The 57,671-nt window shown below is 62.2% G+C and carries 51 protein-coding genes and 2 pseudogenes (1 of these 53 running past the window's edge); 28 read left to right on the top strand and 25 right to left on the bottom strand.

The genetic code is table 11. The annotated features are described in order from the left end of the window. The 4 genes from HCZ30_RS12850 to HCZ30_RS12865 all read right to left on the bottom strand — a co-directional run. The coding region (locus tag HCZ30_RS12850) for an ABC transporter ATP-binding protein (protein WP_167638706.1) at positions 1–1,412 on the bottom strand (1,412 nt) is incomplete at its 3' end. A gap of 65 nt (positions 1,413–1,477) precedes the next feature. Continuing rightward, positions 1,478–3,628 (bottom strand): TonB-dependent siderophore receptor, encoded by a 2,151-nt coding sequence (locus HCZ30_RS12855; protein WP_167638707.1) that lies wholly within the window; start codon positions 3,626–3,628, stop codon positions 1,478–1,480. A gap of 100 nt (positions 3,629–3,728) precedes the next feature. Then, a complete protein-coding gene (locus HCZ30_RS12860) occupies positions 3,729–4,601 on the bottom strand; it encodes a helix-turn-helix domain-containing protein (protein WP_167638708.1) in 873 nt (290 codons plus the stop codon). Positions 4,602–4,746: 145 nt separating this feature from the next. Further along, positions 4,747–5,910 (bottom strand): M20 aminoacylase family protein, encoded by a 1,164-nt coding sequence (locus tag HCZ30_RS12865; protein ID WP_167638709.1) that lies wholly within the window; start codon positions 5,908–5,910, stop codon positions 4,747–4,749. Between the two features lie 65 nt (positions 5,911–5,975). On the opposite strand from HCZ30_RS12865, the gene mazG reads away from it, so the two are divergent. The 4 genes from mazG to HCZ30_RS12885 all read left to right on the top strand — a co-directional run bounded on the left by mazG (position 5,976) and on the right by HCZ30_RS12885 (position 15,241). After that, the gene (mazG, locus tag HCZ30_RS12870; RefSeq protein ID WP_167638710.1) at positions 5,976–6,812 is read left to right on the top strand and encodes a nucleoside triphosphate pyrophosphohydrolase; all 837 of its coding nucleotides are present in this window, start codon (positions 5,976–5,978) and stop codon (positions 6,810–6,812) included. 71 nt (positions 6,813–6,883) lie between these two features. Further along, positions 6,884–7,888, top strand: coding sequence for a Fe(3+) ABC transporter substrate-binding protein (locus tag HCZ30_RS12875; RefSeq protein WP_167638711.1), 1,005 nt, complete (start codon positions 6,884–6,886; stop codon positions 7,886–7,888). 248 nt (positions 7,889–8,136) lie between these two features. Further along, positions 8,137–14,955 carry a putative Ig domain-containing protein gene (locus HCZ30_RS12880; RefSeq protein ID WP_167638712.1) on the top strand — a complete coding sequence of 2,273 codons (6,819 nt, stop codon included), beginning with the start codon at positions 8,137–8,139 and terminating at the stop codon, positions 14,953–14,955. Between the two features lie 94 nt (positions 14,956–15,049). Next, positions 15,050–15,241 (top strand): hypothetical protein, encoded by a 192-nt coding sequence (locus HCZ30_RS12885; protein ID WP_167638713.1) that lies wholly within the window; start codon positions 15,050–15,052, stop codon positions 15,239–15,241. On the opposite strand, the gene HCZ30_RS12890 is transcribed toward HCZ30_RS12885, so the two are convergent. Then, positions 15,238–17,046 (bottom strand): ABC-F family ATP-binding cassette domain-containing protein, encoded by a 1,809-nt coding sequence (locus tag HCZ30_RS12890; RefSeq protein WP_167638714.1) that lies wholly within the window; start codon positions 17,044–17,046, stop codon positions 15,238–15,240. The genes HCZ30_RS12885 and HCZ30_RS12890 overlap by 4 nt on opposite strands. Positions 17,047–17,257: 211 nt before the next feature. On the opposite strand from HCZ30_RS12890, the gene HCZ30_RS12895 reads away from it, so the two are divergent. From HCZ30_RS12895 to HCZ30_RS12925, 7 genes are all read left to right on the top strand, one after another. Beyond that, positions 17,258–19,120 carry a glycoside hydrolase family 15 protein gene (locus HCZ30_RS12895; RefSeq protein ID WP_167638715.1) on the top strand — a complete coding sequence of 621 codons (1,863 nt, stop codon included), beginning with the start codon at positions 17,258–17,260 and terminating at the stop codon, positions 19,118–19,120. 54 nt (positions 19,121–19,174) lie between these two features. Further along, on the top strand, positions 19,175–20,140 hold the full coding sequence (speB, locus tag HCZ30_RS12900; RefSeq protein ID WP_167638716.1) for an agmatinase: 966 nt from the start codon (positions 19,175–19,177) through the stop codon (positions 20,138–20,140). Continuing rightward, positions 20,140–20,598 carry a DUF1499 domain-containing protein gene (locus tag HCZ30_RS12905; RefSeq protein ID WP_167638717.1) on the top strand — a complete coding sequence of 153 codons (459 nt, stop codon included), beginning with the start codon at positions 20,140–20,142 and terminating at the stop codon, positions 20,596–20,598. Before speB ends, HCZ30_RS12905 begins: the two co-directional genes overlap by 1 nt. Positions 20,599–20,629: 31 nt before the next feature. Beyond that, complete coding sequence (gene prfA / locus HCZ30_RS12910) at positions 20,630–21,685, top strand: peptide chain release factor 1 (protein ID WP_167638718.1); 1,056 nt, start codon at positions 20,630–20,632, stop codon at positions 21,683–21,685. Then, positions 21,682–22,527: a peptide chain release factor N(5)-glutamine methyltransferase gene (gene prmC, locus HCZ30_RS12915; protein WP_167638719.1), complete on the top strand. Its 846-nt coding sequence runs from the start codon at positions 21,682–21,684 to the stop codon at positions 22,525–22,527. The genes prfA and prmC overlap by 4 nt, the downstream gene beginning before the upstream one ends. Positions 22,528–22,730: 203 nt before the next feature. Beyond that, positions 22,731–23,414 (top strand): DUF4167 domain-containing protein, encoded by a 684-nt coding sequence (locus tag HCZ30_RS12920; RefSeq protein WP_167638720.1) that lies wholly within the window; start codon positions 22,731–22,733, stop codon positions 23,412–23,414. A 45-nt stretch (positions 23,415–23,459) separates the two neighbouring features. Beyond that, positions 23,460–24,056, top strand: a complete 597-nt coding sequence (locus HCZ30_RS12925) for a DNA-3-methyladenine glycosylase I (RefSeq protein WP_167638721.1) — start codon at positions 23,460–23,462, stop codon at positions 24,054–24,056. Here the strand turns inward: HCZ30_RS12925 and rsmA are convergent. The 5 genes from rsmA to gap (HCZ30_RS12950) all read right to left on the bottom strand — a co-directional run bounded on the left by rsmA (position 24,047) and on the right by gap (HCZ30_RS12950) (position 29,470). Continuing rightward, entirely contained in the window at positions 24,047–24,892 is an 846-nt protein-coding gene (gene rsmA, locus HCZ30_RS12930) for a 16S rRNA (adenine(1518)-N(6)/adenine(1519)-N(6))-dimethyltransferase RsmA (protein WP_167638722.1), read from the bottom strand. The two genes, HCZ30_RS12925 and rsmA, sit on opposite strands and share 10 nt — an antisense overlap. Positions 24,893–25,052: 160 nt before the next feature. Further along, positions 25,053–26,705 (bottom strand): BCCT family transporter, encoded by a 1,653-nt coding sequence (locus HCZ30_RS12935; RefSeq protein ID WP_167638723.1) that lies wholly within the window; start codon positions 26,703–26,705, stop codon positions 25,053–25,055. Between the two features lie 463 nt (positions 26,706–27,168). Further along, positions 27,169–28,170 carry a type I glyceraldehyde-3-phosphate dehydrogenase gene (gap, locus tag HCZ30_RS12940; protein ID WP_167638724.1) on the bottom strand — a complete coding sequence of 334 codons (1,002 nt, stop codon included), beginning with the start codon at positions 28,168–28,170 and terminating at the stop codon, positions 27,169–27,171. Between the two features lie 108 nt (positions 28,171–28,278). After that, positions 28,279–28,422, bottom strand: coding sequence for a hypothetical protein (locus tag HCZ30_RS12945; protein WP_167638725.1), 144 nt, complete (start codon positions 28,420–28,422; stop codon positions 28,279–28,281). A 49-nt stretch (positions 28,423–28,471) separates the two neighbouring features. After that, on the bottom strand, positions 28,472–29,470 hold the full coding sequence (gene gap, locus HCZ30_RS12950) for a type I glyceraldehyde-3-phosphate dehydrogenase (RefSeq protein ID WP_167638726.1): 999 nt from the start codon (positions 29,468–29,470) through the stop codon (positions 28,472–28,474). A gap of 214 nt (positions 29,471–29,684) precedes the next feature. Here gap (HCZ30_RS12950) and HCZ30_RS12955 point away from each other — a divergent pair, with 214 nt between their 5' ends. Continuing rightward, a complete protein-coding gene (locus HCZ30_RS12955) occupies positions 29,685–30,653 on the top strand; it encodes a DUF808 domain-containing protein (RefSeq protein WP_167638727.1) in 969 nt (322 codons plus the stop codon). Continuing rightward, entirely contained in the window at positions 30,650–31,021 is a 372-nt protein-coding gene (locus tag HCZ30_RS12960; protein ID WP_167638728.1) for a DoxX family protein, read from the top strand. Before HCZ30_RS12955 ends, HCZ30_RS12960 begins: the two co-directional genes overlap by 4 nt. Positions 31,022–31,214: 193 nt before the next feature. Here HCZ30_RS12960 and tkt read toward each other — a convergent pair whose 3' ends face one another. Further along, a complete protein-coding gene (gene tkt / locus HCZ30_RS12965; RefSeq protein ID WP_167638729.1) occupies positions 31,215–33,233 on the bottom strand; it encodes a transketolase in 2,019 nt (672 codons plus the stop codon). A 249-nt stretch (positions 33,234–33,482) separates the two neighbouring features. Between tkt and HCZ30_RS12970 the strand changes: the two genes are divergently transcribed. The 3 genes from HCZ30_RS12970 to HCZ30_RS16750 are packed head-to-tail and all read left to right on the top strand — an operon-like array spanning position 33,483 to position 34,680. Next, positions 33,483–33,938 carry a hypothetical protein gene (locus HCZ30_RS12970; protein ID WP_167638730.1) on the top strand — a complete coding sequence of 152 codons (456 nt, stop codon included), beginning with the start codon at positions 33,483–33,485 and terminating at the stop codon, positions 33,936–33,938. Further along, entirely contained in the window at positions 33,938–34,342 is a 405-nt protein-coding gene (locus HCZ30_RS12975) for a cell division protein ZapA (RefSeq protein WP_167638731.1), read from the top strand. The genes HCZ30_RS12970 and HCZ30_RS12975 overlap by 1 nt, the downstream gene beginning before the upstream one ends. Then, entirely contained in the window at positions 34,339–34,680 is a 342-nt protein-coding gene (locus HCZ30_RS16750; RefSeq protein ID WP_167638732.1) for an MliC family protein, read from the top strand. The genes HCZ30_RS12975 and HCZ30_RS16750 overlap by 4 nt, the downstream gene beginning before the upstream one ends. Positions 34,681–34,753: 73 nt before the next feature. On the opposite strand, the gene grxD is transcribed toward HCZ30_RS16750, so the two are convergent. From grxD to HCZ30_RS13005, 5 genes and pseudogenes are all read right to left on the bottom strand, one after another. Next, on the bottom strand, positions 34,754–35,113 hold the full coding sequence (gene grxD, locus HCZ30_RS12985; protein ID WP_167638733.1) for a Grx4 family monothiol glutaredoxin: 360 nt from the start codon (positions 35,111–35,113) through the stop codon (positions 34,754–34,756). Positions 35,114–35,123: 10 nt separating this feature from the next. Then, positions 35,124–35,354, bottom strand: coding sequence for a BolA/IbaG family iron-sulfur metabolism protein (locus HCZ30_RS12990; protein ID WP_167638734.1), 231 nt, complete (start codon positions 35,352–35,354; stop codon positions 35,124–35,126). 57 nt (positions 35,355–35,411) lie between these two features. Further along, the gene (locus HCZ30_RS12995) at positions 35,412–35,894 is read right to left on the bottom strand and encodes a hypothetical protein (protein ID WP_167638735.1); all 483 of its coding nucleotides are present in this window, start codon (positions 35,892–35,894) and stop codon (positions 35,412–35,414) included. Between the two features lie 114 nt (positions 35,895–36,008). Next, a complete protein-coding gene (gene purL / locus HCZ30_RS13000) occupies positions 36,009–38,168 on the bottom strand; it encodes a phosphoribosylformylglycinamidine synthase subunit PurL (protein WP_167638736.1) in 2,160 nt (719 codons plus the stop codon). 248 nt (positions 38,169–38,416) lie between these two features. After that, positions 38,417–39,331 (bottom strand): annotated as a pseudogene (locus tag HCZ30_RS13005) (LysR family transcriptional regulator). 311 nt (positions 39,332–39,642) lie between these two features. Between HCZ30_RS13005 and murI the strand changes: the two are divergent. The 10 genes and pseudogenes from murI (at position 39,643) to HCZ30_RS13050 (ending at position 46,702) form a co-directional block, all read left to right on the top strand. After that, on the top strand, positions 39,643–40,455 hold the full coding sequence (gene murI, locus HCZ30_RS13010; protein ID WP_167638737.1) for a glutamate racemase: 813 nt from the start codon (positions 39,643–39,645) through the stop codon (positions 40,453–40,455). 83 nt (positions 40,456–40,538) lie between these two features. Next, positions 40,539–40,997: a cytochrome c maturation protein CcmE gene (gene ccmE, locus HCZ30_RS13015; RefSeq protein WP_167638808.1), complete on the top strand. Its 459-nt coding sequence runs from the start codon at positions 40,539–40,541 to the stop codon at positions 40,995–40,997. 45 nt (positions 40,998–41,042) lie between these two features. Then, positions 41,043–41,654, top strand: coding sequence for a holin-associated N-acetylmuramidase (locus HCZ30_RS13020; protein WP_167638738.1), 612 nt, complete (start codon positions 41,043–41,045; stop codon positions 41,652–41,654). Beyond that, a complete protein-coding gene (locus HCZ30_RS13025) occupies positions 41,651–42,157 on the top strand; it encodes a holin family protein (RefSeq protein ID WP_167638739.1) in 507 nt (168 codons plus the stop codon). Before HCZ30_RS13020 ends, HCZ30_RS13025 begins: the two co-directional genes overlap by 4 nt. Next, positions 42,150–42,362, top strand: coding sequence for a pseudouridine synthase (locus HCZ30_RS13030; RefSeq protein ID WP_322743260.1), 213 nt, complete (start codon positions 42,150–42,152; stop codon positions 42,360–42,362). The genes HCZ30_RS13025 and HCZ30_RS13030 overlap by 8 nt, the downstream gene beginning before the upstream one ends. An 89-nt stretch (positions 42,363–42,451) precedes the next feature. Then, entirely contained in the window at positions 42,452–44,425 is a 1,974-nt protein-coding gene (locus HCZ30_RS13035; protein ID WP_167638741.1) for a heme lyase CcmF/NrfE family subunit, read from the top strand. Then, positions 44,422–44,631, top strand: a pseudogene (locus HCZ30_RS16665) (cytochrome c-type biogenesis protein); the annotation flags it as partial. The gene HCZ30_RS13035 and the pseudogene HCZ30_RS16665, both read left to right, overlap by 4 nt. Positions 44,632–44,658: 27 nt before the next feature. Further along, entirely contained in the window at positions 44,659–45,066 is a 408-nt protein-coding gene (locus HCZ30_RS16830; protein WP_432442768.1) for a cytochrome c-type biogenesis protein, read from the top strand. Positions 45,067–45,136: 70 nt separating this feature from the next. Next, positions 45,137–45,913 (top strand): enoyl-CoA hydratase-related protein, encoded by a 777-nt coding sequence (locus tag HCZ30_RS13045; protein WP_167638743.1) that lies wholly within the window; start codon positions 45,137–45,139, stop codon positions 45,911–45,913. Positions 45,914–45,982: 69 nt separating this feature from the next. After that, a complete protein-coding gene (locus HCZ30_RS13050) occupies positions 45,983–46,702 on the top strand; it encodes a hypothetical protein (RefSeq protein WP_167638744.1) in 720 nt (239 codons plus the stop codon). Positions 46,703–46,733: 31 nt separating this feature from the next. Here HCZ30_RS13050 and gltA read toward each other — a convergent pair whose 3' ends face one another. Then, positions 46,734–48,029 (bottom strand): citrate synthase, encoded by a 1,296-nt coding sequence (gene gltA, locus HCZ30_RS13055; RefSeq protein ID WP_167638745.1) that lies wholly within the window; start codon positions 48,027–48,029, stop codon positions 46,734–46,736. 88 nt (positions 48,030–48,117) lie between these two features. Beyond that, complete coding sequence (gene gltX, locus HCZ30_RS13060) at positions 48,118–49,521, bottom strand: glutamate--tRNA ligase (RefSeq protein WP_167638746.1); 1,404 nt, start codon at positions 49,519–49,521, stop codon at positions 48,118–48,120. Positions 49,522–49,594: 73 nt separating this feature from the next. Between gltX and HCZ30_RS13065 the strand changes: the two genes are divergently transcribed. After that, positions 49,595–51,625 carry a ComEC/Rec2 family competence protein gene (locus HCZ30_RS13065; protein WP_348640393.1) on the top strand — a complete coding sequence of 677 codons (2,031 nt, stop codon included), beginning with the start codon at positions 49,595–49,597 and terminating at the stop codon, positions 51,623–51,625. On the opposite strand, the gene lexA is transcribed toward HCZ30_RS13065, so the two are convergent. The 7 genes from lexA to HCZ30_RS13100 form a co-directional block, all read right to left on the bottom strand. After that, complete coding sequence (gene lexA / locus HCZ30_RS13070; protein ID WP_167638747.1) at positions 51,582–52,268, bottom strand: transcriptional repressor LexA; 687 nt, start codon at positions 52,266–52,268, stop codon at positions 51,582–51,584. The genes HCZ30_RS13065 and lexA overlap by 44 nt on opposite strands. A gap of 84 nt (positions 52,269–52,352) precedes the next feature. Continuing rightward, positions 52,353–53,525: a molybdopterin molybdotransferase MoeA gene (locus HCZ30_RS13075; RefSeq protein WP_167638748.1), complete on the bottom strand. Its 1,173-nt coding sequence runs from the start codon at positions 53,523–53,525 to the stop codon at positions 52,353–52,355. Next, the gene (locus HCZ30_RS13080; RefSeq protein WP_167638749.1) at positions 53,522–54,433 is read right to left on the bottom strand and encodes a GIY-YIG nuclease family protein; all 912 of its coding nucleotides are present in this window, start codon (positions 54,431–54,433) and stop codon (positions 53,522–53,524) included. Before HCZ30_RS13080 ends, HCZ30_RS13075 begins: the two co-directional genes overlap by 4 nt. Further along, positions 54,430–54,906 (bottom strand): cyclic pyranopterin monophosphate synthase MoaC, encoded by a 477-nt coding sequence (gene moaC / locus HCZ30_RS13085; RefSeq protein WP_167638750.1) that lies wholly within the window; start codon positions 54,904–54,906, stop codon positions 54,430–54,432. Before moaC ends, HCZ30_RS13080 begins: the two co-directional genes overlap by 4 nt. Beyond that, entirely contained in the window at positions 54,906–55,718 is an 813-nt protein-coding gene (trpC, locus tag HCZ30_RS13090) for an indole-3-glycerol phosphate synthase TrpC (RefSeq protein ID WP_167638751.1), read from the bottom strand. The genes moaC and trpC overlap by 1 nt, the downstream gene beginning before the upstream one ends. A 47-nt stretch (positions 55,719–55,765) precedes the next feature. Beyond that, the gene (gene trpD / locus HCZ30_RS13095) at positions 55,766–56,782 is read right to left on the bottom strand and encodes an anthranilate phosphoribosyltransferase (protein ID WP_167638752.1); all 1,017 of its coding nucleotides are present in this window, start codon (positions 56,780–56,782) and stop codon (positions 55,766–55,768) included. Continuing rightward, positions 56,779–57,366, bottom strand: coding sequence for an anthranilate synthase component II (locus HCZ30_RS13100; RefSeq protein ID WP_167638753.1), 588 nt, complete (start codon positions 57,364–57,366; stop codon positions 56,779–56,781). The genes trpD and HCZ30_RS13100 overlap by 4 nt, the downstream gene beginning before the upstream one ends. 155 nt (positions 57,367–57,521) lie before the next feature. On the opposite strand from HCZ30_RS13100, the gene HCZ30_RS16835 reads away from it, so the two are divergent. Beyond that, positions 57,522–57,671: the 5' portion of a divergent polysaccharide deacetylase family protein gene (locus tag HCZ30_RS16835; RefSeq protein WP_167638754.1), read on the top strand. It continues 1,314 nt past the right edge of the window; the window shows 150 of its 1,464 coding nt (coding positions 1–150); its start codon is at positions 57,522–57,524; its stop codon lies off the right edge, out of view.

Raw genomic sequence — 57,671 nt, forward strand, 5'->3', positions numbered from 1 at the left:
GACAGACGCACGCCGCGCTCGCCGACGATGGTGTCCAGCCCCTCGGGCAGGCTTTCGATCAGCGGCAGAAGTTGCGCATGTGCGGCAGCGTCGAGGATCTCCTGCTCTGTCGCGTTCAGCTTGCCGTAGCGGATGTTGTCGCGCAGCGTGCCGCCAAAGAGGTAAACGTCCTGACTGACGATCCCGATCTGGCTGCGGAGCGAGGCGAGCGTCACGTCGCGGATGTCCTTGCCGTCGACCGTGATCCGGCCCGAGGTCACGTCGTAAAAACGCGGCAGCAGCGACAGCAGCGTGGTTTTGCCAGCACCCGACGGACCGACGAACGCGACGGTCTCGCCAGCCGCAATGTCCAAGGAAATGTCACGCAAAACAATGCTGTCCGCGTCGTAGTCAAAGTTGATGCCTTCGAAGGTGATCGCGCCTTTGGTCACTTCCAACTCGGTCGCGCCCTCGCTGTCCGCGATGTCGGGCGCGGTATCCAGAAGCTCCAGATAGCGGCGGAAACCGGCGATGCCGCGGGGGTAGGTCTCGATGACCGAGGCGATCTTGTCCAAGGGGCGGAAGAACACGTTGACCAGCAGCAGGAAGCCCACGAACGCCCCCGTCGTCAGGCTGCCATTCAGCACCATCGCCGCGCCGACGACCATGATCAGCACCTGCACGGCGCGCATGCCCATGTATTGCAGCGTGATCGAGCCAGCCATCACGCGATATGCGTCCAGCTTCGTGGTGCGGTAGGAGGAGTTGTCCTTCGCAAACAGCTCCTTCTCATGGCCCTCGTTCGCGAACGCCTGCACCATGCGGATGCCGCCGATGTTTTCCTCCAGACGGACGTTGAAGTTGCCGACGCGCCCGTAAATGTCCTGCCAGGTCTTCGTCATTTTCGTGCCCGCCACGGTGATGATGGCAAAGGTCACCGGCACCACAATCGCCGTGATCCACGCCAGCGTCGGGTTCAGCCACAGCATCGCGATGAACGCGCCAACAAAGGTCATGATGGCGATGAACAGGTCCTCGGGGCCGTGGTGGGCGACCTCTCCGATTTCCTCCAGATCGCGGGTCACGCGGGACACCAGATGGCCGGTGCGAGTTTTGTCAAAGAACGTCCACGACAGCTTTTGCAGGTGCTCGAAGGCGCGGCGGCGCATCTCTGTCTCGATATTGATGCCGAGCATGTGGCCCCAGTAGGTCACGATGGCCATGAGGCCCGCCGCAAAAGCATAGAGGACGAGCAGACCGACCGCCGCCCAGATCGTCAGCGACCAGTCGCCGCGCGGGATCAGGTGGTCGATGAAGCCTGTCACGGCCAGCGGGAAGGCAAGTTCGAACAGGCCCGCAAGGATCGCACAGCCGAAGTCGAGCCAGAACAGGCCCAGCCACGGGCGGTAATAAGCGAAGAAAGAGCGTAGCATCAGGAAAATCCGAAAGAAAAAAGGGGGGCGACCATGCGCCCCCCTTGTCAACGTCAGGCACTCAATCAGAAGGAGTGACGGACCGCAAGCGACACATTCCGACCTTCACCGTAGAAGCAGTTTAGGTTGGTCTGGCAGCTTGCGACATAGGTGGTGTCGGCCAGATTGGTGACGGCGAGGTTGGCGCTCCAGCTATCGTTGAAGGCATAGTTCGCGCCCGCGTCATAGAGCGTCACAGCCGGCACCGCTTGGGTGTTGGCGTTGTCGGCCCAGCTTGCGCCCGAGTAACGAACGCCGCCGTTCAGGGTTAGCGCGGGCAGAGCGGTCGGGGTCCATTTGAAGTGCAGGCTCGCCTGATCTTCGATAGTGGCGTAGGGCGTTTTTCCGACCAACGCGGCGTTGGCGTCGTCCCTGACCTCAACGTCCATCGTGGTCAGCGCCAGTTGCGCCTTCACGCCGTTGCCGAAGTCGTGGTTGGCTTCCAGCTCAAAGCCGGTCGAGCGGACTTCGCCCAGTTGGGTGTAGTCATAGCCCGCGCCGTTCCACGTGCTCTGCACGATGCCTGTCCGGTCGATCTGGAAGGCCGATACGCCGACAAAGCTGCTGCCGTCCGCCGAGGCCCACTTTGCCCCGATTTCCCGCTGCTCGCCTGTTTCCGGCGTGATGTCCGCACCGGCAGAGGAGGTTTCGATCTGCGGCAGGAAGTAGGTGCTGATCGACGCGTAGGGCGTCCAGCCGTTCGCCATTTCCTTGGCGATTGCGACGCGGCCCGAAAACTCGCTGTCCTCGCGGTTTGATCCCGCAGCGCCAGAGGTGCGGTCTTCCGAAGCGGTGGTTTCGACCCAGTCCTGACGGCCCGTCAGCGTGGCGATCCAGCCGTCACCGAAGCGGATCTGGTCCTGCGCATAAAGGCCAACCTGCGTCTGATTAATCACGTTGTCCGCATAGGGCGAGGTATCGGGCTGCGCCGCGCCATACTGCGGATCGCTGGCCGACAGGGTGGTCGCCGCATCAGGCCACGCGACCGACGACTGGACTTGGTCGATCTCGACAGTGCGCAGGTCGAGGCCGAACATCAGGTCGTGCTCCATCCCGCCCGTGACGTAGGTGTTTTCAATGCGGTTGTCGGAGGCGAATGACGTGGTCTCGGTGAAGTGGTCGAACTTGATGCGCGACAGGGTGTTGTCCGCATCGGTCGGGGTCGCCGAATAGCCGTTGTAGCCGTAGGCGTAGACCGAGCCTTCGCTCACGTCCGCATAGCTGAAGCGGTTGTTGCTGGTCAGCGCCCACTCACCCAGTGCGCCGGTGTATTCGGCGCCGAGTGTAAACTGCTCGCGGTCGTACCAGTCGTATCCCGGCTCACCCGAGTTGAAGTCGCGCGCGATGTAGCCGAAGTCTGCTTCTTCCACGGTGCCGACGTAGGGCAGCCACGAATTGCCCACGTGGTCTTCTTGGATGTTGGTGTAGCTGGCCGAGACGTTCAGTTCTCCGTTCGCGGTCTGGAACGTGGCCGAGGGCGCGATGAAGCCGCGATAGCCGTCCTCGAACACGCCATTGCCGCTGGTTTGCGCCGCGCGGGCGGTCAGGCGGTAGTCGACGCCGTTCCGGGTCGTGTTGATATCGGTCGCAACCCACGCGCCGCCGTCGCTGTCGATGCCCGTTTCGACTTCGCGGGTTTCTTCGCCCGTCGGGCGCTTGGTGGTCATGTTGACCAGACCGCCGGGGTTCGAGCCACCGTAAAGCGCGGAGGACGCGCCGCGCACGACCTCGACCCGCTCAAGCTGGTAGGGATCGACGTAGAACCCGCCGAAACCATAGGAAAAGTTCTGAAGCCCATCCACGAACGCACCCGTCGCGGTCGCCGCAAACCCGCGCACGAAGAACCAGTTGGTATCGCTGTCATAACCGTAGGGCGCTGCCTGAACGCCGGGCGTGTAGGCGAGCGCTTCGTCGACCTTACGGGCGTTCTGCTGGATCAGGGTGTCGCTGCCGACAACCGACACGGACTGCGGCACTTCGGTCAGCGGAGCGGCGGTCTTCGTGCCTGACAGGGTCGCGGGGTTCGCGCCCTCGGCAGGGCCGGTGCCGTCATCGACCACTACGTCAACGGTGATTTCCTGAAGGTCGATGACGTCTTGCGCGAATGCGGGGGCGGTCATCAGGGCGATCATCGCGGTGTGTCCCATCACACGCGCAAGGGAGGAGGAGCGCTTCATCTTTTTTGTCCTTATTCAAGCGGATGTTATTTCCGAGTGAATAAGTCAGGAATATGGATTCCGCTTGAACAGGACTTATGCGTTTTGAACGTTCCGGCGGTTAATGCAGGTTTTGCATAATAGCCGTTCTTCTCCAGTTTGCAGGGGGCAGGCCAACGATCGCCTTGAACGTGCGGCTCATATGCGCTTGGTCGGCAAAGCCGAAGTCCGCCGCGATTTCCGCCAGCGCTTTCTTGGGGTCTTGGGTCATCGCCTGCATGGCCCGCGCGATCTTCAGGCCCGTCTGCCATTTGTGCGGCGTGGTGCCTGCGGTGTGGCGGAACGCGGTGATGAACCAGCCCTCGGACAGGCCCACGGTGTCCGCCAGTTCCTTGTTCGACAGGGTGAGGTGCGGGCTGGCTTCGACCTTCGCCACCAGTTTGCGCATCTGCGACGGGGACAGCCCGCCGATGGTCTTGCACGCCTCGCTCGGGCGGAACAGCGCGTGCATCATCGCCTCCATCAGCGAGGCCACAAAACCGTCGGACTGCTTGGGCTCCATGCACTCGTCAGCGAGCATGTTCGCGATCAGCAGCACCTCGGGATCGTCCGCGAAAATCGGGCGGTTGAAGTTGATCTGACGCGCCGTCTGGCCCAGCACACGCAGCAGCACATCGCGGCGGATATGGAGGTCGAGGTGGCGCAGCTCCACGCCTTCCTCGGCCACCGACCACAGCGGCATTCCGGCGGGGATATAGGTGATCTTGGAGGCGGCGTATTGCTCGCCGTTCTCGCTCTTGAAGTGGATCTTGCTCTCGTTGCCCGACAGGATGATCACGATACGCGGGTCGGGCGACAGGTAATGCCCGCCCGCGCCCTGTTCGGCATCGACGGACCAGTAATCGGCCACCACGCCGTCGACAGAGCGGTTGGCCAGCGGGCGTTTCAGGGAAAAGCCCTGCACGAAGGACGTCATATTCGGACGGAAAGTCATGGGTCTATCCCCGTAAATCGGAATGCAAAAGAAGCGCGGCCGAGTCAGGAAATCGGCCGCCATTGCAATCTGAGTAAATTAGTCGGGAATGTGAGTAAAGTGTTTTAGTCAGGAATGGGCGGGCGCGCAAACGCCTGCCGGTCCCTTAGCCGCGCGGCTGTGCGCGCTCGACCAGTCGCACCAGATAGGACGACCCGAACGGCGCGGAGTCGTCGTTAAAGTCGAACTCCGGATTGTGGACTGAAGCGGAGTCGCCGTTGCCGACGAACACGTATGCCCCCGGACGGTTGTCGAGGAAGAACGAGAAATCCTCCGCGCCCATCGACTTGGGGAAGTCCGCGATTACCGCATCATCGCCAGCCACTTCGCGCGCGGTCGCCACGGCGAATTCGGTCTCGGCAGGGTGGTTGTAGGTCGGCGGGTAGTCGGTCTCATAGCGTAGTTTCGTGCGCACGCCGTAGGTCTGCGCGATGCCGTCGCTGATCTCTTCCAGACGGCGGATGACCATCGCCTGCACGTCCTTGGAGAACGTGCGGACGGTGCCGTTGATATAGGCGGTCTCGGGAATGATGTTGTCGGCGCTGCCCGTGTGGATCTGCGTCACCGACACCACGATATCGTCAAAGGGCGAGCGGTTGCGGCTGACGATGGTCTGCACGGCGGTGGTGATAGCGCAGGCGGCGACGATAGGGTCGGCGGCTTCCTCGTGATGGGCGACGTGACCGCCGCGGCCCGTGATGTCGATGTGGAACATATCAACGGCGGCCATGATCGGACCGGGGCAGGTGGCGAACTGGCCGATGGGCAGGTCGGGCAGGGTGTGCACGGCGTAAAGCTGCTTGATATCGAAGCGATCAAGCACGCCTTCTTCGACCATCACACCCGCCCCGCCGCCGGATTCTTCGGCGGGTTGGAAGATCAGCGCGACCTTGCCTGCGAAATTCCGCGTCTCCGCCAGATACTTCGCCGCGCCGAGCAACATCGCCGTGTGACCGTCGTGGCCGCAGGCGTGCATCTTGCCTTGGTTGGTCGACGCGTGCTCCGCGCCGGTGGTTTCCAGAATAGGCAGCGCGTCCATATCGGCGCGCAGACCGATGGTCGGGCCGTCGCCCTGACCGTTGATGACTGCGATGACGCCGGTTTTCGCGACGCCCGTGTGGATCTCGTCCACGCCGAATTCCTCCAGCCGTTCTTTGACGAAGGCAGCCGTCTCGTGGCACTCGAAGCCCAGTTCGGGATGGGCGTGCAAGTGGCGACGCCACGCCTTCATATCGGGGGCGAAATCGGCGATGCGGTTGATGACGGGCATGGGTGGACTCTTCTGCTTGGGTAGCTACGTTGGCTGCAACCAATCTGAAAATGCGAGTATCTGCAATGGATGACCAAGCTTCCGATAAACTGGTCCACGACAGTTCTGCGGGCATCGACCGTCTGGTCGAGATCATGCGCCGCCTGCGTGACAAGGAAAACGGATGCCCTTGGGACGTGGAGCAGACCTTTACCACGATCTACCCCTACACCATTGAAGAAGCTTACGAAGTCGGCGACGCGATCGAGCGCGAGGCATGGGGCGAGCTGCGCGGCGAGCTGGGCGATCTCCTGTTCCAATCCGTGTTTCACGCACAGATGGCAGACGAGGCGGGGCTTTTCGATTTTCAGGACGTGGTGCAGGCGATCAGCGATAAAATGGTCTCCCGCCACCCGCATGTCTTCGGGTCCGAGGGCAACGACTTCTCCGCCGACGATCAGGTCGATCGCTGGGAAGAGGTGAAAGCCGCAGAACGCGCCGCCAAGGCCGAGACCCGCGTGTTGGACGGTGTGGCGGTCGGTCTGCCTGCGCTGCTTCGCGCGGTAAAGCTGCAAAAGCGCGCTGCCCGCGTCGGCTTTGACTGGCCGAGCACCGATCAGGTCATCGACAAAATCCGCGAGGAATCCGAAGAACTGGTCGAGGCACGAGACAAGCTGACGCAGGAAGAAGTTGAGGAAGAGATGGGCGATCTGCTCTTCGTCGTCGCCAACCTTGCCCGCCATCTGGGTGTCGAACCGGAGGGCGCGCTGCGCAAGGCCAATGCAAAGTTCGTGCGCCGTTTCAACAAGATAGAAGACAGTCTTGCAGCAATCGGCAAAACGCCCGAGCAAAGCAACCTCGAAGAAATGGACATGTTCTGGGACAAGGCGAAGGCCGAGGATAAAGCGGCCAAGAATACGTGAGCGGTTCAGTCAACTATTGACCAAAGTATTTTTGTCGGGTTTACGGTCTCCAAACTGATTTGGAGACTCCGATGAACCTGCGCAATATCTTCCTTGCCTCCGCCGCCACTCTGGTCGCAGCGCCCGCACTGGCCGACGTCAACATCTACACCACCCGCCAGCCGGAACTGATCCAGCCGGTGATCGACGAGTTCACCGCCGAAACCGGCATCGACGTGAACCTCGCTTTCGTCCAGCAGGGCATCGTCGAGCGTCTGAAGGCCGAAGGCGCACGTTCGCCCGCCGACCTCGTGATGACCGTCGATATCGCGAACCTCCAGCAGATCGTCGACGCCGACGTGATCCAGCCGGTCGACAGCGACGTGCTGCACAACTCGATCCCCGAAAACCTGCGCAGCCCCGACGATCTGTGGTTCGCGCTGACCACCCGCGCGCGCATTGTCTACGCCAGCAAAGAGCGCGTGGCCGACGGTGAAGTCACCACCTACGAAGACCTCGCCGATCCCAAGTGGGAAGGCCGCATCTGCACCCGTTCCGGCGTGCACGACTACAACCTCGCGCTGCTCTCGGCCATCATCGCCCACCACGGCGAAGAATATGCCCGCGAATGGGCCGCTGGCGTCAAAGCCAATCTCGCCCGCAAGCCTGAAGGCAACGACCGCGCTCAGGTCCGCGCAATCTGGGCTGGCGAGTGCGATATCTCGCTCGGTAACACCTACTACATGGGCCAGATGCTCGCCGATCCAGAGCAGGTCGAGTGGGCCAACTCGGTCCGCATCGTATTCCCCGAATTCGAGGACGCAGGCACCCACATCAACGTCTCTGGCGTTGCGCTGACCAAAGCCGCTCCGAACAAGGAAGAAGCCATCCAGCTGATGGAATTCCTCGTGTCGGAAGAGGCGCAGCACATCTACGCCGAAGCCAACAACGAATATCCGGTGCTCGAAGGCGCGCCGCTGTCGGATCTGGTGGCAAGCTGGGGTGAGTTCGACCGCGACACCATGGACCTGACCACGCTGGCAGGCCACCGCGCCGAAGCCCTGCGCATCATGGAAGAAGTCAACTTCGACGGGTAATTCCGCCAAGCTGCAAAACTGAACAGAAGGGGGCCTCGGCCCCCTTTTTTGTGCGGGAATGGCGGAGTAGCGGACGCGGCATTCACTCGTTTTGAATACTGCAGCGGTATCAATCTGGGCAAAACCCATACCGTTGGAAAAAAGCCCTAACCGTACAGACTGTGGAAAACGTCTATCGCCCTGCGGATGACCGCACGGCCTGCGTGTAAGGCTGGGACCAACTCTGTTTTGCTCAACGTTGGTGCTCTATGTCCGTCCTCTCTCGCGCGTTTTCCCGTCTGGCCTTTGCCGCTCTGACCGTCATGCCCATGTCCGCCTCGGCGGCGTATCTGGGGTCGGTCGACGCCCAAGATATTTTCAATGGCAATCCGCTTGTTCTGGGCGCCGTGAGCGTCGGTGACACCTTTGATGTGACCGACAATTCTGGCAACTGCTACGAATTGCAGTCCGGCGCGAACTACTCGCTCAGCCTAACCTCTTTGCGCTGTGGTGTAACCACAACAGTGACATTCACGAACGTAAGTGGCTCAGCCGGGTCTGTATTTGATCAATTTAATTTCCAAAACGCAGCCACATGGACCGGAATTAATCCGGCAACAGACTCCGACGGCAATCTGACCGCTGCTGCTGGCGTGACCGAGCCCGTGGGCATCGACACGACAATCGACACCGTTGGTGAAGCGATCGACATTTTCGACTTTACTATCAGCGATGGCGGCACCTCGGACGGCACCTTTTTCGACATTAGCCAGATCATCGTCCACGTTTCGGGCACATCGACCGATGCGGACCGCGCAAAGATCACCTTCCGTCTGAACGGCCCGCAGGTGAATAACGTCACGGGTACTTATAACGCCAGCAATGACACGCTGACCTTTGCGGGTCTGGCTATCGGCATCGTGGATGGCGGCTCGCAAACCTACGCGATCAACGCCTATTACAACGACAATTCGAACGTAATCGAAGACCGCACCGTGATCCTGTCGGTCGATGGCGATGCGGACGTGACCGTGGTGCCGACCGGCACGACATTCGGAACGACCACACCTGTGACCAACGGCGGCGGTTCCTCGTTCGATGTCACGGCAGTGCAGCATGTGTTCACCACGCAGCCCGCGACGTCGACCAGCGGTGCTGTGCTCGGCACGCAGCCGGTGGTCGCTGCGCAGGACGCGTTCGGCAACACCGACGTCGACTACACCGATGTCGTCACTCTGTCGCTGGCCTCGGGCAGCGGAACCCTCAGCGGGTCCGGACAATCGGCCATTTCGGGCGTCGCGACCTTCACCGACATCGCCTATACCGCGACGGCGGACCAACAGAGCTTTAGTCTCACCACCGATGGCGTCTCAGTCAGCGGGCTGAGTGTCAATTCGTCGAACTCCGTCACTTCGGACGTTGTCGCGACCAAGCTGACGTTCAGCACAGAGCCCGCGCCGACTTCGATCAACAGTGGCCAGTCGACCAGCTTCACCACCGTGCCGGTTGTCGGTGCGTATGACGCGCAAAACGTGCTCGATACAGGCTATTCGACCGACATCGTCCTCAGTCTCACCGACCCGAATGACGGCACGCTGGACGGCACCGTCAACAGCATGACCGGCACAGGCGACACCGACGGCAACGGCACCACGGTATCCATCACCCCGTCGAGCGGTGTGTCCACCTTCACGGGCCTCGCGCTGCAATACACCAACGGCGGATCGCCTGACACGGTGGCGCTCAGGGCAACTTCGGGCGGGCTGACGCTGGCCACATCGTCCTCGATCACGTCGATCGCGAACGTCGCGCCGACCGTGGATGCCGGCCTCAGCAACCAGACAGCGACCGCCTATACGGTGTTCGGCTACCAGTTCGTCTCCAACGCGTTTTCGGACAGTGATGGCACCATCGCCAGCTATGCAGCTGTGGAGCAGGGACAGGCGTCGCTTCCGTCGTGGCTGTCGTTCAACAGCGCCACGCGCACGTTCTCGGGCACGCCCGCGAACGCGGACGGCGGCACCGTCACGATTCAAGTCACCGCGACCGACAACGCTGGCGGCACCATCTCCGACACCTTCGACATCGTCGTAGGCACAGCGCAACAGACGCTCGACGTGAACGGCGCTGCGCTGAGCTTTACCGGCACAGGCACGGGAACGGGCACCTCGCTCAACGCGACACGCACCTACACCAACGTCATTACCATCGGCGGAGAGCAGATCGACGCGACCGTCACCCTGACCGCGCTGTCGAACGCCACAGTGACGACCTTCGACTCCACCTCGAACCCATACGCGGATTCCGGCTTCTTCCAGCCGAACGTCAGCATCTCCAGCGCGGGCGGCTACGCCACCTTCAAGTTCGATTTCTTCGACAGTGCGGGCGTTCCGGTGACGCTCCAGAACGTTTATATCAACACCTATGACCTCGACGGTGCGGGCGCGTCGTCCTCCGGCCGCCAGTACACCGACTTCACCAACATCGACGCCTACGCGCTGTCGAGCACGTCGGACGTGACCACCACGGTGCCGTCTTCGGGCGTCACCCGTTTCGTCACCACCATCGGCGGAAACGTCACGGCAAGCACAGGCACGGACGAGTTCAACGACATCCGCGCCCGCGTGTTCTACGACGAGTTCTCCAGCATCTCGATCTCCGTGGGTGATACCTCGGCGACGGGCACGGCCTACTATGGCCTCGATTTCTCGATCGGTTACGCCTTTGCCAACATCGGCACTTCGGTTTCGGCCAACGTCGCGCCGACCGTTTCGGGCAACTACAACGGCACCGGCCTGACCGAGGGTGACGTCACGACGGCGATCACCGTCACCAGCCTGCTGGGCCAAGTCACGTCGGGCGATACGGACGGCGATACGCTCGGCATCGCGGTGACCGGAAAATCCGGCACGGCCACTGGCTGGCAGTACTCGTTCGACAATTCCGACTGGAGTTCCATGTCGTCCGTCTCCGACAGCATGGCGCTGTTGCTGGACGAAACCGCGTACCTGCGTCTGGTCACTGATCAAGACAACGGCGCGACATATACGTTGACCTTCCGCGCATGGGACCAGACCACTGGCACCGCTTCGGGCTCAACGCTGATTTCGCTGAGCAACGTGTCGACCAACGGCAGCACCGCCGCGTTCTCCAGCGGTACGGGCACTTACACTGTTGTCGCGGCTGACGCTAACGACGGCCCCGCGCTATCCGTGGCGCTCGTGGACCAGAGCGTCACTGCGCAGCAGGCGCTGACCTATCAGTTCGCGGCGGGTAGCTTCACCGACGTGGATACGGGTGATGTGCTGACCTACACGGCCACGCTCGCGAATGGCGACCCGCTGCCGAGCTGGCTGTCGTTCGATGCCTCGACCCGCACGTTCTCGGGCACGCCGCAGGACGCGGATGTCGGCACGATCTCGGTCCGCGTCACTGCGACCGACACCGGCTCGCTAACCGCCACTGACGACTTCGCCATCACGGTCAACGCGCGCCCGGACTCCACCGCGCCGACCGTCACCGCGGGCCAGACCCTAACCTATGACGAGAACCAGGCTGACGGCGCCACCATCGGCACCGTTGCCGCGACCGACAACGTCGCGATCACAGGCTTCAAGTTCCAAGGCACCAACAGCGCCACCTCGGTCGACGGCTCGTTCACCATCGACGCTGCGGGCAACGTCACCCTGAACACCGGCCCCGTTCCGGCGGCAAACGACTACGAGACCGCGCCGAACACCATCACCTACGCCATTCAGGCATGGGACGCGGCGAACAACCTCTCGGCCGCTGTGGACGTGACCTTTGCCGTGGCGGACCTCGACGAAGTCGCACCGGCGATCATCTTCGACAGCGCCACCTACGCCAACGCTGCCGCCGTCGCGACCTCGATCAACGAGCGCGAAACGGCCGTTGGACAGTTCACCTCGGACGAGACCGTCACATGGTCGCTCGGCGGCACCGACGGCTCGCTGTTTGCCATCGACACGAGCGGCAACCTGACCTTCGTCAGCGCGCCCGACTTTGAGACCCCCCTCGACCAAGGCGATACGGCGAACAACAACATCTACGTGGTCGATATCACTGCGGCTGACGCCTCCACCAACCAGACCATGGTGACCGTCACTATCACCGTGCTCGACCTCGATGAAAACGGCCCCGTTCTGGCAATCACCGGCTATGGCGCTGTCACTGCGAACACCATCGAACTGTCGCGTCCTGAAAATTCGGCCGTCAGCATCGAGGTCACCTCGGACCGCACCGCCACTTGGGCGATCAGCGGCACCGACGCGTCCCTGTTCACCATGTCGAACGGCACGGTGACCATGAACGCGGTCCCCGACTACGAGGTGCCGCCCGATGGCGACACCAACAACATCTACGAGTTCACCGTGACCGCGACCAACATCTACGGTGCGGATACGGCGTTTCTGTTGAAGCTGACGATCACCGATCTGGACGACACGCTGCCGCTCGTCGGCTATGACGGTGGCTCGAATACCAACGCGGACGGCGCGACCATCGCGGTCAGCGTGGGCGAGAACCAGACTGGCGTCACCGACCTCACCGCCAGCGAGGCAGTCACTTGGGCCATCACCGGCGCACACGACGGCGCGCTCTTCGCGATCAGCAGCGCGGGCGAGGTGACCTTTGTCAGCGCGCCGGACTACGAAATCCCGCTCGACAGCTACGGCACGGCGGCCGACAACGTCTATGCGCTGGAGGTTACCGCGACCGACGCGTCGAACAACGTGACCACCATCACTGTCGAAGTCACCGTACTCGACCTCGACGACATCGCGCCTGTGATCTCGCTGGGCGGTGCGACGGCTTCGAACGGCATGGACTTCCAGATCGACGAAAACGAAACCGATGTGACCTCGGTCGCAACGGACGAGACCGCGACGATCACCATTTCCGGCACCGATGGCGCGCTTTTCGATATCCAGTCTGGCCGCCTCGTGTTCCGCGCCGCGCCGAACTACGACGATCCGTCGGACGACGGTGCGGACAACGTCTATGAGCTGACGATCACGGCAGAGGACGCTGCGGGCAACACCTCGGCCGTCACGATCACCGTGACCGTCCTGAACCTGCCTGACAGCCTGCCGGGCATCATCGAATCCGACATGACCGACAACGACGGTGACGGGATCAACGACGCCCACGAAAGCATGACCGCCGACCGCGATGGCGACGGCATCATGGACGCGGACGACTTCGACCCCGAGGGCTATTTCTACTGCGAGGACGACGGCCGCATTCTGACAGGCGGCGGCATCGTGGTGACGGGCGCTGCAGGCTCGAACAGCTCGGTCGGTACGTTGAACAACATCCGCATCGAACTCGACGGGTCCACCGGCCGCTACCAGTGGTTCACGACACAGGCGGGCACCTACACGATGGACCTCGTGTACCCGTCCGACTACCCGACCGCCGGTGCGCTGGCGTCCTCGGGAACGCTCGACCTGACCACGCTGCTGCCCGAAGACCCGGCGAGCCTCGGTTCTTCGGAATATGGCAGCACGGGCTATCTGGCAGACAACACCCCGACCGCGTTCTACACCGTCTTCGACATCGAAGCGGGCGACCCTGTGGTGATCGGCAACAACATCCCCGTTGCTGATTGCGGCGTGAACACCGTGACGCTCACCGGTCCGGGCAACATCGACGAGCCGACCAGCGGCACCACGGACCTGACCTTCACCGTCAGCCAGAGCCGCGTCTCTGCCGTCGATACAGTGATCGCCTACACCATGTCGGGCACCGCGACTTCGGGCAGCGATTACGCCGCGCCGTCGGGCACCGTGACCATCGCGGCGGGCGACACCAGCGCGGACATCACGATCACCGTGCAGTCCGACACCCTGTCCGAAGCGGACGAGACCGTGATCCTGACCCTCGCGTCGATCACGTCGTCGGACGATGTTACGGCCCTGTCGAGCGTCAGCGCCAACCTCACCGCGACCGTCACCATCGGCGAAAGCATGCTCGACGCGATCCGCGAGGAACTGACCGCCGTCCTGCAAGACGACCTCTCGCAGACGGTGCAGGAACAGCAGGACCGTTTCGACGGCATCGCCAAGGGTGCGCTTGACCGCCTCAAAGAAGGTCAGGACCACCTGCGCTGCGGCGTGAACGAAGCGCTGGACGTCAACGGCATGGCCGAAGTCGTCAACGGCGAGCTGACCACCAACGGCAGCTTCCGCGAGGACGTGTTCGACTGTATGAGCGAAGAGCGCACCATCACCGAAGGCGACTTCGACATCCACTACGCCGAAGACTACGGCACCGCGCTGACTTTCAACTACACCCGTATGCACGAGCGCATGACCACCGAAGACGACCTGCGCGGCTGGTTCTACGGCGGCTACCTGCGTCAGGCGCAGATCGACACGGGCAACGTTGACGGCACCATCCGCGGCTTCGGTGTCAACGGCGGTCTCTACGGTGCATCGCGCCTGAACGAGACACTGTTCATCGACTACTACGGCGCGCTTGCCGTGGGCCGACATAACTACACGCTCGACTTCGAAAGCCAGCAGGCCAACGCGGCGGGCGAGTATATCTACAGCGCGCTCTTCGGCGGCGTGGCCCTGTCGGGCGAGAAGGAGTATGACACCTTCACGCTCATCCCGCGCGTCGGCATCGACACCGCCCATGCGCGTGCCGGCAGTACCGAAGTCACCGTGACCTCGCTCGGCCTCAGCGAAGTCGGCGACCTCGATATCGGTGACTATGACGGCTCCACCCTGTTCGGAGAGCTGATCTACCAGACCGGCGGCTATAATGCCGAGGCCGATGCCTTCACCCGCATCGAAATCGCGCCGCGCGTTTCCTGCTCGCTAGGCGGATCGGCCACCTGCGGCGCGGGGGCGTATATCGACTACCGCTACGCCACCCGCGGTGACGACATCGCCTACGGTCTGCGCCTCGATTACGAGGTGATGGACGAGCGCGACAGCTTCACGCTGGATGTCAGCCGCAGCCGTCTGATCATGAACGGGCAGGGCACCAGCGGCGTGAACGTGACCACCGACCAGAACGGCAACGTCTCGGTCGGGTTGACGGTCGAGGCCAACTACTAAAACGCAAAGGGCGGCCCGAGTGGCCGCCCTTTCGCTATCATGGTGACAGCCTGTCGCATTCCTGATTTTACATGTGTGTGCGATCACCGCACCCATGACTCATGATAACGTATCTTCCGAAAACATCCGCACGATCATGCTTCCGCTGCTGGCGCTCGTCGCCATCATCGCCGTGATCGCTGCTGCCGTCGCAGCCTTCGGCATCGGCGGCCTGATGGTCCCCGTTCTGGTGGCCGTCCCGACGATCTTCGTCCTTCTGGTCTGGATCTCGCTCGGGAAGGGTTAAGCCTCTGATTTTTCCATCAGAAGCAGCCATTCCTCTTCCGCAGCGGCGAGCGCGTCCTGCCGCTGCACCAACGCTTCCGTCGCCTTCTGGAACTTCACCGGCTGTTTGGTGAACAGCTCCGGATCGGCCATCAGCACTTCGAGTTTGCCGATCTCTGCGGTCAGCTTGTCGATCTCCGCAGGCAGCGCCTCCAGACGGTGCTTCTCGGTGAAAGTCAGACCCGATTTGCGGTTTTCGGCCTTGGGCTTCTCCGCTTTCGGCTTCTCTGCTTTCTCGACCTTGTCCTGCTTGGTCTGCTCGCCGCGCTGCGCCAGATAATCGCTCCAACCGCCCGCATAAACGGTGGCGTTGCCGTTGCCTTCCATCGCGATGGTGGTCGTCGCCACACGGTCGAGGAAGTCACGGTCGTGGCTCACGAGGATCACGGTGCCGTCGTAGTTGTCGAGCAGTTCCTGAAGCAGGTCCAGCGTCTCGATATCCAGATCGTTCGTCGGTTCGTCGAGCACCAACAGGTTCGACGGCTTGGCCATGAGTTTGGCCAGCAGCAGACGCGCCTTCTCACCGCCCGACAGCGATTTCACAGGCGCGCGCGCTTGGCCTTCGTCGAACAGGAAGTCCTTCAGATAGGCCACAACGTGCTTGGGATTGCCGCGCACCATCACCTGATCCGCACGACCGCCGACACGCATTTCGGGATCGCCCGTAAGGCTGTCCCAAAGCGTCATCTCGGGATCGAGCTGCGCACGTGTCTGGTCGAACACGGCCACTTCGAGGTTCGTGCCCAGCGACACGCTGCCCTCGTCGGGCGCTTCCTGACCCAGCAGCATCTTGATGACGGTGGTCTTGCCCACGCCGTTCGGCCCGACGAAGGCCACGCGGTCGCCGCGCTGCACCAACAGATCGAGCCCCTTGACGATCTGCTTGTCATCGAACGCCTTGGTCAGCCCGCGCGCCTCGATCACTTTCTTGCCCGAAACAGGCCCGCTGTCGAGTTGCAGCGCCGCAGTCCCCTGACGTTTGATGACTGACGCACGGTCAGCGCGCATCTCTTGCAGCGCACGCACACGGCCCTGGTTACGCTTACGGCGGGCGCTGATGCCCTCGACCGCCCAACGCGCCTCGGCCTTGATCTTGCGATCCATCTTGTGAAGGGCGACGTCCTCGTCTTCCCAGATCTTGTCGCGCCACGCCTCGAACCCGTCAAAGCCGGTCTCCTGTCGGCGCACCATTCCGCGGTCGATCCAGAGCGTCGCACGGGTCAGGCTGCGCAGGAACGCGCGGTCGTGCGAGATCAGAACATATCCCGCTTTGATATTCTTCAGCTGGTCCTCCAACCACTGCACCGCCTCGATATCGAGGTGGTTCGTCGGCTCGTCCAGCAGCATCAACTCGGGCGCTTCCGCCATCAACTTGGCCAATGCCGCGCGGCGGCGCTCACCGCCCGATGCGGTCTCGACAGGGCGCGCAGGATCGAACTTCAGCCCCTCGGCCACCATCTCGATACGGTAGCGCTCCGCCTCGTCCAGCTCGCTCGCGGCGTAATCGCCCAGCGTGGCAAAGCCTTCCATGGTCGGGTCCTGCTCCATATAGCCGACGGTCACGCCGGCAGGGATCACGCGGTCGCCTTTGTCGGCCTCGATCAGGCCGGCCATCACCTTCATCAGGGTGGACTTGCCCGATCCGTTCCGCCCGACCAGCGCAACGCGGTCGCCTTCCTGCACAATGGCCGAAAGGTCTTCGAAAACAGGATCGCCGCCAAAGGTGAGCGAAATATCGGTGAGCTGGAGTAGGGGTGCACGTGCCATGACGCAGCAGCTAATCCGCCGCCCCAGAACGCGCAAGCCCCTGCCTGCCTTTGTGCCGAAAATATCCCGGGGGTGAATGGTCCGCAGGACCAGAGGGGGGCAGCGCCCCCATACCGCGCAAGGGCAGCCCGCGAACACTCCGGTTGCGGCAGAGCACGGAACCACCAAGCCTTGCCGGCGCTTACCTCTCCAGATTATAAGGACCACCCCCGTGCCCAACGACACTGCCCAGCCGACGCCGTTCACCCGCATTTCCACCGAACGGCACGAAGGCTACATCCCGATCGGCAATCATGCAGTCATCGGGGATACTTCGACGGTGGGGCTGATCGCGGGGGACGGCTCGCTCGACTGGCTGTGTATGCCACAGTTCGACGGGGACGCGATCTTTGCCGAACTCCTCGACCGGTATCGCGGCGGTGTCTGCCGCGTGGCTCTAGCCGAGCCGGAGGAGGGCGAGCGCATCATTAGCCGCCGTTACCGCGACCGGATGCCGATCTTGGAAACCCTCCACGAAACCCCGCAGGGCGCGATCAAGGTCTCTGACGCGATGGACCTTCCTGTGGACGGATGCCTCACGCGCGGGCACCGTGTGTTGCGCCTGATCGAAGTCACCGACGGCGAGCCCGAGATCGACATCACCGTGGCGCCGCGTCCCAACTTCGGTGCCGTCCTTCCCCATCTGAGAAAGGACGAAGATGGGCTGTGGTATTGCGACACCGCCAACGGAGAAGTCCTCATCGAAACGGACCTCCCGCTGGAGCGCACCTGCGGCGGCACGCTGCGCCTGCGTCAAAAGCTGGAGCCGAAGTCCTTCCACTACCTTGTCATCACCTACACCGAAAACGAATGCGGCCCGATGGGCGAGGGCGCTGCGTGGGAAACGCTCGAACGTGTCGCCCACCAGTGGGAGGAGAAACTACAGGACTTCGACTACGACGGCCCCTACGGCACATACGTTGAACGTAGCCTGATTACGCTGCTCCTTCTAACCCACGCCGACACCGGCGCGGTCGTTGCGGCCCCCACTGTGGGTCTGCCCGAAACCATCGGCGGCATTCGCAATTACGACTACCGCTACTGTTGGCTGCGGGACGCGGCGTTCGTGCTGAACGCTTTCCTCGACCTCGGCTTTACCGACGAAGGCACCGCCTTCTTCCGCTGGCTGATGGAGGCGAGCCGCGAGACCGCGCCGCAGCTTGGAACCTTCTACGATATCCGTGGCCGCTCGGGTCCCGATCCCGAACCGCTGACGGCATACGAGGGCTATCGCGGCAGCGGTCCCGTCATTCGCGGGAACGACGCGATGGACCAGTTACAACTCGATGTATATGGCTCCATGCTCTACGCGGCGGTGTGCTACGTCGACAATGGCGGCACGCTGTCGGATAGCGAATGCCAGCTGCTGCAAGGCTTCGCCCGCGTGGTCCGTGACCAGTGGACGCTGCCCGACAACGGTCTCTGGGAAATGCCCGGATCGCGTCGTCACCACACCTATTCCAAGGCAATGTGCTGGTCCGCGCTCGATTGCTACGTCCTGCTATGTGAACGCGGTATCATCGAGGACAACCCCGAACCGTTCCGCCAAGAGGCTAATGTCATCAAGCGCACCGTGCTCGAGGACGCATGGAACGAAGAGCGCGGCGCGTTCATGGGCGCGATCGGGGGCGACTGGCTCGACGCTGCGGTCCTGCTTCTGCCGCGTATCGGCATCATCGCGGCAGACGATCCGCGCATGGTCTCGACCTTTGAGGCGATCACGGACGAGCTTGCCGACGGACCCTATTACCGCCGCTACGCCGACGGCGTGGACGGGCTGGACGGGACCGAAGGCACGTTCGTCGTCTGCGGTTTCTGGGCCGCCGATTACCTTGCGCGGGCAGGGCGCTGCGAGGACGCGGCCCGCCAGATCGACGGGATGATCGAAGGATTCAACGATCTGGGTCTTATGGCCGAAGAATACGATCCCGCCACCAAGCAGATGCTCGGCAATTTCCCCCAAGGGTTTTCGCACGCCGGCATGATCGCGGCGGCTTCGGCGCTGCGGGACGCGCTTGCAAAGAGGGACGCTTGATTTTCGCGCGGCAATCGGGCTCTGTGAGCGGGATTTGATCAAAAGGAGTCTCTCATGGCGCTCGAAGACGCGAAGAAACAGGTCGACCTTGCATTCACCCGCAAAGAGCGCCGCGGTCTGGCCTATGAAAACGCCTTTGGCGGCGCGACCTCGTTCCTGCGCCGCACCTACACAAAGGACCTGACGGACGTCGAAATCGCCGTCACCGGCATTCCGTTCGACCAAGCGGTCACGAACCGCACCGGCACCCGCCTTGGCCCCCGCGCGATCCGCGAGGCGTCGACGCTCCAGCCCTACGACCCGCCCTACGGCTGGCCGTTCGATCCGCTGGGCGAAACCACGATCATCGACTACGGCGACATGCCGTTCGACTACGCCCACACCCCGAGCTTTCCGGGCCTTGTGACCGAGCATATCCAGACCATCCTCGCCTCCGGTGCCGCAAGTGTGACCTTGGGCGGCGATCACTTCATCACCCTGCCGATTCTGCGCGCATATGCCGAAAAATACGGCCCTATGTCGGTGATCCAGTTCGACGCGCACTCCGACCTCTGGGCGGATGACGACTACGACCGGATCGACCACGGCACCTTTATGTATAAGGCGGTCAAGCTGGGCCTTGTGGACCCCAAACGCTCTGTCCAGATCGGTATCCGCACCGAATGCGACGACTATTGCGGCATGAACTACATCGACGCCCGCACCGTCCATGAAAAGGGCATCGCCCATGTCGTGGAGCAAGCCAAAACGCTTGTCGGGAACAATCCGACCTACGTGACGTTTGACATTGACGCGCTCGATCCCGCCTACGCCCCCGGCACCGGCACGCCCGTCTGGGGCGGTCTGGCAAGCTGGCAGGCTGCGGCGGTTCTGCGGGATCTGGCGGGGATCAATATTGTTGGCGGCGATGTGGTCGAGGTCTCTCCTCCGTTCGATCACGGGAACATCACCGCCGTCGCCGGCGCTCACGTCGCGATGGAGCTTTGTTCGCTCATCGCGTGGCGCCTGAAAGGGAAGTGATGAAAATGCTGTTCTGGATCGTTGCCGTTGTTGTTCTTCTGGTTTTGGTGTTCGCCGTCTGGGTCCGCGTCGCGCCGACCGACGCCGCGCAATGGCACCGTATGCCGGACAACATTCCCCAAAGTGGCAGCGAAACAGGGTTGAATTCGCACATCGCCGTGGTGCGCACTGCCGATCAGACCAAGATCGACGCGCTTTTCGATGCAATGGGATCGACCGACCGCACCGTGATCATCGCAGGCTCGCGCGAGGATCACATGGTCACGTACGAAACCCGCTCCAAACTCATGGGCTACCCCGATTATACCACGGTTCGGCTGGACCGCATGGCAGGCGAGGCACCCATTTGGGAGATCGTGCTCTACGCCCGTTCGCGTTTCGGCAAAGGCGATATGGGCGTGAATAAGAAGCGCGTCGACGGCTGGCTGCGCCAAGCGGGACTGTCCGAGGGCGCTTGACGCACGGCGCGTTCCGCGCCATGTCCACCGCATGATCCCGCAAGATAAACTCGCACAAATTAGCCAGCGTTTCGAATACCTCGAAGCCAAGCTGAACGAAGGTGCGTCCGCCGCCGAAATCGTCACGGTTTCCCGTGAGTATGCCGAACTCAAGCCCGTCGTTGACCAGATCAACGCGTACCGCACGGCTGTTGCTGACCTTGAGGAGGCCGAGGGCTGGCTCAAAGACCCCGAGATGCGCGATCTTGCGGAAGAAGAACTCCCCGCGCTCAAAGCCCGCATTCCCGAGATGGAGCACGCGCTGCAACTGGCGCTGCTGCCCAAGGACGCCGCCGACGCGCGCCCTGCGATCATGGAAATCCGCCCCGGAACGGGCGGTGACGAGGCGGGGCTTTTCGCGGGCGATCTGTTGCGGATGTACCAGCGCTACGCCGAAGGGCGCGGCTGGAAGTTCGAGATCCTTGAAGAACAACTGTCCGAACTTGGCGGTATCAAGGAAGTCACCGCGCGTGTTGCGGGCGAGGGCGTCTTTGCCCGTCTGAAGTACGAATCCGGCGTTCACCGCGTCCAGCGTGTGCCCGAAACCGAAAGCGGCGGGCGTATCCACACTTCCGCCGCCACGGTTGCCGTGCTGCCCGAAGCCGAGGACGTCGACATCCAGATCAACGCCAACGACATCCGCATCGACACCATGCGCTCGTCCGGTGCGGGCGGTCAGCACGTCAACACCACGGACTCGGCTGTGCGCATCACGCACTTGCCCACGGGCATCGTCGTCACGTCCTCCGAGAAATCGCAGCACCGCAACCGCGAGATCGCGATGCAGGTTCTGCGCACGCGCCTCTTTGATATGGAGCGCCAGAAGGTCCACGACGAACGCTCCGCCAACCGCAAAAGCCAGGTCGGCTCGGGCGACCGTTCGGAGCGCATCCGCACCTACAATTTCCCGCAGGGCCGGATGACCGATCACCGCATCAACCTGACGCTCTATTCGCTGGATAAAATCCTGCAAGGCGATCTGGACGAGACCATCGACGCGCTGATTTCTGACGCACAAGCGACTCTGCTGGCGGAGATGGAAGGGTGAGCCGTCCCACAGGTTCCGTCGTTCTGGCGCAGGCCGTTCGTCAGCTCAATGACGCGGGCGTGCCCGACGCGCCGCGCGATGCCCGCCGTATTCTGGCGCATGTGTGCGGGGTTGAGGCAGGCCGTCTGACGTTGATCCTGCCCGATCCTGTGACCGAGGACCAAGAGGCGCGCTTTGCCGCGCTGATCCTGCGCCGCGCCGCGAGGGAGCCCGTGTCCCACCTCATCGGTCGCCGCGCATTTTACGGGCGCGATTTCAAGGTGAACCGCCATGTCCTCGACCCTCGTCCCGAGACGGAAATCCTGATCGAGGTCGCGCTTCAGGAGCCGTTTCACGGGGTGATCGACCTTGGAACAGGTTCGGGCTGTATCCTGCTGACTTTGCTTGCGGAAATGCCCGATGCGCAAGGCGTCGGCACCGATATTTCCAAAGATGCCTGCCTCGTGGCGGAGGACAACGCCGACGCGCTCGGGCTGTCCGAACGTGCGGTGATCCTGAACACAAGCTGGCTGAACGGGATCGAGGGGCAGATCGACCTTATCGTCTCCAACCCGCCGTATATCTCCGCCGACGAAATGGACGGCCTGTCGCCAGAGGTTCTGGACTACGAGCCGCACCTCGCGCTGACCGACAATGCCGACGGTCTGACATGCTACCGCGAGATCGCGCGCACCGCGCCGCAGCACCTCGCGCCTGGCGGTCGTCTGATTGTGGAGATTGGCCCGTCCCAAGGCGCCGAAGTCGCTGGCCTCTTCCGCGCGGCGGGGCTGACGGGGGTTCGGATCGTGTCGGACCTTGATGGTCGCGATCGTGTGGTAATTGGGTGTCAAACCGCCGATTGAGGCAGTTATTCGCTGATTTTCGGCGGTAAATTCGCTTTTCTGCTTGTAATCACCTGCCTGAGTTGCTTAGTGAGATGTATCAGACGGAAGCGGGCTTCGGCCCCCCACTGGTGCTAGCCTAAACACGCACGGCTTCGATCTCCCGCGGTTAAGCGGTAGGGCCATAGCGCAACGCACTTCTAACGCTGCACGAAAGCACGTTCATGAGATCTTCAAAATCCCGGTCCCGCGGTAAGAACCGCAACAACCGTCCGTCCGGCGGCAATATTATCAACCGAGTGTTCGATAGCTCGGGTCCCGACGGTAAAGTCCGCGGTACGCCGCAACAGATTATCGACAAATACAACCAGCTGACCCGCGACGCGCAGCTGGCCGGTGACCGTGTGGCCGCCGAGAACTTTGCACAGCACGCAGAACATTACCTGCGTATGCTCGCCGAAGCGCAGCGCGAGGTCGACAAGGCCCGTGAGGAGCAGGAAGAGGAAAACCGCCGCCGTCAGGCAGAGCGTGACCGCGAACGTTCCGAGCGTCTGAAAGCGCAGGAAAACGCTGCAAACGGTTCGGGCGATCAGCCTGACGTTGCAGAGCAGCCTGCGAGTGACGAGCAGCCCAAGCATCAGGACGACCCGCAGCACGCGAAGTCCGAAGGCAAGCCGCAGCGTCAGCGCAAGCCGCGCCAGCCGCGTGAGCACAAAGACCAAAAAGAACACAAAGCCGACCAAGGGTCCGCCGACGTGATCGAAACGAACGACAACGGCAGCGACGAAAGCGCGCTGGTCGATACGCCCGAAAGCCAGCCCAAGCCGCGCAAACCGCGTGCGCCGCGCAAACCGCGCGCCAAGGCTGACGACGCGCCGTCGGATGACAGCCCGGCCGCAGCAGAGTAAACATCAACCCCGGCCATCGCGCCGGGGTTTTTGTTAGGGGGGACCATGCTCGAAACTTTCACCGCGCCGGACGGCGTTTCGCGTTGTTCGTGGTGCGCGGGCGATGACCAGTACATCCATTACCACGATAACGAATGGGGCTATCCGGTCACCGACGACATCCGCCTGTTCGAGAAAATCTGCCTCGAAGGGTTCCAGTCAGGCCTGAGCTGGCTGACGATCCTACGCAAGCGCGAGAATTTTCGCCGCGCCTTTGCCGGTTTCGATTTCCACAAGGTTGCGCAGTTCGATCAGAGCGACGTAGAGCGCCTGCTGGGCGATGCGGGCATCATCCGTCATCGCGGCAAGATCGAAGCGGCGATCAATAACGCGGGCCGCGCGATTGAACTGGTCGCGGCAGAAGGCTCCATAGCGAAATACGTCTGGAGTTACGCCGACCCCGCCGATCAGGGCTCCGGCACCCAATGGCGGGCGACGTCACCTGCGTCGGTGGCGCTGTCAAAGGACCTTAAGAAACGCGGCTGGAAATTCGTCGGCCCGACCACGATGTACGCATTCCTTCAATCCATGGGCGTTGTGAACGACCACGCGGCGGGCTGCGTCATGCGCACCAAAGCGGCGGAGGCGTCGCCTCAGTTCTGAGAGGCGACCGAGCGGGCGAGCGCGCAGAATTCCTCAAGACCGATCTGCTCTGCACGGTCCGTCGGCTTGATACCGGCGGCGGCGAGGTGGTCTTCGATATTCGGCGCCACGCCCTTGAGTGAGGCACGCAGCATCTTGCGGCGCTGGTTGAACGCAGCCGCCACAACGCGCGAGAGCACGGCCGCATCGGCGGGATAGCGCGGCTCGGGCAGGGCGGTGAGATGCACGACAGCCGAGGAGACCTTGGGCGGCGGGGTGAACGCCTGCGGCGGCAGGTCGATCACGATGCGCGCGTCGGAACGCCACTGCGCGAGGATCGCGAGGCGTCCGTACGCCTTGGAGCCGGGTTTCGCGACGATGCGCTCTGCGACTTCCTTCTGGAACATCAGCGTCAGCGACTCCCAGAACGGTGGCCATTCCTTCGGCGTCAGCCAGCGCACGAGCAGTTCGGTGCCGACGTTATAGGGCAGGTTCGCCGCGATCTTGATCGGCGGGGTGAGGTATTCGAGCGGGTCGAACTCCAGCGCGTCTGCGTTGATCACTTGAAGGCGCCCGTCATAGGCGTCGGCGATCTGTTGCAGCGCGGGCAGGCAGCGTTCGTCTTTTTCGATAGCCAGCACGCGGCGCGCACCTTCCGACAGCAGACCGCGTGTCAGACCGCCCGGACCGGGGCCGATTTCCAGAACATCGGCCTCTTCCAGCTTGCCCGCCTGACGCGCGATCTTGGCGGTCAGGTTGAGGTCCAGCAGGAAGTTCTGGCCGAGCGATTTCTTGGCGCTCAACTGGTGCGTGGCGATGACGTCGCGAAGCGGAGGAAGGTTGTCGATCTGACTCATATCCGCTGCATGGCCCAGCTTGGGTGTCTGGTCAAGATGCGGCGATGGCTGAGTGGGGAGCGGAGGGGCGCTGCCCCTCTGGCGCGTTGCGCCATTCACCCCGGGATATTTGGGGCACAAAGGCAAAGAAGAAGGCCGCCCCGAAGGGCGGCCTCTGGTGTTATTTGCCGTAGCGGCGTTCGTTGATGAGGCCCTTGAAGATGGCGAAGACCATGATCAGGAGCACCACCGTGAACGGCAGGCCGGTCGAGATGACCATTGATTGCAGCGATTGCAGGCCGCCAGCGCTCAGGAGGAGCGCGATCGCGACCGCGCCTTCGAAGAGGCACCAGAACGCGCGCTGCGGGACCGGAGCGTCGACTTTACCGCCAGCGGTGATCGTATCGATCACGAGCGAGCCGGAGTCCGACGAGGTCACGAAGAACACGATGACCAGAACGATACCCACCAGCGAGGTGATGCTGGCCAGCGGCAGAACGTCGAGCATCTTGAACAGCTTGATTTCCAGAGCCGCGTCCTGCGCAACAGTGTAGCCGTCAGCGATGACCTGATGCAGCGCGGTGCCGCCGAAGACCGACATCCACAGAACGCAGACGAGCGACGGGATCAGCAGGACGCAGACCATGAATTCGCGCACGGTGCGGCCACGGCTGACGCGGGCGATGAACATGCCCACGAACGGCGACCATGAGATCCACCACGCCCAGTAGAACGAGGTCCAGCCCTGCGAGAAGTTCACGTCTTCACGGCCAATCGGGTTCGACAGTGCCGGCAGGTATTCAATGTAGGCGACCAGCGAGTCCCAGAACAGGGTGATCAGGTACATCGTCGGGCCGACGATCAGCACGAAGATCAGCAGGATGAACGCCAGGCCCATGTTGATTTCCGACAGGACTTTGACGCCGCCGTCCAGACCGCGCAGCACCGACACGAGGGCGATGGCGGTGATCATGGAGATCAGGATAACCTCGGACGTCGAGCCGACCGGAATGCCGAAGAGCTCGTAGAGGCCCGCGTTGGCCTGCGTTGCACCAAAGCCCAGCGAGGTGGCCAGACCGAACAGGGTGGCGAACACGGCGAGGGTGTCGATGATGTGGCCGACCCAGCCCCAGACGGCATCGCCGAAGATCGGGTAGAAGGCCGAACGGATCGTCAGCGGCAGGCCCTTGTTGTAGCTGAACAGCGCCAGAGCGAGCGCGACAACAGCGTAGATGGCCCACGGGTGAAGACCCCAGTGGAAGATGGTCGCTGCCATGCCGAGGCGTGCCGCAGCGGCTTCGTCACCCGCAGCAGCGCCGAGCGGAGCCCAGTCGGTTCGGATGCCGTTTTCCACGGTGGTGCCGCCCAGCGAGGACGAGAAGTGGCTCATCGGCTCGGATACGCCGTAGAACATCAGGCCAATGCCCATACCTGCTGCGAAGAGCATGGCGAACCAGCCCACGTAGCCGTAGTCAGGGCGCGCTTCGGTGCCGCCGAGGCGGACGTTACCCAGCGGCGTGACGATCAGCAGCAGCGAGAACAGCACGAAGATGTTCGCCGCGCCGAGGAAGAACCAGTCGAAGCGCTTGGTCACGGAGTTGAACAGCCACGAGAAGACGCTGCTGGCCTGCTCCGGCAGGGCAAGGGTGTAGAACACGAACGCCACAACGGCGATCGCGGACATGGCGAAGACGGGATTATGGATATCCCAGCCGATCGGACCAACGTTGCCTTCAACGTTGTCCTGACCGATCTCGTAATCGGTGTCGATGATGTGCGAGGCCCCATCGGGGGTGGGAATGCCCTCCGGCGTCTCGGTCGTCGGGTCGGTCATTCAGACCTCCTTCTTATTTATGTTGGGAGCCTCTGCCGCGATCTGGCATCGCCGGGACAAAGGACCGTCACTGCGATATTCCGGATTGCGCGAGTTCCCGTTTTTGCGAGGTTTCGTACCCCAAGATAATCTGGTCTGCGGCAAATTTCCGCCGACCGCGATGTGGGTCAGCAACCTAGGACACGGTCTCGTGAAGTCTAACTATACACAAGATTTTTCCACTTATGACAGAAATAAGACAGGCCAATGCACTTGTCGCTAAGCGGGTAAGCGGTGTAAAATCAGGGGCTTGTGGCGCATTCTTGCAGAATTTCCGGCGTAAAAAAGTGATCAGCCGAGGGCGGTTTTTCTCACGATTTCTAATAACAGGATTGTTTCATGCAGTGGCCAACGCCATCCTGCGGCCCATAACAAAAAAGCCGCCTCCGAAGACACGGCTTTTCGTCATTCTTGCGGGTGCTGATTACAGCAGCTTGCCCATCGCAACGGCGGTGTCGGCCATGCGGTTGGAGAAGCCCCACTCGTTGTCGTACCAGGTCAGGATGCGCACCATGTTGCCTTCCATCACCTTGGTCTGGTCCATGTGGAAGATCGACGAGTGCGGATCGTGGTTGAAGTCCGACGAAACCAGCGGCTCGTCAGTGTAGCCCAGGACGCCCTTCAGCGGGCCGTCAGCGGCGGCGCGGATGGCTGCGTTGACTTCCTCGACGGTGGTGGCGCGCTTGGCTTCGAACACGAGGTCGACGACCGAAACGTTCGGGGTCGGCACGCGGATGGCGACGCCGTCCAGCTTGCCCTTCAGTTCCGGCAGAACCAGACCAACGGCCTTTGCAGCGCCGGTCGAGGTCGGGATCATCGACAGGGCAGCAGCGCGGGCGCGGTAGAGATCCTTGTGCATGGTATCCAGCGTCGGCTGGTCACCGGTGTACGAGTGGATCGTGGTCATGAAGCCTTTTTCGATGCCGATGGCGTCGTTCAGGGTCTTCGCTACCGGCGACAGGCAGTTGGTGGTGCACGATGCGTTCGACACAACGATGTCGTCTGCGGTCAGGGTGTCGTCGTTGACGCCGAAGACGATGGTCTTGTCCGCGTCGGTGCCCGGAGCCGAGATCAGAACGCGCTTGGCGCCGGTCGACAGGTGGGCCTGCACTTTGTCCTTCGAGGTGAAGATACCGGTGCATTCCATGATGATGTCGATGTCACCCCACGGCAGGTCTGCCGGGTTGCGGATCGCGGTGACCTTGATCGGGCCGCGGCCCACGTCGATGGTGTCTTCGGTGGTTTTGACCTCAGCCGGGAAACGGCCGTGGACCGAGTCGTAACGCAGCAGGTGTGCGTTGGTCTCGACCGGACCCAGATCGTTGATCGCGACGACTTCGATGTCGGTGCGACCGCTTTCGATGATACCGCGCAGGACGTTGCGCCCGATACGACCGAAGCCGTTAATTGCTACTTTGACTGCCATGAGAAGTCCTCCGACTCGTAATTGGGATTGGCGCTCTCTCCGTTGGCGCTAACATTGCAATTTAATCGGAAAGGTCAACCTTTCTGTGCCTCACGGTCACATCAAAGATCAGCGCCAGAACTGAAAGTAGTCGATGAGGTCGATGAACTTGCGCATCAAAAAGAAAATCCCGCTTCCACCGTAGTAGAAATTGTCTACCGCGATGGCGAGCAGGGCGAGGACCGCGATCCAGATGGCAACTTTGTTCGACATGGCACCCTTCTATGCGTGAAAGGTGCCATGCGCAATTCGCGTGATATGCTTAGTTGAGGCGGCCCATGTGGGCGGCAACGTCGGCCATACGGGCCGAGAAACCCCACTCGTTGTCGTACCACGCCAGCACGCGCACGAGGCGGCCCATGACCTTGGTCTGATCGGGGGCGAAGATGGAGCTTTCGGTGGTGTGGTTAAAGTCGATCGACACCTTCGGCTCGTCGTCATAGCCCAGCACCATGCCCATGTAGCCATTGGCGGCTTCGCGGACGATTTCGTTGACGTCGGCCTCGGTGACAGACTTTTCGGCGACGAACGACAGGTCCACGGCGGACACATTGGGGGTCGGCACGCGGATTGACGAGCCGTCCAGTTTGCCCTTCATTTCAGGCAGAACCTCACCCAGTGCCTTCGCGGCACCGGTGGAGGTCGGGATCATCGCCATCGCGGCAGCACGGGCGCGGTAGAGGTCCTTGTGGCGACGGTCCAGCGTCGGCTGGTCGCCGGTGTAGCTGTGGATCGTGGTCATGATGCCGCTCTCGATACCGATGGCGTCGTTGAGCACCTTGGCCAGCGGAGCGAGGCAGTTGGTGGTGCACGAGCCGTTCGACACCATGCTCTCGTCCAGTTGCAGATCGCGGTGGTTCACGCCGTAGACCACGGTGCGCGACACGTTCTTGGCGGGGGCGGAGATGAGAACCTTCTTCGCACCGCGATCAAGGTGGACCTTCGATTTCTCGCCGTCGTTGAATTTGCCGGTGCATTCGAGCACGACATCAACGCCCGACCAGTCGAGCTCTTCGGGATCGTAGGTGGACATGACTTCAATCGGACCACGGCCCAGATCCATCGCGTTGCCGTCGACCTTGACGGGCGTGCCGAAGCGGCCATGAACGCTGTCGTACTTCAGCAGGTGCGCGTTGGTTTCGATCGGGCCGGTGGCGTTGATCTTCACCACCTGTACGTCGTTGCGGGCGGCTTCGGTGATATGGGCCAGAGTGCAGCGGCCGATCCGGCCAAATCCGTTGATTCCGATTGTGACGGTCATGGTCTGATGTCCTTTGCAGCGGGCGAGGGTTGCCAAGGGACTAGCGACAAATGCCGCGATGGCAAAGGTGAAAAGGCCAATCTCTGCAATGTGTTAGCGATAAATGTCGGGTCATTGCACAGGTTATCGCTAACCGTTTGCGCCAACATTTGTCGCCTTGCCATAGTTGGGTGGCGGCTTACCTTTGACCGAACGAATCTGGAAAGGAACAGGCATGAGCGGACTTCTCGCTTTGCTCGATGACGTGGCCGGCATCGCAAAGGTCGCGGCATCAAGCGTGGATGACATCGCGGCTGCCGCCGCCAAGGCAGGTAGCAAGACCGCAGGTGTCATCATCGACGACGCCGCCGTGACCCCGAGCTATCTGACGGGCTTCAAGGCCGAACGCGAACTGCCGATCATCTGGAAGATCACGCTCGGCTCGCTCAGGAACAAGCTGATCATCCTGCTTCCACTTGCGCTGCTACTGGCCAACTTCCTTCCGCAAGCGATCACCCCGCTATTGATGCTTGGGGGCAGTTATCTGTGCTTTGAGGGGGCGGAGAAGGTGCTGCACAAATTCTTCCCCCACGCCGATCACCATGTCGAAGAGGACATGGACATCAAAGACCCCGCCAAGCTCGAAGAGTCCAAAGTCGCAGGTGCGATCAAAACCGACTTCATCCTCTCGGCAGAGATCATGACCATCGCACTCTCCGCCATCCCCGAAGGCGCGATCTGGGTCGAAGCCCTCGCACTCGCCCTCGTCGCCATCGGCGTCACTGTAGCCGTTTACGGCTCTGTCGCGCTGATCGTGAAGATGGACGACATCGGCCTGCACCTCGCCGCTATCGGCCGCTGGAGCGGTACGCGCAACTTCGGCCGCTGGCTGGTCAAAGCGATGCCGATCGTGATGAAAGTGCTGTCCTTCGTCGGTACGCTGGCGATGCTCTGGGTGGGCGGTAACATCATCACCCACGGCCTGCACGACCTCGGCTGGCACTGGCCCTACGACACCATCCACCACCTCGCGGTCGAGGCCGGTCACGCGTTCGAAGCCGCCCAAGGCTTTGCAGAATGGGCGGTCACAGCGCTGATCGACGGCATCATCGGTCTGGCCTACGGTCTGCTGCTGATCCCCGTCGCCACCCACATCATCAGCCCGCTAATCGGTAAATTCACCGGCGCGAAAGCAGCCCATTGAACCGCTTCGACGATACACTCCTGCTTCTGGGCCGCATCCTGATCGCCGTGTTGTTCCTCGGCGGCGCGGCTCAGAAAGCATTCTCACCCAGCGACGCGATGGAACTCCTCGCGCGCCTGAACATGCCCACGGTCCTCGTCTGGCCTGCTCTGGTGTTCAACCTGATCACAGGCATCGCGCTGCTTGCAGGCTGGCAGACAAGGCTCTTCGCGCTAGCTGCGGCAGCTTACTGCGCCTTCACCAGCATCTTCCATTTCCTCCCCGAAGATCCGTGGCAGATGACGATCTTCGTGAAAAACTGGTCCATCGCAGGTGGCTGCCTCGCGCTTGCTGTAGCTGGCGCCGGCCGCTTCGCTATCCGGCGGTAGGGGCGCTGCCCCTCTGGCGCTGCGCGCCATTCACCCCGGGATATTTCCGGCACAAAGGCAGAGCGGCGCTGCGCTTCATTCTGATAAAAATACCTCGGGGAGTCCCGCAGGGACGGGGCGGAGCCCCACTCCGCATAAAAGAAAACGCCGCGCAGTGATGCGCGGCGTTCCGTTTTGCAACCTGTGGCAGGGATCAGAGCAGGCTCTTGACCTTTTCCGCGACGGCTTCGGCGGTGATGCCGAACTTTTCGTAGAGCGTTTCAGCCGGAGCCGACGCGCCGAAGCTGTCCATGCCGACGAAGCCGGCTTTCTGTTCACGGCCGCGCTCGCCGAGGAGGTACTTGTCCCAGCCCTGACGGACGGCGGCTTCGACAGCCACGCGGACCGGACCTGCGGGCAGGACGCGCTTACGGTAGCTTTCGTCCTGCTTGTCGAACAGCTCCATACACGGAACCGACACAACGCGGGTGCCGATGCCTTCGGCTTCGAGGATGTCGCGAGCAGCCAGAGCGATTTCAACCTCCGAGCCGGTTGCCATGATGATCGCCTGACGCTTGCCGTTTTCGGCGTCACGCAGAATGTAAGCACCTTGGGCGACGAGGTTCTTGGTCTTGTGCTCGACGCGGACGGTCGGCAGGTTCTGACGCGAGAGGGCGAGGACCGACGGGGTTGCCGTTTCGGTCAGCGCGATTTCCCATGCTTCAGCAGTTTCCACGACGTCTGCGGGGCGGAACACGAGCGTGTTCGGGGTCGCGCGCAGCATGGCGAGATGTTCGACCGGCTGGTGGGTCGGGCCGTCTTCGCCCAGACCGATCGAGTCGTGGGTCATGACGTAGGTCACGGGCAGGTGGCTCAGAGCCGACAGGCGCATCGCGCCGCGTGCGTAGTCGGTGAAGCACATGAACGTACCGCCGTAGGGGCGTACGCCGCCGTGGAGGGCCATACCGTTCATTGCAGCGGCCATGCCGTGTTCGCGGATGCCGTAGTAGACATAGCGGCCCTTGCGGTCTTCGGGCGAGAAGATGCCCAGATCGCCGGTCTTGGTGTTGTTCGAGCCGGTGAGGTCAGCCGAGCCGCCGACGGTTTCGGGCATGATCGGGTTGATGACTTCGAGCACCATTTCCGACGCCTTGCGGGTCGCGACTTTGGGCTGCTCTTCCGAGATCTGCTTTTTCAGGGCGCGGATGGTGGCCGACAGCTTCTTGGGGGCTTCACCTGCGAGCTGGCGGTTGAATTCGGCCTGCTTGGTGCCCGAGAGGGCGGCGAAGTTTTCTTCCCACTGGGTGCGGGCTTCTGCGCCGCGGTTGCCGAAGGATTCCCACTGCGACTTGATATCGGCGGGGATTTCGAACGAACCCCAGTCGACGCCGTAGTTCTTCTTGGCTTCTGCAAGCTGCTCGGCGTTGGTCAGCGCGCCGTGGCCCTTCGAGGTGTCCTGAGCGGCGTGGCCCAGAGCGATGTGGGTTTTGCAGGCGATCATCGACGGGCGCGGGTCGGCCTTGGCGGCGATGATGGCCTCATCAATCGCGACCGGATCGTGGCCGTCGATTTCCTGAACGTGCCAGCCGGATGCGGCAAAGCGCTCGGGCTGGTTGGTTTTGTCAGCCAGATCGACTTTACCGTCGATGGTGATGTTGTTGTTGTCCCAGAAGACGATCAGGTGCGACAGCTCGTGCTTGCCTGCCAGACCAATGGCTTCTTGGCTCACGCCTTCCATGAGGCAGCCGTCACCGGCCATCACGTAGGTGTAGTGATCCACTACCTTCTTGCCGAAGCGGGCGCGCTGGATTTCCTCGGCCATGGCGAAGCCGACCGAGTTCGAGATGCCCTGACCCAGCGGGCCGGTGGTGACTTCAACGCCGTCGAGCAGGAAGTTTTCCGGGTGGCCGGCGGTCTTGGCGCCCCACTGGCGGAAATTCTTGATCTCGTCGAGTGTCACCTGCTCGTAGCCGGTGAGGTACAGCAGCGAGTAGATCATCATCGAGCCGTGGCCGGCCGACAGGATGAAACGGTCGCGGTTCGGCCAGAGCGGGTTCTTCGGGTCGAAGTTGATGTGCTTTTCGTAGAGCACGGTCGCAACGTCGGCCATACCCATCGGCATACCAGAGTGACCCGAGTTCGCGGCCGCAACGGCATCGAGGGTCAGGCAGCGGATGGCGGCGGCTTTCTTCCAGTGATCGGGGTGCGCTTCGCGCAGGGCAGCAATATCCAAAACTTCGGTCCTTCGCTAATTTGCGGATCGTTACTTGGGGTCATACCAGTACGGGAAACAAGATCAAGCGTGAGGCGTAAGTCATTGGGCCGTAAACGAACGATATGACTGCCCGCACTTTGCGCTTTCGCGGGATTCACATACGCTTTCCATGAGAATAAACGATTCGGCGCGGCCTTTGCGGTCATGGTCCCGAGGCAGGGATAACGCCGACCCAATAGGCAGAAAATGCCAGAGGAGAAGGGGCTTATGAGCGAAATCGCGGAACTTGGATACCGGATCACAGTGGCACTCGACCGGATCCGCACCGCTTCCCAGTCGCAGCCCGAGAGCGCTCCGGCCCCTGAGGCGGACGCGACTGAGCCGAAAGTCGCCGAATTGACCGCTGCCGTGGAGGCAGGTCGCGCGGAAGCCGATGCGCTGCGCAGTGAGAACGAAGGCCTCAAGGCCGAAGCGGACCTGATGCGCGCCCGTGTCGCCGCGTTCGAGGCCGATCTGAACGCGCTGCGTCAGGCCAATGCGGACGTGCAGGCGCAGGCCGAAGCCGTGCGCGAAGCCGCCGAGGCGGGCGCCGCAGATGCGGAACTGATCAACCGCGCGATGCAGGCCGAGCTCGAGGCCGTCAAAGCGCTCCGTCAGGCAGAGGCCGACGAGGTCGCCGCCATTCTTGCAGAACTCAAACCCATCGTGGAGGAGGCCGAATAATGCCGCAGGTTGTCATCTCTATCGGCGGCCGCTCGTTCGAGGTTGCCTGTCAGGAAGGCGAGGAATCCTACCTCCAGCAAGCTGCCTCGCTCATCGATGCGGAGGCCACGGTTCTCACCAGCCAGATCGGCCGGATGCCTGAATCGCAGATGCTGCTGATGGCGTCGCTGATGCTGGCGGACAAAACCGTGGGTCTCGAAGACAAGCTCAAGACCGCAGACGCCGAACTGGCCGAGCTGCGCGCCAAAGTCGCTGATCTGGAAAGCCGCGCCACGGCAGAGCCGGAGCGGATCGAAGTGCCGTATATCCCCGAGTCGGTGACGGATATGCTCAAGGAGCTTGCCACGCGGGCCGAGGATCTGGCCGATCAGCTGGCCAAGAAATCCGCAGGAGAGCCGCAATGATCCGCTATTGCCTCATGGCCGCCGCGCTGGCGCTGCCGCAGATGGCCCACGCCATCGCCGACATCGAAGCGGTGGAATACCGCTGCGAGCGCAACGTGAAGATCGACGTGGCCTATGTGAACTCGGACGGCGCGCCGCAGGTCGTGGTCATGGCCGAAGGCAACGTGGCCGTCCTGCGCGCGGTCCCGACCGCATCAGGCGTCCGCTACCAGGGCCCGCCCGTCGAGGACGGCTATGTGTGGTGGACCCAAGGCGATGACGCGATGCTGGGCTGGTTTGATGCCGATCTGGCCGAAGAAGTCACGCTGTTCATGAACTGCAAGCAGATCCGCAAGTAACAGCCGCCGCTATTCAAATGAAAAGGGCCGGAGGAAATCCTCCGGCCCTTTGTTGTTTTATGCCGATTGGCGCTTACTGGTTCGCAGCGCGGATCTGATCGGCCTTTTCCTTGTCGAAGGTGACGCCTTCGTTCGCGAACATGGTGTCCAGTTCGCCCGAGAGGGTCATTTCGGTGATGATGTCACAGCCGCCGACGAATTCGCCGTTGACGTAGAGCTGCGGGATGGTCGGCCAGTCGGCGTAATCCTTGATGCCCTGACGGATTTCGTCGTCAGCCAGCACGTTCACGTCTGTGTAGTTGACGTCCATGAAGTTCAGGATGCCGGCCACGCGCGAGGAGAAACCGCACTGCGGCATTTCCTTGGTGCCCTTCATGTAGAGGACAACCTGGTTCGAGGTGACGGTATCTTTGATTTTTTCCTGAGCGGACATTGGTATTTCCTTATTCCGGGGCGCGGGTGGTCAGCGCCAATGCGTGGAGTTCGCCGCTGTCCAGCTTTTCACGGATGGCGGCGTTGACGGCGCGCTGCTGCTGGACCCGGTTCATGTTGCGGAAGCTTTCATCCTCTACGAGGGCAGCAAAGTGCTGTCCGTCGTCGCCCTGCACCTGAATGTTGGCGTCGGGAAAGGTTCCGCGGATCAGTGTTTCGATTTCTTCTGCGGTAATCGCCATGCAAAGGCCTCCTGTCTTACCTAAGATGTAAGACGGCGGATTGGCAGTCGCAAGCGGTTAGCTGCCCGCATGTGTGCGAAGGTCGCGGATAAACGCGTCGAACGCCTCTTTCGCAGTCGGGCTATCGCTCCAGATGCGGGAGGTCTTGCGAATGAGTTGCTGGCGGCGCTCCTCGAGCTCTGGCGTGAGGCTGTATTTCTCGGCGGCGACCAGCATCGTCAGGCGTTCGTGCAGCGGGCGGAGGTTGGCGAAGTCGCGCATCATGGCGGGGAGCAGTTCGGGCGCGTCGCGCCAGCTTTCGCCGTTGAAACGTTCCTGCGTGACGCGCTGGCCCGCACCTGCGCAGTCGTAGAGCGTGCAGCCCTTGAAGCCCTCGTTTTCAAGGCTTTCGTGGATCGTGCAGAGATGTCCGCCGAGGTTGGGGCAGGGTTTGCCCGCTGGTTTGTCGATCGCGAACATCTTGCCCTTGTCCAGCACGAGGCTGACGCAGCAGAGCGCGGCGCAGTTCATGCAATCGGATGTCAGGTCGGGCAGGGACATGAGCGGTTTCCACTCCGCTGCGCGGAGCGGATGCCTCCGGCGGAGGTATTTTTATCAGAATGAAGGCAAAGGTGCGAAAAGGCCCGCCGGAGGGGCGGGCCTGATGCGTGTCGTTTAGTGGATCGCGTCGTAGAAGGCCGAGCGGAAGATCGTCTTGAGTTCTTCGAGCGGGGCCGAGACGCCGCCGAAGGTGACGTCCGAGCCGCCGAATTTACCGACGGTCTGGATGGTGACGCCTGCCTGACCGGCGGCGATCATCAACTCTTCGGCCTTGTCGTAACCGCAAGCGATCAGGTAGCGGCCCTGATCCTCACCGAAGAGGGTCGGGGTGTCGGCAGCGTCGAGCGTGACGCCGACGCCTGCTGCTTCGGCCATTTCGAAGGCTGCGAGCGCGAGGCCGCCGTCTGCGAGGTCCGTGCAGGCGGTGATCATGCTGCGGTTGGCACGGATGAAGTCGCCGTGGGCGGCTTCTTTTGCCAGATCGACGTGCGGCGCGTCGCCTTCTTCGCGGTTGTAGACTTCCGCGAGGATAGCCGACTGGCCGAGGTGACCGGTGGTTTCGCCCAAGAGGAGCGCAACGTGGCCGTCACGGGCGGTGCCGAGGATAGCATCGTCGAGGTTTTCGATCAGACCCACGGCGCAGATGGTCGGGGTCGGCAGGATGCCCTGACCGTCGGTCTCGTTATAGAGCGAGACGTTGCCCGACACGATCGGGGTGTCGAGTGCGATACAGGCTTCGCCGATACCTTTGAGCGCGCCGACGAACTGGCCCATGATCTCGGGCTTTTCGGGGTTGCCGAAGTTCAGGTTGTCGGTGGTCGCCAGCGGCTTGGCGCCAACGGCGGACAGGTTGCGGTAGGCTTCGGCGACGGCCTGCTTGCCGCCCTCGATCGGGTTCGCCTTGACGTAGCGCGGGGTCACGTCAGAGGTGAAGGCAACGGCCTTGTCGGTGCCGTGGATGCGCACGATGCCTGCGCCCAGACCCGGACGCTGGACGGTGTCGCCCATGACTTGGGTGTCGTACTGTTCGTAGACCCACTGCTTACCTGCGTAGTTCGGCGAGGACAGCAGAGCCTTCAGGCCGTCGATCGGGTCAACGCCAGGCACGTCGGCCAGGTCTTCGGCAGCAGGCGCTTCCACCCACGGACGGTCGTATTCGGGAGCCGAGGACGACAGTTCCGACAGCGGCAGGTCGGCCATGACCTTGTCGCCGTGCAGGATGAGGAAGCGGTCTTCGGCGATGGTTTCGCCGACGATTGCAAAATCGAGGTCCCATTTGTCGAAGACAGCGCGGGCTTCGGCTTCGAGCTCGGGGTTCAGAACCATGAGCATACGTTCCTGAGACTCGGAGAGCATCATTTCGTAAGCGGTCATGTTCTGCTCGCGCTGCGGAACGCGGTCGAGTTCAAGCTTGATGCCGAGGCCGCCCTTGTCGCCCATTTCAACGGCCGAGCAGGTCAGACCCGCAGCGCCCATGTCCTGAATGGAGATCACGGCGCCGGTCTGCATCAGTTCCATGCAGGCTTCCATCAGGCGCTTTTCGGTGAAGGGGTCGCCGACCTGAACGGTGGGGCGCTTCTCTTCGATGGTCTCGTCGAATTCTGCCGATGCCATGGTCGCGCCGCCGACGCCGTCACGGCCGGTTTTCGCGCCGAGGTACACAACCGGCATGCCGACGCCCGAGGCGGCGGAGTAGAAGATCTTGTCCGCATCGGCGAGGCCGGCTGCGAATGCATTCACGAGGCAGTTGCCGTTGTAGGCGGGGTGGAAGCGCACTTCGCCGCCGACGGTCGGAACGCCGAAGCAGTTGCCGTAGCCGCCGACGCCTTCGACGACGCCGTTCACCAGCTGCTTGGTCTTGTGGTGGTCGGGCGAGCCGAACGAGAGCGAGTTCATCGCTGCGATCGGGCGGGCGCCCATGGTGAAGACGTCACGCAGAATGCCGCCCACGCCGGTCGCCGCACCCTGGTACGGTTCGATGTAGGACGGGTGGTTGTGCGACTCCATCTTGAAGACGATGGCCTGGTTGTCGCCGATATCGACGACGCCTGCGTTCTCGCCGGGGCCGCAGATGACCTGCGGGCCGGTGGTCGGCAGGGTGCGCAGCCACTTCTTGGAGGACTTGTAGGAACAGTGCTCGTTCCACATCGCCGAAAAGATGCCGAGTTCGGTGAAGGTCGGCTCGCGCCCGATGATTTCGAGAATACGCTCGTACTCGTCCGGCTTGAGGCCGTGGGCTGCGATCAGGTCTTCGGTGATTTGCGGTTCGTCCATAGTGTCCCCCGGAAGGCTTGGAATTGCCGCCCTATTAGAGCAGAGGCGCTAAAGGGGGAAGGGCTGGGGTGACACTAGGTCAAAAAAAACGCCGGGCACACGGCCCGGCGAAGTCCAACAGGGAGGTATGAAGATGATGAGCGTAAAAGCATCATCGGCTTCGATTGCTCAAATAGGCAGCAGAGTTTGAACGATCAAGAAAATTAAGTCCCGCTCGTATACAACTCCGCTATGCACTCAGCGCATAGCTACTCGGTGGCGCCTGCGGTGCCCTCGCGCATTTTCTTGCGATGCGCGAAAAGCTCTTCCTGAACGAAGTCGCGAAAGGCGGCCACGCGCTTGGATTGGCGCAGCTCTTCGGGGTAGGCGAGGAACACCGGAACCTCTGCGGATTCCACATCGGGAAGGACGCGGATCAACTGGGGGAAATCCTCGGTCAGGTAGTCGGGCAGAACGCCGACGCCGACGTTCGCGATGACCGCCTGAAGCGCACCGAAATAGTTGTTTACCGTCAATGTGCTGGAGACTTCGCAAGCCAGCAGGTTATGGACCAGAACAGCGCCCGCGCTGACCTGCGGCGCGTTGGGGTTCTGACAGATCAGACGGTGGTTCGAGATGTCTTCCATCACGTCGAGCGGACCGTGCGAGGCCATGTATTCCTCGGTCGCATAGAGGCGCATGCGGATGTTCATCAGACGCTTGCGGATGAGGTCGGCCTGCGAGGGCTCTTTCATCCTAATGGCGACATCGGCTTCGCGCATGGGAAGATCGAGAACGCGCTCTTCGAGCATCAAGTCGATCTTGAGGTCCGGATAGCGGTCGTAAAGCTTTGACAGACGCGGTGCGAGCCAGAGCGTGCCGAATCCCGTGGTGGTGGTCACTTTCAGCTCGCCGAAGACTTCTTCTTAGCTGTCACGGATTCGCGCAGCGGCCGCTTCGAGTCGCTTGTTCATCGAACGGGTGGCGTCAAACAGCAGCTCGCCCTGTTCGGTGAGGATCAGGCCGCGGGCATGGCGGTGGAACAGGGTGGTGTTCAGCGACTCTTCCAGTGCGCGGATCTGGCGGCTCACAGCCGACTGCGACAGGTGAAGCGTGTCACCTGCGTGTGTCAGCGAGCCCGCGTCAGCGACCGCGTGAAAAATGCGAAGTTTGTCCCAGTCCATTTCAGTGCCTGCCAGTCTTTGCCTGCTAGTCGTTCTTGTGCGACGAAGGTCGCTCCATTACTTTAGGACATAACAGCTATGCAACCAGCACAGTGAAAGAATTTTCACTGACTGTCGGGTTTTAGCCGTCATTTGTCGCGTCCATGCCGCTTATTGAGGCAACGCCTTCGCTGCTGGTAGTGTTGCAATGCCCGTACCGTTCTACCGCAGAGTGGTAAATTTATCGTCCACCTTCATGGATATCTTGCACAATCGGACGTATGAGCCATGTTATCCTGCAAAAGAGCAGGTTTGCAGGGCAGGAATTTCCTATGGCAGTCGGTATTTTTGATAGTGGTTTGGGTGGGTTGACGGTTCTCGACGCCTGTCAGAAGCGTCTGCCGGACGTGCCCTTCGTCTATTTCGGTGACAACGCACATGCGCCCTACGGCGTGCGCGATGCCGACGACATCTATAACCTCACCACCGCTGCTGTCGAACGTCTCTGGGACGCGGGCTGCGATCTGGTGATCCTCGCCTGTAATACCGCGAGCGCGGCTGCGCTCCGCCGGATGCAGGAAAACTGGATTCCCCGCGACAAGCGCGTGCTTGGCGTGTTCGTTCCGCTGATCGAAGCGCTGACCGAACGCCAGTGGGGCGACAACTCCCCGCCGCGCGAGGTCGAGGTGAAGCACGTCGCCCTGTTCGCGACCCCTGCGACCGTCCGTTCGCGCGCGTTCCAGCGTGAACTGGCGTTCCGCGCGATCGGTGTTGATGTCGAAGCGCAGGCCTGCGGCGGCGTTGTCGATGCGATCGAGGACGGCGATATGATCCTTGCCGAAGCTCTCGTGCGGAGCCACGTCGAGGCGCTGACCCGCAAGATGCCGAGCCCCGATGCCGCGATCCTCGGCTGTACGCATTATCCGATCATGGAAAAGGAATTCCAGGACGCGCTGGGTGCGGATGTAAAGGTGTTCAGCCAAGCGAGCCTTGTGGCTGAAAGCCTTGCCGATTACCTCGTGCGCCGTCCCGAAATGGTGGGAAAGGGGACCGAGACGACATTCCTGACCACCGGAAACCCGAAAAAGGTATCCGACCGCGCGACGCAGTTCCTCCGTCGGAAAGTTGAATTCGTCTCGGCTTGATGCGTCAATCCTGACAGTTGTATGACTCTCGGACTGCACCTATGTGCAGTTCGGGATATATGAGGGGACGAGGGATGGCCGGACTGAAAAGCCTCAAGAAAAAGCGCCGTATTCAGGTGATTGTGCTGGCGCTGGTCGCGCTGGCGATTTCGGCCGGACTGATCGGCTACGGCTTCCGTGATGGCATCAATTTCTACCGCGATCCGAGCGCCGTCATAGCGTCCCCGCCGCCGCCCACCGAGACGTTCCGCATGGGCGGTCTGGTGGTCGAAGGCTCGCTGGTGCGCGGTCAGGGCGAGACGATCACCTTCGCCGTCACCGACAATGCAGAGGTCGTGCCCGTCCATTTCACCGGCATCCTGCCCGACCTTTTTGGCGAGGGCCAAGGCATGATCGGCACCGGAAAGTACATCGACGGTGTCTTCGAAGCCTCTGAAATCCTTGCCAAACACGACGAAGAGTACATGCCCAAAGAGGTCGCCGACAGCCTCAAGGAAAGTGGCGTTTACGTCGATCCGAACGCTGGCACAGCCACCAATTAACCTTTTTGCGTCAGTCTTTGCCTCGGGTCACTCGGAGGCAGAGACATGCAGACAGTCCAGCAAATCGCAGAAGATATCGTCGCCCGCGAAGGCGGCTTTGTCCACGATCCCGACGATCCGGGCGGTGCGACCAACCACGGCGTGACGCTTGGAACCTTGCAGCGGTTGAGTCGCGATCTGGATGGCGACGGGCAGGTCGATGTGGATGACGTGCGGGCCATAACACCCCGTATTGCAACGGATATTTTCGTTCAGCACTATTTCGATGCGCCGCAGATCGGGCTGTTGCCAGAGGCGCTCTGGCCGACGGTGTTCGATATGTATGTGAACGCGGGCTCCGAGGCGGTGAAGATCCTCCAGCGGTTGCTCTGCGACATGCGCATCCCTGTGACGGTCGACGGGATGATCGGGCCGGAGACCGCAGGCGCCGCCGCCAAGGCGCTGGATGCCGCCCCCGATCATATGGTCGATGCCTACGGGATCGCGCGTCGCAACTATTACTATGGCCTCGCGGATCGCCGACCGAGTTTGCGCAAATTCGCTCGCCGCCGCGATGGCGGTAAAGGTGGCTGGATCGCGCGGGCCGAGGCGTTCATTCGCCCGAAATACTGGCTCACCGATTTCCAACATGCCTCGCGCGTGGCAGCTTGGGGATGAGGGGGCTTTGGCAATTGCTGACCGGCCGCAGCAACATCATCACCACCACCGCCGGCGCGTTCATCGAAAACGCCGAAGCCGCTGGCAAACGCGAGGCGGAGGGCAAAGCCCAAGCGCGCCGCCAGTTCGGCGCGGAGTTCCGCCATCCGCGTCAGGGCAGTTTTGATCGCGTGATCGACGGGCTGAACCGTCTCCCGCGCCCGATGCTGGCCTTCGGCACCATTGGCCTGTTTATCATGGCGATGGTGGACCCTGTCTGGTTCGCAGGCCGTATGCAAGGGATCGCGCTGGTGCCGGAGCCGCTCTGGTGGCTGATGGGTGCGATCGTGAGCTTCTATTTCGGCGCGCGCCATCAGGCGAAATCGCAGGACTTCCGCCGCTCGGTCGCTGAAACCGCTGCCGAGGCGGGCGCGGTCGACGCTCGGGTCAAGGCGCTGGACGCGCTGGGGCAGAACACCAGCGACAACCCCGCGCTCGATGACTGGAGGGCCGCCCGTGGATGACCACTGGATCAGGCAGGTCGACCGCCGTTTGGGGCTGCTGGAGACCCACGTTGCGGTCGATGCGGTGCAGCGCGATAACGTTGATAACCGCCTGCAAGCCATTGAAGACATGCTGAAATGGCTGGTTCGCCTTGTGATGGGCGGGCTGGTGATGGCGCTGATCGGGTATCTGGTGGCGGGCGGTTTCGCCCTCACCGCGAGCTGACCGAGGGGTGCGTCAATCGGCGCCCCGTTTGCGCAAATTTTAACCGGCTTTTGATTTGGCCCCGTCCGTAGATCGGATAGAACGGGGGCATGATTACAGAACTCGGACACTTCACCCTGATTCTGGGCTTTGGCGTTGCCATCTTCCAGATGATCGTTCCCATGATCGGTGCCTCGAAAGGCTGGCGCGGGTGGATGTCCGCGGCAGAGCCCGCAGCGACCGCCCAGTTCCTGCTGGTCGCCTTCAGCTTTGCGGCGCTGACACATGCCTTTGTGACCTCGGATTTCTCGCTGCGGCTGGTGACGCTGAACAGCCATTCGGCGAAACCCATGATCTACAAAATCTCGGGCGTTTGGGGGAACCACGAAGGGTCCATGCTGCTGTGGCTGCTGATCCTCGTGTTGTTCGGCGCTTGCGCCGCGTGGTTCGGCGGCAACCTTCCTGCAACGCTGCGCGCGCGGGTTCTGTCGATCCAGTCGGCCATCGCGGTGGCGTTTTTCGCGTTCATCCTGTTCACGTCGAACCCGTTCGTGCGCCTCGCGCAGCCGCCCTTTGACGGGCAGGATTTGAACCCGCTGCTGCAAGACCCCGGTCTCGCGTTTCATCCGCCGTTCCTCTACCTCGGCTACGTTGGCCTTTCGATGTCGTTCTCCTTCGCGGTTGCGGCGCTGCTCGAAGGCCGCGTCGATGCCGCTTGGGCGCGCTGGGTGCGTCCGTGGACGCTGGCCGCATGGGTCTGCCTGACCATCGGCATCGCGCTGGGGTCGTGGTGGGCGTATTACGAGCTGGGCTGGGGCGGTTTCTGGTTTTGGGATCCGGTCGAGAACGCATCCTTCATGCCGTGGCTGCTTGCCGCTGCGCTGCTTCATTCCGCGATCGTCACCGAAAAGCGCGAGAGCCTGAAAAGCTGGACGATCCTGCTGTCGATCCTCGCGTTCGGCTTCTCGCTGCTGGGCACGTTCCTCGTGCGTTCGGGCGTCATCACGTCCGTCCACGCTTTTGCCAACGACCCCGAGCGCGGCGTGTTCATCCTCGCCATTCTTGCGATCTTCCTTGGCGGTGCGCTGACGCTTTACGCGGTGCGCGCGTCGAGCATGGTGGCGCAGGGCGTGTTCTCCTCCGTCAGCCGTGAAAGCGCGCTGGTGATGAACAATATCCTGCTGGCCGTGTCCGCGTTTGTGGTGTTCGTTGGAACGCTCTGGCCGCTGGTCTCCGAGGTCACGATGGGCCGCACGCTGTCCGTCGGCGCGCCGTTCTTTAACGCGGCCTTCACACCGTTCTTCGTCGGCCTCGCGGTGATCCTGCCGCCGGGTGCGATCCTTGCGTGGAAGCGCGGCAGCCTGAAAAAGGCGATGTCGTCGCTCTGGGCTGTGCTGGCGTTGGCCGTCGCTGCGGGCGCGCTGACATTCGCACTCCAAACGGGCCGTAGCGCGCTCGGTCCCATTGGCGTCGTGCTTGGCGTCTGGGTGGTTGCGGGCGCGATGATGGACCTCTGGACCCGCGCAGGCAAAGCGGATGTGGGTGCGCGCGTGCGCCGTATCCGCAACCTGCCACGCGCCGATTGGGGCAAGTTCTGCGCCCACGCGGGCCTCGGTATCGTGATGTTCGCGATTGCCGGTCTGACCGCGTGGGAGGCCGAGGATATCCGCACCGCGAATATCGGTGACAGCTTTACCGTGCGCGACGTGACAATCACGCTCGAGAGCGTCGATCAGGTCGAAGGGCCGAACTATTTCAGCCAGATGGCGCAGTTCACGGTCAGCAAAAACGGCCGCGAAATTGCGACGCTGCACCCCGAAAAGCGCGTCTATCCGATTGCCGCGATGCCGACCACAGAGGCGGGCATCGACAACGGCTTCCTGCGCGACATCTACTTGGTGATCGGGGACAAGCAGGCAGACGGCGGCTATGCCGTGCGGACCTATATCAAGCCCTTCGCGAACTGGATCTGGGGCGGCGCGATCCTGATGGCCATCGGCGGTCTGATCTCGCTCACCGACCGCCGTCTGCGCGTGGCTGCCGGTGCTGCCAAGGCGCGTAGCAAGATGGTGGCTGCAGAATGAAACGCCTGATCCTTCCGCTCGCGCTTGCCGCGACGCCCGTACTGGCCGTTCAGCCGGACGAGATGCTGTCCGACCCGATGTTCGAAGCCGAGGCGCGCGAAATCTCCGAAGGGCTGCGCTGTCCGGTCTGTCAGAACGAGAATATCGACGACTCGAACGCGGTTATCGCGGGCGAGTTGCGCATCCTCGTGCGGGAACGGCTGCTGGTGCATTACCTTGAGGCGCTGGAAGAGGTGCTCGCGGGCACGGACATCGCGGCGAACATCCAGCAGGGTCTGAACGATGCGGCGCGTCCGTCGACCGGTGTCATCATCAATGAGGCGTTCGTGGACGACATCCTCGCGCAGATCGATGCAGCGGGCATGGACGTTGAAGCCGTCGATGCCGAGGCGCGCGAGGTCTATCTGTCGGGCAACCCGCAGCAGGAGGTCGTGGACTACATCGTGGCGCGTTATGGGGAGTTCGTGCTGCTCCAGCCGACGACCCAAGGGGCGAACCTTGTGCTCTGGATTGCGCCGCTGGTGATGCTGATCCTCGCACTCGGCGTGGGTATCGTGACGATCCGCAACAAGCCTGCGGCAAAGCCCGACGCGCTGAGCGACGAGGAAAAGAAGCGGCTCGAGGAAATCTTGGGGTCGTGACGCTCCGTCGCGCTTTGTCTGGCGCGGAGTCAGGGTAGTCTGCGGGAAATTTCACAGAGGATTCACCCGCATGGAATACGCGACCATCAAGCTTACACTGGCCGACAATGCGGCGACGATCCGCCTGAACCGTCCGGACAAGATGAACGCGCTGAACTCGCAGATGCGGGCGGAATTGACCCACGCGATCAAGGATATGGGCGCCAAGGCGCGCGTGATCGTGCTGACGGGCGAGGGGCCTGCGTTCTGTTCGGGGCAGGACCTCGGTGACGGCAAAGCGATTGCCCCGGATGATCTGCCGCGCATCCTCGAAGACGAATATGTGCCAATGCTGAACGCGATCTACGACTGCCCCGTGCCGGTCATCGCGGCGGTCAACGGCGCTGCGGCGGGTGCGGGTGCGAACCTCGCGCTGGCGTGCGACGTGGTGATCGCTGCCGAAAGCGCGGTGTTCATCCAAGCCTTCACGCGTATCGGCCTGATGCCCGACGCGGGCGGTACGTGGTTCCTGCCGCGCCAGATCGGCATGGCGAAGGCGATGGGCTCGATGCTGTTCGCCGACACCATCGCCGCGCGCAAGGCCGCCGACTGGGGCATGATTTACGAAGCGATCGCCGACGAAGGCTTCGAGGCGTACTGGCAAACCCGCATCGCGCAGCTCGCCTCCGGCCCGACCGAAGCCTACCGCTCGATCAAGCAGGCGGTTCGCGCCAGCTACGGTAACACCGTACAGGAGCAACTGCTGCTGGAGGCCGAGCTTCAAGGCGTTTGCGGCAAAACCACCGACTTCAAAGAGGGCGTGATGGCCTTCCTCGAAAAGCGCCCCGCGAAGTTCCAAGGGAAGTAAGGCAAACCGTCATCGACGCGCAGGCTGACGCTAGGGTACCTTGGCGTCAGTAGTTGCGAGTGACGTGTTATGCCCGAAGAGACCAGAGAAGACCTGATCCGTTCCTATTACCGCGTACGGACCGCGCTGGGGCTTCTGGGGCTGTCGTTGCCGGTCACGCTGATCATCGGCGGCATCCTTCCGCTCGGGCATATCGAGCCGTCGATTTCCGACTATTACCACACGGTCCTGCGCGACATCTTCGTCGGGACCATGTGCGCGATTGCGCTGTTCCTGATCTCCTACAGCGGCCACCGCCGCGCGATGGGAGAGAGGATTTCCGACAACTTCATGACGACCTGCGCGGGGCTTGCGGCCTTTGGCGTGGCGTTCTTTCCCAACGAAGGGCCGGAGGGCACGGTGGCGTCGTCGCTGGCGCAACTGGCGCTCGGCCGCGATCTGGCGGCGACGGGGCATTACACATCGGCGGTGATCTTCTTTACCTGTCTGGCCTACATGTGCCTCGCCAAATTCTCGCGCACGGCCAAGCCGTTCCGGCGCCGCATCTACAAGGCCAGCGGCTGGTGCATCGTGGCGATGACCTTCGCGATCATCGGTGCGTCCTATGCAAAGATCAGCCTGACTGGCCCGCTGCACGATTTCGTCGTCGATTACATGCTGGTGCTGTGGTTCGAAGCCGTCGCAATCTGGGCGTTTTCCATCGCGTGGCTGACCAAGGGCAGGGCGGAGATGTCGATCGTCAAACTGGTGAAGCGCAAGCCCCACGCGGCACCGACCCCCGCAGAATGAAAAGGCCGCCCGAAGGCGGCCTTTTGTTTGATTAGCGCTCTTCGAGCGGCGTGTAATCGCGGGCCATCTCGCCGAGGTACAGCTGGCGCGGACGGCCGATCTTGAGCTGCGGGTCTGCAAGCTGTTCCGACCACTGCGAAATCCAGCCGACGGTACGGGCCAGAGCGAAGATCGGGGTGAACATCGAGGTCGGGAAGCCCATCGCGTCGAGGATGATGCCCGAGTAGAAGTCCACGTTCGGGTAGAGCTTCTTTTCCTTGAAGTACGGATCTTCCAGCGCGATGCGCTCAAGTTCTTTCGCAACCTGAAGGGTCGGGTTGTCTTCGATGCCGAGCAGGTCGAGCACTTCGTCAGCCGACTGCTTCATGACCTTCGCACGCGGGTCGAAGTTCTTGTAGACGCGGTGACCAAAGCCCATCAGACGGAACGGATCGTTCTTGTCCTTGGCGCGCTCGATGAATTCCGGAATGCGGTCGACCGAGCCGATTTCACGCAGCATTTCCAGACATGCCTGGTTCGCGCCGCCGTGTGCCGGACCCCAGAGGCAGGCGATGCCGGCTGCGATACATGCGAACGGGTTCGCGCCCGACGACGAAGCAAGGCGGACGGTCGAGGTCGACGCGTTCTGTTCGTGGTCGGCGTGCAGGGTGAAGATACGGTCCATCGCGCGGGCGAGGATCGGGTCGACTTTGTACTCGTCAGCCGGAACGGCAAAGCACATGTGCAGGAAGTTCGCGGCATACGACAGGTCGTTGCGCGGGTAAACGAACGGCTGGCCGATCGAGTACTTGTAGGCCATCGCAGCAATGGTCGGCATCTTCGCGATGAGGCGGTGCGATGCGATCTCGCGCTGGCGCGGGTCTGCGATGTCGGTGGAGTCGTGGTAGAAGGCCGACATCGCGCCGACAACACCAACCATGGTCGCCATCGGGTGGGCGTCACGGCGGAAACCACGGAAGAAGTGGTGCATCTGCTCGTGGATCATGGTGTGGTTGGTGATGGTGTTGACGAACTTCTCGTACTCGTCTTTCGACGGCAGTTCGCCGTGCATCAGCAGATAGCAGACTTCGAGATAGTTCGACTGTTCAGCCAGCTGGTCGATCGGATAACCGCGGTGCAGCAGCTCGCCCTTGTCACCGTCGATATAGGTGATGGTGGAGTCGCAGGAAGCGGTCGAGGTGAAGCCCGGATCGTAGGTGAAAACGCCGGCTTGCGCGTACAGTTTACGGATGTCGATGACATCCGGACCGCCGGTCGGCGAAAGGATCGGCAGTTCGTAATCCGAGCCGTCGATATTCAGCTTAGCGGTCTTGTTGTTCTCGGCCATTCTTTATCCCCTATGTGGACCCGTGGGCCGGATGGCCCGCGGGGGGTGGTCGTAGTCACCGCCTTAACGACACGAAATGCATGTCTTCTTAGGCAGTTACATCGTTCAACCGGGCGAGCGTCTCGTCGCGGCCCAGAACGAGCATCATGTCGAATACACTAGGCGAGACCGCGCGACCGGCAAGAGCGGCGCGGAGAGGTCCGGCCAGCTTACCCAGTTTGGTGCCGTTAGCTTCGGCGACCTGTGCGACGATCCCCTCCAAGGTCTCACGCTCCCAGCTAGCATTTTGCAACTGCGGCGTCAATTCGCTCAGTATACCACGGGATACCGTATCGAGGGCAGCTTCGGCCTTCTCGTCCAGCTCCAGCGGGCGCTCCGCAAGGATAAAGTGCGCCTTTTCAACGAGTTCGCCCAGAGTCTTCGCGCGATCTTTCAGACAGTACATCGCCCGAGACATACCGTCACGCTGTGCATCCGTGAACGGCTCCTGTCCGGATGCCGCAAGGTAACCCTCCAATTCTTGCAGCAGTGCAGCGTCGTCCGCCGCCGCGATGTGCTGACCGCAGATATTCGCGAGCTTTTTGAAGTCGAAGCGCGAGGGCGATTTGCCGATTCCGTCGAGGCCGAACCACTCCATCGCCTGCGCGTCGGTGAAGAATTCATCGTCGCCATGCGCCCAGCCCAGACGGGCGAGGTAGTTGCGCATACCGGCCGCCGGATAACCCATCGCCTGATACTCATCGACGCCGGTCGCGCCGTGACGCTTCGACAGCTTCTTGCCGTCGGGGCCAAAGATCAGCGGGATGTGCGCGTAGACAGGCAGATCCCAGCCCATGTTGGTGTAAATCTGGATCTGGCGCGCCGCGTTGGTCAGGTGGTCGTCGCCGCGGATGACGTGGGTGATGCCCATGTCGTAGTCGTCGACAACAACGGCCAGCATGTAGGTCGGGGTGCCGTCCGAACGCAGCAGAACCATGTCGTCGAGCTGGTCGTTGCGGATGGTCACATCGCCCTGCACCTGATCGTGGATCACCGTCGCACCATCACGCGGCGCCTTTAGACGCACGACATACGGCGCATCGGGGTAGTCCGCCGGATCGGCGTCACGCCACGGAGACAGGAACAGGGTCGAACGCTTTTCAGCCGAAGCCGCATCACGGAACGCCTGGATTTCATCCTGAGTGGAGAAGCACTTATACGCCATGCCCTTGGCGAGCATCTCGTTGGCCACTTCGGCGTGACGGTCCGCGCGCTCGAACTGGCTGACGACATCGCCGTCCCAGTCGAGGCCGAGCCAGGTCATGCCCTTGAGGATCGCTTCGGTCGCTTCGGGGGTCGAGCGTTCGCGGTCGGTGTCCTCGATCCGCAGGAGGAATTTGCCACCGCGTCCACGGGCGAACAGCCAGTTGAACAGCGCGGTGCGGGCGGTGCCGATGTGCATGTAGCCGGTGGGCGAAGGCGCGATACGGGTCACGACGGGCGAAGCGGTCATTTCTTTACCTTTTTCTAAGCAAGGTCGGTTTGACTGAGGGGATAAAGGGCAAGGCAGGTCAGGACAAGTGCAGGTGTGGGATTGGTTGGTCCGGCAGTGGGGTCTTCAACGGGGATACCTGCCCAATTGGGTGCCTGTGCTAATGGGCTGCGGTGTCGTCTGGTACTTTGGTCTGCCGCGCGAGCCCAGCGTGGCGGAGTGGTCGTGGCTGCTTGGCGCGGCCCTTCTGGCGTGGGTATTGGGTCTGGTGTTGTCCGGCTGGCGGCCTTTGTGGTTCATGGTCGCGCTGGCGATCAGCGGGGCGCTGCTGGCAGGGGTCGAGGCCAACCGCTTCGCCGCACCGCAACTGACGTTCCGCTACTACGGGCCTATCGTCGGACGGATCGTTCAAATCGACCAGTCGCAATCCGGCGCGGTTCGCCTGACGCTCGATCAGGTGGTGTTGGAGCGGATGGGATCGGACCGCACGCCAGAGCGCGTCCGCGTGTCTCTGCATGGCGACCAGCACTGGATGGTCCCCGAGATCGGGTTGCGCGTCGGGCTGACGGGCCATCTGTCGCCGCCCTCTGGCCCGGTCGAGCCGGGGGGCTATGATTTCCAGCGCAGTGCGTGGTTCGACCGCCTCGGGGCTGTCGGTTACACCCGCACGCCCGCCGTGGTGATCGCGCTGCCCGACCGCTCGCACCCCGTCGCGGCCTTCCGCCATCACCTGTCCGAGGTGATCCGCGCCCACATGCCCGACCGGACGGGAGGCTTCGCCGCTGCCATCATCACAGGCGACCGCTCCACATTGGACGAGACGGCGGTGGATGCGCTGCGGGCTACGAACCTCGCGCACCTTCTGGCGATTTCGGGCCTGCATATGGGCCTCCTGACGGGGCTGGTGTTCGGCGGCGCGCGTTTGCTGTTCGCGTTATTTCCGCTGGTTGCATTGCGCTGGCCAACGCGCAAAATCGCAGCCGTTTTGGCGATTGCGGCGGGCGCGGGGTATCTGGTGGTATCCGGCGCCAGCGTCGCCACCCAGCGCGCCTTCGTTATGGTCACCGTGATGTTCATCGCCGTGCTGCTGGACCGCCGCGCGATCTCCATCCGCTCGGTTGCCGTGGCCGCGACTTTGATCCTGATCGCCGCCCCGCAAGAGGTCATGGGCCCAGGTTTCCAGATGTCATTCGCCGCAACCGTGGCGCTGGTCGCGGGTTTCCAAGCCATGCGCGGGCGGTTCCCGAGAGCGCCGAAGCTCTTGCGCCCGTTGGTCGGTGTCATCGCGTCATCCGCGCTCGCGGGCCTCGCCACGGCACCGTTTTCTGCCGCGCATTTCAACCAGATCAGCCACTATGGCTTGATCGCCAACGTCCTGAGTGTCCCGATGATGGGCGCGGTCGTCATGCCGTCCGCCATCGCTGCGCTGGTCCTCGCGCCGCTCGGGCTGGAGTGGATTGGGTTCGCGCTGATGGACTTCGGCCTCGGGTGGATTTTGACCGTCGCCGAAACCGTGGCGAGCTGGCCCGAGCCTGTGACTTTCATCGTCTCGCCCGCACGTACCACCTTGGGCCTCATGACGGTCGGAGGTCTGTGGTTCGCCATCGCGCGGGGGCATTTCCGTCTGGTTGGGCTGGCTCCAATTGCACTCTCCGCCGTCCTATGGTCCCAGACCGAGCGGCCCGACATCCTGATCTCCGACACGGGCGGGTTGGTCGGCGTGATGACAGCCGAGGGCAGGGCGCTGAACAAACCCAAGGGCGACGGCTTTTCTGCCGAAAACTGGTTGCAGAATGACGGAGACGGGGCGGCGCAGGCCGTGGCGGCGGGGCGCATTGTCGCGAACTCAACGATCCTCGGTATTTCGGGAAAGCGGTCGCTGGAGGCGTTGCAAGGTTGCGATGGTGCGCGCTACCTCGTCACCAATCAGCCCGACGCAGGAAAGCGCCCCTGCGAGACTTTTGACCTGAACCGCCTGCGCAAGTCAGGCTCGGTCGCCATATACGAAAACGGGCGGGTCGAGACCGCCCGTCAAATCACCGGTGAGAGGCTTTGGAACGGCGGCGCGGCGCCGCTCACCTTCAGTAGCTTCGGATCAAACCGACAAGGCGGCCCTGAACCTTGACCTGATCGTCGCGCAGCATTCGCGTCTCGTAAGCAGGGTTCGCGGCTTCGAGTGCGATCATACCCTTCTGGCGGCGGAAGGTTTTCAGCGTCGCTTCGGCATCTTCGACCAGCGCCACAACAATATCACCGTTATCTGCGGTGGTGGTTTCGCGGATGATCACCACGTCACCGTCGTTGATCCCGACCTCGATCATCGAGTCGCCGCGAACCTCCAGCGCGAAGTGATCACCCTTGCCGACCATCGTCTGCGGGATCATCACGTTGTGGCTGATCTCAGAAATCGCCTCGATGGGGACACCGGCAGCGATGCGGCCCATGACGGGCAGTTCGATGACGCCAATCGCTTCCACCATCGGTGCTGGCTTCGGTTTGTCCGCTTTGCCGCCGTCGATAACCTCGGGTGTGAAACCATGCTTTTCCTGAAGGCTCTCCGGCAGCTTCAGAATTTCCAGCGCACGGGCGCGGTGAGCGAGGCGGCGGATAAATCCGCGCTCTTCCAAAGCGGTAATCAAACGGTGAATGCCGGATTTCGACCGCAGATCCAGCGCGTCCTTCATTTCATCGAAAGACGGCGGCACACCATCGCGCTGCACGCGCTTATGGATGAATTCGAGCAGGTCGAGCTGTTTTTTGGTCAGCATGGGGCATCCTTGCACAGTTTCGCGGTTTGGACCACGTTTGTTCTATGTTCTACCCATGTTCCCGTTTTGTGTCAACAATTCCGTTCACAGTGGAACGATTTCAACGACTTCGCCTTTCTGGCGCGCCTCGTCACCGATGGGGCGGATCACGAGGCAGTTCGCCTCCGCCATCACGGTCAGCAGCGAGCTGTCCTGCGATCCGGCAATCGTCACCTCGTCGCCATCGAGCGTGGCGCGCATGTAGTGCGTGCGCGGTCCGTTTTTCGGCGTGTCATGTCCAAGGCGGGCAGTGCGGGTCGCGGGCAGCACATCGTCCAGCCCCTGCATCCGCTTGACCAGCGGGATAAGGAACAGCAGCGCGCAAACGATGGCGGAGACCGGATTGCCAGGCAGGCCGAGATAGGGCGCTCCGTGCGGAAAACGCCCTGCAATCAGCGGCTTACCTGGGCGCATGGCGATCTTGTAGAACGACCGCTCGACGCCGAGTGCATCGCTGACCTTGCCCACCAGATCGTAGTCGCCGACCGAAGCGCCGCCGATGGTGATCGCGATGTCGCCGGTCATGGCCTTCATGGCGTCGGTGATCGCCTCTTCGGTGTCGGCGGCAATCGGGTGGATGTGCGCGATGCCGCCGGCCTGTTCGACGAGCGCTTTGATCGCAAAGAGGTTCGACGCGATGATCTGGTCGCGGGTCGGCACCTCGCCGGGCATGATCAGTTCGTCGCCGGTGGCGAGGATGTCGACCACTGGGCGCTTTGCCACGGTCACGCGGTCGACGTTCATTGCGGCGAGCAGCGCGAGGTCGATGGCGCTGAGACGGCGAGGGGCCTTGAGCGCGAAATCGGACGGGAAATCAACGCCTTCGGGGCGGATGTTCGGGCCGTCTCCGAGGTTCGGCTGAATGGTGATCGTGTCGCCGTCACGATCCACGTCCTCTTGGATGACAACGTGGTCGGCCCCCTCGGGTACGGGCGCGCCCGTGAAAATGCGGACCGCCTGACCGGCTTCCAACGTGCCGTCCCAGCCATGTCCCGCGGCGGACTCGCCCACGACCGTGAAGGCCGCGCCGATGGCGACTTCGCTGTTCTTGACCGCATAGCCGTCCATCGCCGCCGAGCGGAACGGAGGCTGCGCGCGGCCCGCCTGCGCGGAGACCGCTAGAACCCGCCCCGCCGTATCAGCAAGCGCGATTTCCTCGGTGCCGACAGTGCCCGCAAGCCCAAGGCAAAGACGCTGCGCTTCCTCGACTGAGATCATTCTGGCGTATCCTCGATCTGTTGGTCTTCCCATTCGGCGTAAGTGGTATCTTTTTTATTAACTAGTTTCCAATCAGTGCGACCGTTGGTTGTTCGGCCAATGCAGATTGCCGCGGCGGCGGAAGCGGATGAGAATGCGTAATTCTCCGTAAATATACCGACGCCGTCGGTAGTTGAGATAATGCCCTTTTGGAGCAGTTCGTCGTGCAAATTATAGTAGTGCGCTTTATTATATCGGGGGCCTGCCCACGCACCGCGAACTTCCGATCCTGCTTGGACCACCATTTCACCATCGATAAGTTTCGCCACAGCACGAATATTATGTTTGGGCATAATAAATTCGAAGGTCGGCACCGCTAGTGCGTCTGCATCCGAATTCGCAGTCGGCTTTGAAGACCGCTTCTTGCTCATAAACATATCAATACGGACTGCCGGCAGAACCATCATTAATGTGTCGAGGAACGACTCCATGTTGGAAACGGCAGCTTCTGTGAGACTGCTGCGCGGGGGCGTATTGCTGTTGCCGAGGGAAACCGCACTTACGTCACGGGCGATCTCGACCAGCCGCGATTCAAGGTATTTGACATGCGCCTTGTGAAGGTTGTCGGCTGCAGACGTGATGATGATTGCTGTGTCCCACCACTCTTTTGTCTTGTCCCGGATATGGTCCCGCAAACGGTGACGAACGTCTTCAGCCTCGCCGATATAGGCATGTGGCTCACCGTCTCTTTCGCCGATCAAGACATAGACGCCTGTGTGTTCGGTTTCGCGGCGGCCCAGTGCTTCTTTGATCTGGGTGCGCGGGAACCGGAGCACGTGGCCGGTCCAGTTGAACACCTCGGCGGTCAACATGCCGTCGGGACGGCCATCGACAAAGAACAGCTCTAGAGAGCGACCACTGATATTCATTCCGCCTCGAAGCGTCCGGATTTGCCGCCGTCTTTTAGGGTGACGCGGATGCCGCCGATGACCATGTCTTTCTGGACGGCTTTGACCATGTCGTGGACGGTGAGCGCGGCTGTGGAGACGGCGGTGAGCGCTTCCATTTCGACGCCGGTCTGGCCGGTGGTCTTGACGGTGGCCGAAATGCGCACGCCGGGGAGCGCGTCGTCGGGGGTCAGTTCGACCGAGACCTTGGTGATCGGCAGCGGGTGGCAGAGCGGGATCAGCTCTGCCGTTTTTTTGGCGCCCATGATGCCGGCAAGGCGGGCGATGCCGAGCACGTCGCCTTTTTCCGCGCGGCCTTCGACGACGAGGGCCAGCGTCTCAAGCGTCATGGTGATGTAGCCCTCGGCCACTGCGATGCGGGACGTGACGGCTTTGTCCGAGACGTCGACCATATGGGCCTTGCCGGCCTCGTCGAAGTGGCTGAGGCCCGACATCAGAAGCCTCCGGCGTTCAGCGGGTTGGCGAGCAGGGTGCGGGTGGCGTTCGCTACGTCGTCCTGGCGCATCAGGCTTTCACCGATGAGGAAGCTGCGGGCACCGTAGCGGGCCATGTCGGCGAGGTCGTCAGGCGTGAACAGGCCGCTTTCGCAGACGATCATGCGGTCCGCAGGTACCATGCGCGAAAGCTGGCGGGTGGTGTCCAGCGAGGTCTCGAAGGTGTTGAGATTGCGGTTGTTGATGCCGATCATCGGGGATTTGAGCAGCGTGGCGCGCTCCAGTTCCTCGGCGTCGTGGACCTCGATCAGAACGTCCATGTTGTACTCGAACGCGGCGGCTTCGAGTTCCTGCGCCTGCGCATCCTCGACGGAGGCCATGATGATTAGGATGCAGTCGGCGCCCATCGCGCGGGCCTCAGTGACTTGGTAGGTGTCGTACATGAAGTCCTTGCGCAGGACGGGCAGGTCTACGGCCTCGCGGGCGGCGATCAGGTAGTCTTCGTGGCCTTGGAAGCTGGGCGCGTCGGTGAGGACGGACAGGCAGGCCGCGCCGCCGTCTTCATAGGCTTTGGCAATCGCGGGCGGATCGAAGTCCGGACGGATCAGCCCCTTGGACGGACTGGCTTTTTTGACCTCGGCGATCAGGCCGTAACCTTCGCGGCTGGCGGCTTGAAGGCTCTCGTGGAAGCCGCGGACGGGGGACGCGCTACTTGCGGCATCCTCGACCTCGGACAGGGGGCGGGCCTCTTTGCGCGAGGCGACTTCCTCGAGCTTGTAGGCTTTGATTTTATCCAGAATGGTGGCGGTCATAATTACTCCGGTGGCGGCCGCACATGCGGGGCTGCCAGTTTGGTATTTCAGGCTTCCGACGTGACTTTGGCCAGCATGGTGACTGCGGCCTTCGCGCGTTGGCTATCGATGGATTCAGTTGCGATTTCAACGCCTTCCTTGAGGCTGCTTGCACGGTCCGCAACGACCAGCGCAGCGGCGGCGTTCAGCAGGACGGCATCGCGGTAAGCGCCCGCTTCGCCGTCCAGCAGCGCACGAAGCGCATCCGCGTTTTCCTCGGGCGTGCCGCCGAGGATATCACGCAGACGGTGCACGGGCAGACCGGCGTCCTCTGGGTGGACTTCAAGGCCCTTGATCTCTCCGTCCTCCAGCGCGGCGACAGAGCTTGCGCCGGTGATCGACAGCTCGTCCATGCCGTCGTTGCCGTGAACGAGCCACGCCTTTTCGGCGCCGAGTTCCTTCAGCGTCTCAGCCATCGGCCAGATCAGGTCGACCGCGAAGGCCCCCGTCAGCTGACGCTTGACGCCAGCAGGGTTGGTCAGCGGGCCGAGGATGTTGAAGATCGTCTTGCATCCCAGCTCCTGTCGGACCGGCATGACGTGCTTCATCGCGGGGTGGTGCATCGGGGCCATCATGAAGGCGATGTTCGCTTCCTTCAGGCCACGTTCGACGATTTCTGCGCCGACCATGACGTTGATGCCGAGCTGGCCGAGCGCATCGGCAGCGCCCGATTTCGACGACACATTGCGGTTGCCGTGCTTTGCCACGGGCACGCCTGCGCCAGCGACGACAAAGGCGGTCGCGGTCGAAATGTTCAGCGTACCAAGGCCGTCACCGCCCGTACCGACGATGTCGATTGCGCCCTTGGGGGCGTTCACGGGGATGCACTTGGCGCGCATGGCGGCAGCGGCGGCCGCGTATTCCGACACTGACTCGCCTCTGGCACGCATGGCCATCAGCAGGCCCGCGACCTGCGCATGGCTCGCGCCGCCTTCGAACAGGATTCCGAACGCCTGATTGGCCTGCGCACGCGAAAGCGGACCTTCGGAAGCGGCGTAGATGAGCGGTTTGATTGCGTCGGTCATGCGTTCACCTTCATCTTGGCGATAGTCAGGAAGTTTTCGAGCATCTGGTGCCCGTGCTCGGACGCGATGCTTTCGGGGTGGAACTGCACGCCCTGGATCGGCAATTCCTTGTGCTGGAGGCCCATAATTGTGCCGTCCTCGAGCTGCGCGGTGACCTCGAGACAATCGGGAAGGCTTGCGCGCTCGACGACCAGCGAATGGTAGCGCGTTGCGGCAAAAGGCGAGGGCAGACCTGCAAAAACACCTTTGTTTTCGTGGTGCATGGTGCCCATCTTGCCGTGAACGATCTCGTGGCAGCGCACGACTTTGCCGCCAAACGCCTGACCGATGGTCTGGTGGCCAAGGCACACACCCATCAGCGGCGTCTTGGTTTCCGCGGCCGCAGCCGTCAGCGCAAGGCAGATACCCGCATCATCGGGGGTGGCGGGGCCGGGCGACAGCAGGATCGCTTCGGGTTTCATCGCCATGGCCTCTTGGACGTTGAGTGCATCGTTACGCCAGACCCGTACGTCAGCGCCCAATTCGCCCAGATAGTGGACAAGGTTGTAGGTGAAGCTGTCGTAGTTATCGATCAAGAGCAACATGGTAGGCCCAACAAGCATTTAGGGGTTTTGCCGGAGACAAAGTCGGCGATATAGTCGGGCCTACACAATCCCGTTCAGCCACCATCGTCAAGGTGCGGGGGCCACTCCTGATCGGAGAATTGTGAGGGCAGACTACAAAACACGGGGGCACAAACGTGTTACGCGGATTACTAGGTGGAGCAGCGGTCGGCGCAATCGTCGCCGGGCTGGGACTTGCAGCGGCGTCGCTGTTCGTTTCGGTCCCGATTTCGAACGAGGCCCCGCAGGTCGAGGATACCACCACACTGGCCCCTGAGGTCGCCATG

It is taken from the genome of Marivivens donghaensis, assembly GCF_011806565.1.
Lineage (GTDB): Bacteria > Pseudomonadota > Alphaproteobacteria > Rhodobacterales > Rhodobacteraceae > Marivivens > Marivivens donghaensis_A.

Coding starts and splice junctions, on each gene's coding strand:
- HCZ30_RS12925 (WP_167638721.1), top strand. CDS start 23,460: ATGCTCGAAACTTTCACCGCGCCGGACGGCGTTTCGCGTTGTTCGTGG.
- gap (WP_167638726.1), bottom strand. CDS start 29,470: ATGACCGTCACAATCGGAATCAACGGATTTGGCCGGATCGGCCGCTGC.
- HCZ30_RS12975 (WP_167638731.1), top strand. CDS start 33,938: ATGCCGCAGGTTGTCATCTCTATCGGCGGCCGCTCGTTCGAGGTTGCC.
- HCZ30_RS13050 (WP_167638744.1), top strand. CDS start 45,983: ATGCCCGAAGAGACCAGAGAAGACCTGATCCGTTCCTATTACCGCGTA.
- mazG (WP_167638710.1), top strand. CDS start 5,976: ATGGATGACCAAGCTTCCGATAAACTGGTCCACGACAGTTCTGCGGGC.
- speB (WP_167638716.1), top strand. CDS start 19,175: ATGGCGCTCGAAGACGCGAAGAAACAGGTCGACCTTGCATTCACCCGC.
- HCZ30_RS13045 (WP_167638743.1), top strand. CDS start 45,137: ATGGAATACGCGACCATCAAGCTTACACTGGCCGACAATGCGGCGACG.
- HCZ30_RS12890 (WP_167638714.1), bottom strand. CDS start 17,046: ATGGCACGTGCACCCCTACTCCAGCTCACCGATATTTCGCTCACCTTT.
- moaC (WP_167638750.1), bottom strand. CDS start 54,906: ATGTCGGGCCTCAGCCACTTCGACGAGGCCGGCAAGGCCCATATGGTC.
- HCZ30_RS12880 (WP_167638712.1), top strand. CDS start 8,137: ATGTCCGTCCTCTCTCGCGCGTTTTCCCGTCTGGCCTTTGCCGCTCTG.
- HCZ30_RS13075 (WP_167638748.1), bottom strand. CDS start 53,525: ATGATCTCAGTCGAGGAAGCGCAGCGTCTTTGCCTTGGGCTTGCGGGC.
- murI (WP_167638737.1), top strand. CDS start 39,643: ATGGCAGTCGGTATTTTTGATAGTGGTTTGGGTGGGTTGACGGTTCTC.
- lexA (WP_167638747.1), bottom strand. CDS start 52,268: ATGCTGACCAAAAAACAGCTCGACCTGCTCGAATTCATCCATAAGCGC.
- gltA (WP_167638745.1), bottom strand. CDS start 48,029: ATGGCCGAGAACAACAAGACCGCTAAGCTGAATATCGACGGCTCGGAT.
- rsmA (WP_167638722.1), bottom strand. CDS start 24,892: ATGAGTCAGATCGACAACCTTCCTCCGCTTCGCGACGTCATCGCCACG.
- HCZ30_RS12865 (WP_167638709.1), bottom strand. CDS start 5,910: ATGCCCGTCATCAACCGCATCGCCGATTTCGCCCCCGATATGAAGGCG.
- prfA (WP_167638718.1), top strand. CDS start 20,630: ATGATCCCGCAAGATAAACTCGCACAAATTAGCCAGCGTTTCGAATAC.
- HCZ30_RS13100 (WP_167638753.1), bottom strand. CDS start 57,366: ATGTTGCTCTTGATCGATAACTACGACAGCTTCACCTACAACCTTGTC.
- trpC (WP_167638751.1), bottom strand. CDS start 55,718: ATGACCGCCACCATTCTGGATAAAATCAAAGCCTACAAGCTCGAGGAA.
- HCZ30_RS12875 (WP_167638711.1), top strand. CDS start 6,884: ATGAACCTGCGCAATATCTTCCTTGCCTCCGCCGCCACTCTGGTCGCA.
- HCZ30_RS12855 (WP_167638707.1), bottom strand. CDS start 3,628: ATGAAGCGCTCCTCCTCCCTTGCGCGTGTGATGGGACACACCGCGATG.
- grxD (WP_167638733.1), bottom strand. CDS start 35,113: ATGTCCGCTCAGGAAAAAATCAAAGATACCGTCACCTCGAACCAGGTT.
- HCZ30_RS12860 (WP_167638708.1), bottom strand. CDS start 4,601: ATGACTTTCCGTCCGAATATGACGTCCTTCGTGCAGGGCTTTTCCCTG.
- gap (WP_167638724.1), bottom strand. CDS start 28,170: ATGGCAGTCAAAGTAGCAATTAACGGCTTCGGTCGTATCGGGCGCAAC.
- HCZ30_RS13080 (WP_167638749.1), bottom strand. CDS start 54,433: ATGAATATCAGTGGTCGCTCTCTAGAGCTGTTCTTTGTCGATGGCCGT.
- HCZ30_RS12945 (WP_167638725.1), bottom strand. CDS start 28,422: ATGTCGAACAAAGTTGCCATCTGGATCGCGGTCCTCGCCCTGCTCGCC.
- trpD (WP_167638752.1), bottom strand. CDS start 56,782: ATGACCGACGCAATCAAACCGCTCATCTACGCCGCTTCCGAAGGTCCG.
- HCZ30_RS13035 (WP_167638741.1), top strand. CDS start 42,452: ATGATTACAGAACTCGGACACTTCACCCTGATTCTGGGCTTTGGCGTT.
- HCZ30_RS13020 (WP_167638738.1), top strand. CDS start 41,043: ATGCAGACAGTCCAGCAAATCGCAGAAGATATCGTCGCCCGCGAAGGC.
- HCZ30_RS12905 (WP_167638717.1), top strand. CDS start 20,140: ATGAAAATGCTGTTCTGGATCGTTGCCGTTGTTGTTCTTCTGGTTTTG.
- HCZ30_RS12920 (WP_167638720.1), top strand. CDS start 22,731: ATGAGATCTTCAAAATCCCGGTCCCGCGGTAAGAACCGCAACAACCGT.
- HCZ30_RS12955 (WP_167638727.1), top strand. CDS start 29,685: ATGAGCGGACTTCTCGCTTTGCTCGATGACGTGGCCGGCATCGCAAAG.
- HCZ30_RS12970 (WP_167638730.1), top strand. CDS start 33,483: ATGAGCGAAATCGCGGAACTTGGATACCGGATCACAGTGGCACTCGAC.
- HCZ30_RS12995 (WP_167638735.1), bottom strand. CDS start 35,894: ATGTCCCTGCCCGACCTGACATCCGATTGCATGAACTGCGCCGCGCTC.
- HCZ30_RS12885 (WP_167638713.1), top strand. CDS start 15,050: ATGACTCATGATAACGTATCTTCCGAAAACATCCGCACGATCATGCTT.
- HCZ30_RS12990 (WP_167638734.1), bottom strand. CDS start 35,354: ATGGCGATTACCGCAGAAGAAATCGAAACACTGATCCGCGGAACCTTT.
- HCZ30_RS13025 (WP_167638739.1), top strand. CDS start 41,651: ATGAGGGGGCTTTGGCAATTGCTGACCGGCCGCAGCAACATCATCACC.
- HCZ30_RS12935 (WP_167638723.1), bottom strand. CDS start 26,705: ATGACCGACCCGACGACCGAGACGCCGGAGGGCATTCCCACCCCCGAT.
- gltX (WP_167638746.1), bottom strand. CDS start 49,521: ATGACCGCTTCGCCCGTCGTGACCCGTATCGCGCCTTCGCCCACCGGC.
- HCZ30_RS16750 (WP_167638732.1), top strand. CDS start 34,339: ATGATCCGCTATTGCCTCATGGCCGCCGCGCTGGCGCTGCCGCAGATG.
- purL (WP_167638736.1), bottom strand. CDS start 38,168: ATGGACGAACCGCAAATCACCGAAGACCTGATCGCAGCCCACGGCCTC.